General features: G+C 45.8%; 57 protein-coding genes and 1 pseudogene (1 of these 58 only partly in view). 41 read left to right on the top strand and 17 right to left on the bottom strand.

The window, feature by feature from the left end; all coding sequences use genetic code 11:
• The 19 genes from CFT61_RS02745 to CFT61_RS02655 form a co-directional block, all read left to right on the top strand.
• Nucleotides 1–274, top strand: partial view of an acetylxylan esterase gene (locus CFT61_RS02745; protein ID WP_089542952.1) — the 3' end only. The gene continues 1,055 nt to the left of window position 1, outside the view; 274 of the gene's 1,329 nt are visible here — the last part of the coding sequence; its start codon lies beyond the left edge, outside the window; the stop codon is at nucleotides 272–274.
• A gap of 4 nt (nucleotides 275–278) precedes the next feature.
• Nucleotides 279–1,442, top strand: coding sequence for a glycoside hydrolase family 26 protein (locus tag CFT61_RS02740; RefSeq protein WP_254918826.1), 1,164 nt, complete (start codon nucleotides 279–281; stop codon nucleotides 1,440–1,442).
• 28 nt (nucleotides 1,443–1,470) lie between these two features.
• The gene (locus CFT61_RS02735; protein WP_089542951.1) at nucleotides 1,471–2,643 is read left to right on the top strand and encodes a glycoside hydrolase family 130 protein; all 1,173 of its coding nucleotides are present in this window, start codon (nucleotides 1,471–1,473) and stop codon (nucleotides 2,641–2,643) included.
• A 97-nt stretch (nucleotides 2,644–2,740) separates the two neighbouring features.
• Nucleotides 2,741–4,084: an MFS transporter gene (locus CFT61_RS02730; RefSeq protein ID WP_089542950.1), complete on the top strand. Its 1,344-nt coding sequence runs from the start codon at nucleotides 2,741–2,743 to the stop codon at nucleotides 4,082–4,084.
• Between the two features lie 4 nt (nucleotides 4,085–4,088).
• Nucleotides 4,089–5,270, top strand: a complete 1,182-nt coding sequence (locus CFT61_RS02725; RefSeq protein WP_176425477.1) for an AGE family epimerase/isomerase — start codon at nucleotides 4,089–4,091, stop codon at nucleotides 5,268–5,270.
• A gap of 222 nt (nucleotides 5,271–5,492) precedes the next feature.
• The gene (locus CFT61_RS02720; protein ID WP_089542949.1) at nucleotides 5,493–6,110 is read left to right on the top strand and encodes a deoxynucleoside kinase; all 618 of its coding nucleotides are present in this window, start codon (nucleotides 5,493–5,495) and stop codon (nucleotides 6,108–6,110) included.
• Nucleotides 6,111–6,136: 26 nt separating this feature from the next.
• On the top strand, nucleotides 6,137–6,751 hold the full coding sequence (locus CFT61_RS02715) for a deoxynucleoside kinase (protein WP_089542948.1): 615 nt from the start codon (nucleotides 6,137–6,139) through the stop codon (nucleotides 6,749–6,751).
• A 247-nt stretch (nucleotides 6,752–6,998) separates the two neighbouring features.
• Nucleotides 6,999–7,349, top strand: a complete 351-nt coding sequence (locus CFT61_RS02710) for an NADH-quinone oxidoreductase subunit A (RefSeq protein WP_089542947.1) — start codon at nucleotides 6,999–7,001, stop codon at nucleotides 7,347–7,349.
• Complete coding sequence (locus tag CFT61_RS02705; protein ID WP_089542946.1) at nucleotides 7,340–8,065, top strand: NADH-quinone oxidoreductase subunit B; 726 nt, start codon at nucleotides 7,340–7,342, stop codon at nucleotides 8,063–8,065. The genes CFT61_RS02710 and CFT61_RS02705 overlap by 10 nt, the downstream gene beginning before the upstream one ends.
• 19 nt (nucleotides 8,066–8,084) lie before the next feature.
• Nucleotides 8,085–9,656 carry an NADH-quinone oxidoreductase subunit C gene (locus CFT61_RS02700; protein ID WP_089542945.1) on the top strand — a complete coding sequence of 524 codons (1,572 nt, stop codon included), beginning with the start codon at nucleotides 8,085–8,087 and terminating at the stop codon, nucleotides 9,654–9,656.
• A 2-nt stretch (nucleotides 9,657–9,658) separates the two neighbouring features.
• Nucleotides 9,659–10,744, top strand: a complete 1,086-nt coding sequence (gene nuoH, locus CFT61_RS02695; protein WP_089542944.1) for an NADH-quinone oxidoreductase subunit NuoH — start codon at nucleotides 9,659–9,661, stop codon at nucleotides 10,742–10,744.
• A 34-nt stretch (nucleotides 10,745–10,778) separates the two neighbouring features.
• Complete coding sequence (locus CFT61_RS02690) at nucleotides 10,779–11,309, top strand: NuoI/complex I 23 kDa subunit family protein (protein ID WP_089542943.1); 531 nt, start codon at nucleotides 10,779–10,781, stop codon at nucleotides 11,307–11,309.
• A 15-nt stretch (nucleotides 11,310–11,324) separates the two neighbouring features.
• Entirely contained in the window at nucleotides 11,325–11,852 is a 528-nt protein-coding gene (locus tag CFT61_RS02685) for an NADH-quinone oxidoreductase subunit J family protein (RefSeq protein ID WP_089542942.1), read from the top strand.
• Nucleotides 11,849–12,157 (top strand): NADH-quinone oxidoreductase subunit NuoK, encoded by a 309-nt coding sequence (gene nuoK, locus CFT61_RS02680; RefSeq protein WP_006846356.1) that lies wholly within the window; start codon nucleotides 11,849–11,851, stop codon nucleotides 12,155–12,157. The genes CFT61_RS02685 and nuoK overlap by 4 nt, the downstream gene beginning before the upstream one ends.
• Nucleotides 12,158–12,163: 6 nt before the next feature.
• The gene (gene nuoL / locus CFT61_RS02675) at nucleotides 12,164–14,119 is read left to right on the top strand and encodes an NADH-quinone oxidoreductase subunit L (protein WP_089542941.1); all 1,956 of its coding nucleotides are present in this window, start codon (nucleotides 12,164–12,166) and stop codon (nucleotides 14,117–14,119) included.
• Between the two features lie 33 nt (nucleotides 14,120–14,152).
• Nucleotides 14,153–15,655: a complex I subunit 4 family protein gene (locus tag CFT61_RS02670; protein ID WP_089542940.1), complete on the top strand. Its 1,503-nt coding sequence runs from the start codon at nucleotides 14,153–14,155 to the stop codon at nucleotides 15,653–15,655.
• A gap of 15 nt (nucleotides 15,656–15,670) precedes the next feature.
• The gene (locus CFT61_RS02665) at nucleotides 15,671–17,122 is read left to right on the top strand and encodes an NADH-quinone oxidoreductase subunit N (protein WP_089542939.1); all 1,452 of its coding nucleotides are present in this window, start codon (nucleotides 15,671–15,673) and stop codon (nucleotides 17,120–17,122) included.
• 147 nt (nucleotides 17,123–17,269) lie between these two features.
• Nucleotides 17,270–17,455, top strand: a complete 186-nt coding sequence (locus CFT61_RS02660; protein ID WP_089542938.1) for a DUF4250 domain-containing protein — start codon at nucleotides 17,270–17,272, stop codon at nucleotides 17,453–17,455.
• 156 nt (nucleotides 17,456–17,611) lie between these two features.
• Complete coding sequence (locus tag CFT61_RS02655) at nucleotides 17,612–18,505, top strand: YitT family protein (protein ID WP_089542937.1); 894 nt, start codon at nucleotides 17,612–17,614, stop codon at nucleotides 18,503–18,505.
• A gap of 511 nt (nucleotides 18,506–19,016) precedes the next feature.
• Here CFT61_RS02655 and CFT61_RS02650 read toward each other — a convergent pair.
• Nucleotides 19,017–19,664: a hypothetical protein gene (locus CFT61_RS02650; RefSeq protein ID WP_089542936.1), complete on the bottom strand. Its 648-nt coding sequence runs from the start codon at nucleotides 19,662–19,664 to the stop codon at nucleotides 19,017–19,019.
• Nucleotides 19,665–20,256: 592 nt separating this feature from the next.
• Here CFT61_RS02650 and CFT61_RS02645 point away from each other — a divergent pair.
• From CFT61_RS02645 to CFT61_RS16485, 6 genes and pseudogenes are all read left to right on the top strand, one after another.
• The gene (locus CFT61_RS02645) at nucleotides 20,257–20,922 is read left to right on the top strand and encodes a sensor histidine kinase (protein ID WP_158577325.1); all 666 of its coding nucleotides are present in this window, start codon (nucleotides 20,257–20,259) and stop codon (nucleotides 20,920–20,922) included.
• Nucleotides 20,919–21,671: a LytR/AlgR family response regulator transcription factor gene (locus tag CFT61_RS02640; protein ID WP_089542934.1), complete on the top strand. Its 753-nt coding sequence runs from the start codon at nucleotides 20,919–20,921 to the stop codon at nucleotides 21,669–21,671. Before CFT61_RS02645 ends, CFT61_RS02640 begins: the two co-directional genes overlap by 4 nt.
• A 95-nt stretch (nucleotides 21,672–21,766) precedes the next feature.
• Nucleotides 21,767–22,360, top strand: coding sequence for an MtrB/PioB family outer membrane beta-barrel protein (locus CFT61_RS02635; RefSeq protein ID WP_233546633.1), 594 nt, complete (start codon nucleotides 21,767–21,769; stop codon nucleotides 22,358–22,360).
• 293 nt (nucleotides 22,361–22,653) lie between these two features.
• On the top strand, nucleotides 22,654–22,815 hold the full coding sequence (locus tag CFT61_RS16790) for a hypothetical protein (RefSeq protein WP_171479883.1): 162 nt from the start codon (nucleotides 22,654–22,656) through the stop codon (nucleotides 22,813–22,815).
• 22 nt (nucleotides 22,816–22,837) lie between these two features.
• Nucleotides 22,838–23,419 carry an N-acetyltransferase gene (locus CFT61_RS02630; protein WP_254918825.1) on the top strand — a complete coding sequence of 194 codons (582 nt, stop codon included), beginning with the start codon at nucleotides 22,838–22,840 and terminating at the stop codon, nucleotides 23,417–23,419.
• 381 nt (nucleotides 23,420–23,800) lie between these two features.
• Nucleotides 23,801–23,920: pseudogene (locus CFT61_RS16485) on the top strand (DUF2179 domain-containing protein); the annotation flags it as partial.
• A gap of 79 nt (nucleotides 23,921–23,999) precedes the next feature.
• On the opposite strand, the gene CFT61_RS02625 reads toward CFT61_RS16485, so the two are convergent.
• The 3 genes from CFT61_RS02625 to CFT61_RS02615 form a co-directional block, all read right to left on the bottom strand.
• Entirely contained in the window at nucleotides 24,000–24,884 is an 885-nt protein-coding gene (locus CFT61_RS02625) for an Rpn family recombination-promoting nuclease/putative transposase (RefSeq protein WP_437176816.1), read from the bottom strand.
• A gap of 233 nt (nucleotides 24,885–25,117) precedes the next feature.
• Nucleotides 25,118–25,345 (bottom strand): DUF4248 domain-containing protein, encoded by a 228-nt coding sequence (locus CFT61_RS02620; RefSeq protein ID WP_089542930.1) that lies wholly within the window; start codon nucleotides 25,343–25,345, stop codon nucleotides 25,118–25,120.
• A gap of 53 nt (nucleotides 25,346–25,398) precedes the next feature.
• Nucleotides 25,399–26,511, bottom strand: a complete 1,113-nt coding sequence (locus tag CFT61_RS02615) for a replication initiation protein (protein WP_089542929.1) — start codon at nucleotides 26,509–26,511, stop codon at nucleotides 25,399–25,401.
• Nucleotides 26,512–27,578: 1,067 nt separating this feature from the next.
• Between CFT61_RS02615 and CFT61_RS02610 the strand changes: the two genes are divergently transcribed.
• From CFT61_RS02610 to CFT61_RS02600, 4 genes are all read left to right on the top strand, one after another.
• Nucleotides 27,579–28,217, top strand: a complete 639-nt coding sequence (locus CFT61_RS02610) for a DNA-binding protein (protein WP_176425476.1) — start codon at nucleotides 27,579–27,581, stop codon at nucleotides 28,215–28,217.
• A 72-nt stretch (nucleotides 28,218–28,289) separates the two neighbouring features.
• Nucleotides 28,290–28,394, top strand: a complete 105-nt coding sequence (locus CFT61_RS16785; RefSeq protein ID WP_153096588.1) for a smalltalk protein — start codon at nucleotides 28,290–28,292, stop codon at nucleotides 28,392–28,394.
• A 15-nt stretch (nucleotides 28,395–28,409) separates the two neighbouring features.
• Nucleotides 28,410–28,835 carry an N-acetylmuramoyl-L-alanine amidase gene (locus CFT61_RS02605; RefSeq protein WP_089542928.1) on the top strand — a complete coding sequence of 142 codons (426 nt, stop codon included), beginning with the start codon at nucleotides 28,410–28,412 and terminating at the stop codon, nucleotides 28,833–28,835.
• A 238-nt stretch (nucleotides 28,836–29,073) separates the two neighbouring features.
• Nucleotides 29,074–30,291 carry an ATP-binding protein gene (locus CFT61_RS02600; RefSeq protein ID WP_022109872.1) on the top strand — a complete coding sequence of 406 codons (1,218 nt, stop codon included), beginning with the start codon at nucleotides 29,074–29,076 and terminating at the stop codon, nucleotides 30,289–30,291.
• A gap of 142 nt (nucleotides 30,292–30,433) precedes the next feature.
• Here CFT61_RS02600 and CFT61_RS02595 read toward each other — a convergent pair whose 3' ends face one another.
• Nucleotides 30,434–30,682 carry a DUF2442 domain-containing protein gene (locus CFT61_RS02595; protein ID WP_022251301.1) on the bottom strand — a complete coding sequence of 83 codons (249 nt, stop codon included), beginning with the start codon at nucleotides 30,680–30,682 and terminating at the stop codon, nucleotides 30,434–30,436.
• 370 nt (nucleotides 30,683–31,052) lie between these two features.
• Between CFT61_RS02595 and CFT61_RS16780 the strand changes: the two genes are divergently transcribed.
• Nucleotides 31,053–31,220 carry a hypothetical protein gene (locus CFT61_RS16780; protein WP_176425475.1) on the top strand — a complete coding sequence of 56 codons (168 nt, stop codon included), beginning with the start codon at nucleotides 31,053–31,055 and terminating at the stop codon, nucleotides 31,218–31,220.
• Between the two features lie 468 nt (nucleotides 31,221–31,688).
• Nucleotides 31,689–32,588 carry an Rpn family recombination-promoting nuclease/putative transposase gene (locus CFT61_RS02590; RefSeq protein ID WP_089542927.1) on the top strand — a complete coding sequence of 300 codons (900 nt, stop codon included), beginning with the start codon at nucleotides 31,689–31,691 and terminating at the stop codon, nucleotides 32,586–32,588.
• A 171-nt stretch (nucleotides 32,589–32,759) separates the two neighbouring features.
• Here CFT61_RS02590 and CFT61_RS02585 read toward each other — a convergent pair whose 3' ends face one another.
• From CFT61_RS02585 to CFT61_RS02530, 11 genes are all read right to left on the bottom strand, one after another.
• Nucleotides 32,760–34,064, bottom strand: coding sequence for a hypothetical protein (locus CFT61_RS02585; protein WP_089542926.1), 1,305 nt, complete (start codon nucleotides 34,062–34,064; stop codon nucleotides 32,760–32,762).
• A gap of 14 nt (nucleotides 34,065–34,078) precedes the next feature.
• Nucleotides 34,079–34,984, bottom strand: coding sequence for a fimbrillin family protein (locus tag CFT61_RS02580; protein WP_089542925.1), 906 nt, complete (start codon nucleotides 34,982–34,984; stop codon nucleotides 34,079–34,081).
• Nucleotides 34,985–35,072: 88 nt separating this feature from the next.
• Nucleotides 35,073–36,053, bottom strand: a complete 981-nt coding sequence (locus CFT61_RS02575; protein ID WP_089542924.1) for a fimbrillin family protein — start codon at nucleotides 36,051–36,053, stop codon at nucleotides 35,073–35,075.
• Between the two features lie 22 nt (nucleotides 36,054–36,075).
• Nucleotides 36,076–36,960, bottom strand: coding sequence for a fimbrillin family protein (locus tag CFT61_RS02570; RefSeq protein ID WP_176425474.1), 885 nt, complete (start codon nucleotides 36,958–36,960; stop codon nucleotides 36,076–36,078).
• 36 nt (nucleotides 36,961–36,996) lie between these two features.
• A complete protein-coding gene (locus CFT61_RS02565) occupies nucleotides 36,997–37,890 on the bottom strand; it encodes a FimB/Mfa2 family fimbrial subunit (RefSeq protein WP_089542922.1) in 894 nt (297 codons plus the stop codon).
• Nucleotides 37,891–37,910: 20 nt separating this feature from the next.
• Complete coding sequence (locus CFT61_RS02560; RefSeq protein WP_176425473.1) at nucleotides 37,911–39,140, bottom strand: OmpA family protein; 1,230 nt, start codon at nucleotides 39,138–39,140, stop codon at nucleotides 37,911–37,913.
• 456 nt (nucleotides 39,141–39,596) lie between these two features.
• Entirely contained in the window at nucleotides 39,597–40,031 is a 435-nt protein-coding gene (locus tag CFT61_RS02550; RefSeq protein WP_089542919.1) for a helix-turn-helix domain-containing protein, read from the bottom strand.
• Nucleotides 40,009–40,776, bottom strand: a complete 768-nt coding sequence (locus tag CFT61_RS02545) for a hypothetical protein (RefSeq protein ID WP_089542918.1) — start codon at nucleotides 40,774–40,776, stop codon at nucleotides 40,009–40,011. Before CFT61_RS02545 ends, CFT61_RS02550 begins: the two co-directional genes overlap by 23 nt.
• Before the next feature lie 7 nt (nucleotides 40,777–40,783).
• On the bottom strand, nucleotides 40,784–41,239 hold the full coding sequence (locus tag CFT61_RS02540; protein WP_089542917.1) for a hypothetical protein: 456 nt from the start codon (nucleotides 41,237–41,239) through the stop codon (nucleotides 40,784–40,786).
• Nucleotides 41,240–41,350: 111 nt separating this feature from the next.
• Nucleotides 41,351–42,661: a serine hydrolase domain-containing protein gene (locus CFT61_RS02535; RefSeq protein ID WP_089542916.1), complete on the bottom strand. Its 1,311-nt coding sequence runs from the start codon at nucleotides 42,659–42,661 to the stop codon at nucleotides 41,351–41,353.
• A gap of 23 nt (nucleotides 42,662–42,684) precedes the next feature.
• A complete protein-coding gene (locus CFT61_RS02530; protein ID WP_089542915.1) occupies nucleotides 42,685–44,541 on the bottom strand; it encodes a DNA polymerase III subunit gamma/tau in 1,857 nt (618 codons plus the stop codon).
• Between the two features lie 100 nt (nucleotides 44,542–44,641).
• Here CFT61_RS02530 and CFT61_RS02525 point away from each other — a divergent pair, with 100 nt between their 5' ends.
• From CFT61_RS02525 to CFT61_RS02480, 10 genes are all read left to right on the top strand, one after another.
• Complete coding sequence (locus CFT61_RS02525) at nucleotides 44,642–44,998, top strand: FtsB family cell division protein (protein WP_089542914.1); 357 nt, start codon at nucleotides 44,642–44,644, stop codon at nucleotides 44,996–44,998.
• Nucleotides 44,999–45,052: 54 nt separating this feature from the next.
• A complete protein-coding gene (locus tag CFT61_RS02520) occupies nucleotides 45,053–45,478 on the top strand; it encodes a hypothetical protein (RefSeq protein ID WP_089542975.1) in 426 nt (141 codons plus the stop codon).
• 100 nt (nucleotides 45,479–45,578) lie between these two features.
• Nucleotides 45,579–46,400, top strand: a complete 822-nt coding sequence (locus CFT61_RS02515; RefSeq protein WP_089542913.1) for a DUF4369 domain-containing protein — start codon at nucleotides 45,579–45,581, stop codon at nucleotides 46,398–46,400.
• A 27-nt stretch (nucleotides 46,401–46,427) separates the two neighbouring features.
• The gene (locus CFT61_RS02510; protein WP_089542912.1) at nucleotides 46,428–47,807 is read left to right on the top strand and encodes a dihydroorotase; all 1,380 of its coding nucleotides are present in this window, start codon (nucleotides 46,428–46,430) and stop codon (nucleotides 47,805–47,807) included.
• Nucleotides 47,794–48,624, top strand: coding sequence for a vitamin B12 dependent-methionine synthase activation domain-containing protein (locus CFT61_RS02505; protein ID WP_254918824.1), 831 nt, complete (start codon nucleotides 47,794–47,796; stop codon nucleotides 48,622–48,624). Before CFT61_RS02510 ends, CFT61_RS02505 begins: the two co-directional genes overlap by 14 nt.
• A 62-nt stretch (nucleotides 48,625–48,686) precedes the next feature.
• On the top strand, nucleotides 48,687–49,919 hold the full coding sequence (locus CFT61_RS02500) for a metallophosphoesterase (RefSeq protein ID WP_089542911.1): 1,233 nt from the start codon (nucleotides 48,687–48,689) through the stop codon (nucleotides 49,917–49,919).
• A 44-nt stretch (nucleotides 49,920–49,963) separates the two neighbouring features.
• A complete protein-coding gene (locus tag CFT61_RS02495) occupies nucleotides 49,964–50,722 on the top strand; it encodes a lysophospholipid acyltransferase family protein (RefSeq protein ID WP_089542910.1) in 759 nt (252 codons plus the stop codon).
• 17 nt (nucleotides 50,723–50,739) lie between these two features.
• On the top strand, nucleotides 50,740–51,483 hold the full coding sequence (locus CFT61_RS02490; protein ID WP_089542909.1) for a polyprenol monophosphomannose synthase: 744 nt from the start codon (nucleotides 50,740–50,742) through the stop codon (nucleotides 51,481–51,483).
• A gap of 2 nt (nucleotides 51,484–51,485) precedes the next feature.
• Nucleotides 51,486–54,932: a transcription-repair coupling factor gene (mfd, locus tag CFT61_RS02485; protein WP_254918823.1), complete on the top strand. Its 3,447-nt coding sequence runs from the start codon at nucleotides 51,486–51,488 to the stop codon at nucleotides 54,930–54,932.
• Nucleotides 54,933–55,317: 385 nt separating this feature from the next.
• A complete protein-coding gene (locus CFT61_RS02480; protein ID WP_089542907.1) occupies nucleotides 55,318–56,679 on the top strand; it encodes a TrpB-like pyridoxal phosphate-dependent enzyme in 1,362 nt (453 codons plus the stop codon).
• A 103-nt stretch (nucleotides 56,680–56,782) separates the two neighbouring features.
• Here CFT61_RS02480 and CFT61_RS02475 read toward each other — a convergent pair whose 3' ends face one another.
• Nucleotides 56,783–57,337: a glutathione peroxidase gene (locus CFT61_RS02475; RefSeq protein WP_089542906.1), complete on the bottom strand. Its 555-nt coding sequence runs from the start codon at nucleotides 57,335–57,337 to the stop codon at nucleotides 56,783–56,785.
• Nucleotides 57,338–57,671 lie beyond the last annotated feature (334 nt).

Here is a 57,671-nt window from a genome sequence, read left to right as displayed (position 1 = left end):
CTGGAAGGAGACTAAGCTCACCGAACTGGAAAAGGCTAGATTGGAAGGTGCCCGCTATTACGATGGTGTCAACTTTGCCCGTCGCATCACCGTTCCTGGATGGTATAGCTTCGGATATAACGATGAGGTGGTTCCACCAACTTCTTCTTATGGATTATATAATAGTGTGAAAGCGCCAAAGACTCTGAGCCTCTATCAGATGACCGGTCATTACTGGTATCAGGAGCAGTGGGATGAATGGCAGGCTTGGATTATTCAACAATTAACTAAATAAATTTATGTTAGGAAAAAGAATATTGATCAGTGCTGTTTGTCTGCTGGCTATGCAGGGAGCTATGGCACAGGTGGATGGTGTCACTGGTGCTTCTGTTCAGGCTGCAGGTATATCTTGCAGCAAAGACAAAAAGGTTTGCTGCAAAACACCAGCTGAACAACTGAAAATTCGTCTGCAGAAAATATTAAACAAGGGTATTATGTTGGGTCATCAGGATGACCCTGTGTATGGTACCACCTGGAAATGGGATGAAGGAAAGAGCGATGTGCTTCTTACTACAGGTGATTATCCCGCAGTAATGGGATTCGATCTGGGTAAGATAGAACTCGACAGCAAGGAAAACCTGGATGGTGTTCCGTTCGACAGAATGCGCCAGGAAATCATCGCTCAATATAAAAGAGGTGGAATCGTTACCTTGAGTTGGCATCCTTGGAATCCGGCAACAGGCGAGAATGCCTGGGATCCAAAGGGAGATGCTGTGGCTGCCGTCCTGGATGGAGGCGCCCAACAGCAGAAATTTGACTGCTGGCTCAAAAAAGTATCAGACTTCATCCTTTCTCTCAAGACTAATGACGGCAAACTCATTCCTGTAATCTTCCGACCATGGCATGAAATGAATGGCGGATGGTTCTGGTGGGGCGCCAACAGTTGCACACCTGCACAATACAACCAACTTTATGCAAATACCTATCACAGACTTACTAAAGCAGGGTGCAGCAACATCGTTTGGGCGTGGTCGCCAAATCTCGGAAGCGAGAAGACCGTCGAAGCTTTCTTGGAGCGTTTCCCGGGAGATCAGTATGTGGATATGGTGGGCATCGATATCTATGAATTTGATAACGATGATGCTACCTATCAGCAGAATCTCTCTGCCAGCCTGGATGTCATGATGGCAGCGGCAAAGAAGGTGGGTAAGATTCCTGCCCTCACCGAAACCGGTTGCCGGGGAATCTCTCAGAAGAAAGACTGGTTTACGAAGACCCTCTGGTCTGTTCTCCAAAAGTATCAGGTAAGCTATGTGCTCTTCTGGCGCAATGCCTGGGACAAGCCTCAGGAAGAAGCTTACCTGCCTGGAGTAGGAGATGGAGACATCGTGAACGACTTCAAGGCTTTCAAGAAGGAGAAGAAGGTGCTCTTTGTTAAAGACATTGTAAAGGTAAAAAAGTAAAAAGGTAAAAAAGTAAAATAGATATATTATGACTACATTTCAAGAAAAAGTGAAGGCTCTCCGTGCTCATCACGAGGAATTGTTGAGCCGCAAGAATGAACCGGTAGAGTGGGGTAACGGTATCTACGAGAAATATAAGAACCCAATCCTCACCGCAGAACATACTCCACTGGAATGGCGATACGACTTCGATGAGAAGAGTAACCCATATCTGATGCAGCGCATCATGATGAATGCTACTCTCAATTCTGGTGCCATCAAGTGGAACGGCAAGTATCTCCTCGTTGTACGTGTGGAGGGTGCCGACCGCAAGAGCTTCTTCGCTGTAGCTGAGAGTCCTAACGGTATAGATAACTTCCGTTTCTGGGATGAGCCTATCACCATGCCAGAGGATGTAATTCCTGCTACCAATATCTATGATATGCGACTCACCGCCCATGAGGATGGTTATATCTATGGCGTGTTCTGTGCAGAACGCCACGATGATGACCAGCCAGGCGACCTGAGTGCTGCTACTGCTACTGCAGCTATCGCCCGTACCAAGGACCTGGTCAACTGGGAGCGTCTTCCAGACCTGAAGACCAAGAGTCAGCAGCGCAATGTGGTTCTTCATCCAGAGTTTGTAGATGGCAAATATGCTTTCTATACCCGTCCACAGGATGGTTTCATCGATACAGGTTCTGGCGGTGGTATCGGCTGGGCACTGGTAGATGACATCACCCATGCGGAGATCAAGGAAGAGAAGATCATCAATGCCCGTCATTATCACACCATCCAGGAGGTGAAGAATGGTGAGGGACCTCACCCAATCAAGACCGATAAGGGTTGGTTGCACCTGGCTCACGGTGTTCGTGGCTGTGCCAGTGGTCTCCGTTATGTGCTCTATATGTATATGACCTCTCTTGAGGATCCTACAGAAGTAATAGCAGAACCAGGTGGATACCTCCTCGTACCAGAAGGTCCTGAGTATATTGGTGATGTGATGAACGTAGTGTTTGCCAACGGTTGGATTGCAGATGAGGATGGCAAGGTATTTATCTACTATGCTTCTTCTGATACGCGTATGCATGTAGCTACCTCTACCATCGACCGTTTGGTAGATTACTGTATGAATACTCCAAAGGATGACTATCGCACTCAGTTCTCTGTAGAGAAGATCAAGGACTTGGTGGCTAAAAATAAAAAGACATTAGGTAAATAAGTATAAAGGTATTAAGATTGTAGGGATTCTCAACCTTCGTCCGTATTCTTTGTATGGACGAGGGAAGAATCCCTTTTTCGTAAAGTTCAAAGTAAAAATGGCTAGTTTAAAGGAAAAAATTGCTTATGCTTTGGGCGATGCCGCTGCCGGTGGTATCGTTTGGAAGGTGATGTCTATCGCTTTCCCTCTGTTTTTTACCAATGTCTTCGGACTCTCTTTTGCCGATGCTGCCGTGCTGATGTTGGTGGCTCGTATGTTTGATGTGGTGACCGACCCTCTGATGGGTAGTCTTGCCGACCGTACACAGAGCCGCTTCGGTACCTATCGTCCCTGGTTGATTTATGGAGCCGTTCCTTTCGGATTGGTTTTCGCGCTCCTGCTCTATACGCCTGATTTCGGTCCGGTGGGCAAGCGTATCTATGCCTATGCCCTCTATCTTCTGATGATGGCGATATATACGATGGTGAATGTACCTTATGGTTCCCTGCTCGGTGTGATGACCGAGGATGATGACGAGAAGAACCAGTTCTCATCCTTCCGTATGGTGGGTGCCTATGCGATGGGATTCGCCACCTTGCTCTCTTTCCCATATCTTCAGGAGATGGTGGGCGGTACTGCTACCCATCAGTATGCCGTTATCGGTGCCATCCTGGGTGTCGTTGCAGCCGTGATGACCCTGGCTTGCGGTCTTCTTACCAAGGAGCGGCTGAAGCCGAAGAGAGCAGAGAAGTTCTCCTTCCACCAGTTTGCCGACCTGGTACACAACAAGGCTTGGCTCTACATGACCGCCATAGCCGTATGTACCAACTTCTTCAATGGCTTCCGTTATGCAGTAGCGGGTTATATGTTCGATTACTGCCTGCATGGCAATGTCACCATCGAGGGATTGATCATCAACTACACGGTGTTCATGGCGTTCGGTGAGGTAACCTGTATGATTTTCGGAGGCGTTTCACCTTGGTTCACCCGTATGGTAGGCAGCAAGCGGATGGCATTCTTCTGGGCAGCAACCCTCTGTCTGATACTTTCATTGGCATTCTTCTTTATCCCGATGGATCCAGCTTATATCTGGGTGATGATAGCCCTCGTGGTATTGACCTCTGTAGGTATCGGTATCTATTCTCCATTGTTGTGGTCTATGTATGCCGATGTAGCCGATTATCATACCGATCATTTCGGAACCTCAGCTACCGGTCTCATCTTCTCCTCAGGTACGATGAGTCAGAAGTTTGGTACCGCCATTTCCGGTTCGCTCATCGCCCTTTTCCTGGGTTGGGCAGGTGCCAATATGATTACCGACAAGATGGGTAATACCATGATAGATCCAGCCAGTGTCACCGATTCTGTGCTTACCATGGTATGGTCTTTGTTCAGTCTTTTCCCAGCATTCATCGCATTCCTGCTGATGGTTCTTGCTTGGAAGTTCCCTATAAAAAAGTAATAATATGGAAAATCTGAAAAAAGCAATGAAGGATGTGTTGGAAAACAACATCCTCAACTATTGGATTCACAAGGTAAAGGATGAAGAGAATGGTGGCTTCTATGGACGTGTGGATGGCAACGACCAGGTACATCCTGAAGCCGAGAAAGGTGCAGTAATGAATGCCCGTATCCTGTGGGCCTTTTCTGCAGCCTACCGGGTATTGAAGAAGCCAGAGTATCTGGAGGCTGCAACCCGTGCCAAGGAGTATGTGCGTGATCATTTCCTGGATAAGGAATATGGTGGCATCTACTGGAGTGTTGATTACAAGGGCAATCCGCTTGATACCAAGAAGCAGACCTATGCTATCGGCTTTGCCATTTACGGATTTTCCGAGTATGCGCGTGCTACAGGAGATAAGGAAGCGCTGGATATTGCCATCTCCCTCTATCACGACATCGAAAAGCATGCCTTCGATGCCAAGAACAATGGATATATTGAGGCACTGACCCGTGAATGGCAGCCTATCGCAGACATGCGACTCTCTGATAAGGATGAGAATGGTTCCCGTACCATGAATACTCATCTGCATATCATTGAGCCATATACCAATCTCTATCGTGTGTGGAAGACCGAAGAGTTGGAAAAGAGCATCCGCAATCTCCTGGATATCTTTACCGAAAAGTTGCTCAATAAGGAGACTTGTCATCTCGACCTTTTCTTCAATGATGAGTGGGAAGGTAAGAGAAACATTGAGAGTTACGGTCACGATATCGAGGCATCCTGGCTGCTCCACGAAACTGCGCTCGTCTTGGGCGATAAGGAAGTACTCCATAGGATAGAGCGCATCATCCGCCGCATTGCCGATGCTGCTGATGAGGGCTTGCGCCCTGATGGCAGTATGGTATATGAACACTGGAAGGATAGTGATAAGTATGATCTCCAGCGCCAGTGGTGGGTACAGTGTGAGAATATCATCGGTCATATCGATCTCTATCAGTATTTCCGTACGGATGAGAATCTCGAAGTAGCCATTCGTTGCTGGAACTATGTGGCAAAGCATCTTCTGGATCTGCAGAACGGAGAGTGGCACTGGGCTATCCTCGAAGATGGTACGGTGAATAAGGAAGATGATAAGGCGGGCTTCTGGAAGTGCCCTTATCACAACTCTAGAATGTGTCTCGAACTGATAGAGCGTGAATATTAGAATATTCATAGGTATAGTTAATTGTTAGATGGAGTCTTGCAGCTTTCACTGCTTACGCGGTTTTTCTTCTTTCCGGAGAATAATTAGCGTAATTTGTGAAAACTGTGAGACTTTTTTTGTTTATTCCGAATAAATATTGTATATTTGCAGTCTGTAGAATTGGGACTTGCCTGGAGCCAGCCTCATTCTATATTCAAGATTCAATACTCAATATAAGAAAAAATGTACATAGCAGTAGCAGGAAATATCGGTAGTGGAAAGACCACGCTTACCAAGATGCTCTCCAAGCATTACGGCTGGAAACAGTACTTGGAGCCAGTGGCAGAGAATCCCTACATCGATGACTATTACAAGGACATCCCCCGATGGGCTCTCAATATGGAGGTCTTCTATCTGAAGCAGCGATTCAAGAATCTGCTTGAGATTCAGCATTGTAAGGAGACTGTCATTCAGGATCGTACCATTTTTGAGGGCGTGTATGTCTTTGCAGCCAATAATAGAAAGATGGGTAATATGGACCAGCGCGACTTCGATACCTATATGGAACTCTTCGAGTCGATGATGGAAGTGGTGGAGATGCCGGAACTGATGATTTATCTCCGTTCTTCTGTACCACATCTTGTGAAGAATATTCAGAAACGAGGCCGTGACTACGAGCAGAAGATGCCTATCGATTATCTTGAGGGAATCAATCTTCTCTACGATGATTTCATTATGAACAAGTATAAGGGTAGGGTGCTGGTAGTAGAGGTGGATAACCTCGACTTCGAGCATAATCCCAAGCAGTTTGGAGATATCATCGACAAGATTGATGCCAAGCTCTTCGGCTTCTTCTCTTAAAAGTAAAAACGTAAAAAAGTAATAAAATGCATATAGCAATAGCTGGAAATATAGGAAGCGGCAAGACTACCTTGACCAAGATGCTTGCCAAGAGATATGGCTGGAAGGCAAACTTCGAGCCGGTAGATAACAATCCATACCTTGCCGATTATTACAAGGATATGGAGCGATGGTCGTTCAATCTTCAGATTTACTTTCTGAACAAGCGATTCCACGATGTGGTGGAGATTTCCCGTTCGGAGCAGACCATCGTGCAGGATAGAACCATCTTCGAGGATGCGCGCATCTTTGCCCCAAATCTTCACGATATCGGCATGATGAGCGACAGGGATTTCAAGAACTATACCGATCTCTTCGATTTGATGATCAGTCTGGTGAAGCTTCCAGACCTGATGATTTACATCAAGAGCAGTATCCCGACCCTCGTGAAGCACATCGAGAAGCGAGGCAGAGATTTCGAGAAGAGCATCCGCATCGACTATCTCCAGGGCTTGAACAACCGTTACGAGGAATGGATCAAGGATTACAAGGGCCGACTCATCATCATCGATGGCGATACCTTGGAGTTTGCTGATAATCCTGAGGATTTCCGCAAGGTTACCGATCTCATCGACGCCGAACTGTTTGGCTTATTCAAATAATAGTTTGGCTTATTCTATAACAGAAACAACGTATGTTCGCCAGTGTCGGATGCCTGTCCGCCACTGGCGAATGTGTATCCATATACAGTCGGATACATGCCCGATACAACCTATTTTAGCATCTAATAACCTTTTTTTTGCCCGATATTTAACATTTAACATTAAAAATTATATTCTTTCAGAAATATTTGCTACCTTTGCAGCCGCTTAGAAGCAATTAGACAAAAATAACGTTATAAAAATTTTTATGAACTTTACACTATTTATCACCGTTTTGCTGACGGCTGTAACCTTGGTGGTGGCTGCTTATGTCATCGCGAAGTTGATCGGTCCTCGTTCATACAATCCGGTTAAGGGTGAACCTTTTGAGTGCGGTATTCCGACACGTGGCAGCTCATGGTTGCCATCACACATCGGTTACTATCTCTTCGCCATCCTTTTCCTGATGTTTGATATCGAGACAGTAATGCTTTACCCATGGGCAGTTGTAGTTAAGCAGTTTGGACCAATGGCTCTCGTGAGCATCGGGTTCTTCCTGTTGGTATTGGTATTTGGCCTTGCATACGCTTGGCGGAAAGGAGCATTGGAATGGAAGTAAACAAAAGAGCCTCTATCAAGAGTATTCCTTACGACGAGTTTAAGGACAATGACACCCTCGAAAAGATTGCGCAGGAGCTCAATGAGGGGGGTGCTAACGTGGTAGTCGGTTCCCTTGATGCTGCCATCAACTGGGGACGTAGTAACTCACTCTGGTCACTGACCTTCGGTACTTCTTGCTGTGGTATCGAGTTCATGGCTGTAGGTTGTGCCCGTTACGACTTCTCCCGTTTCGGTTTCGAGGTAACCCGTAACTCTCCACGCCAGGCTGACTTGATCATGTGTGCCGGTACTATCACCAATAAGATGGCACCAGTGTTCAAGCGTTTGTATGATGAAATGGCTGAGCCTAAGTATGTGGTAGCTGTGGGTGGATGCGCCATCTCTGGTGGTCCGTTTAAGAAGAGCTACAATGTGGTTCGTGGTATCAGCGAGTTGGTTCCTGTGGATGTTTATATCCCTGGATGTCCTCCACGCCCTGAGGCTATCCTTTACGGTATGATGCAGTTGCAGCGTAAGGTAAAGGTTGAGAAATTCTTCGGTGGTGCCAACCACAAGATGAATCAGGATGAGAAGGAGCTCTCTATGAGCAAGGGCGGTCTCCGCGGTTTGAGCAACGAGAACCTCTCTGACAGCGAGAAGCTCGGACACAAGGAGCCTATCATCGTAACTGAAGTACCTGAGGATTTCGACCCTCAGAAAGGTCTAACTGATTAATATAATAAGGTATAAGAACATGAAACTGAATAATATTGAATTGAGTTTTGATAATTTCGCCTCAGAAATGGCGAAGTTGAAGAACGAGAAGCATTTCGACTACCTTGTTACCATCATCGGTGAAGACTTCGGTGAGGAAGGTCTCGGATGTATCTATATTCTCGAGAATACTCAGACCAGCGAGCGCTGCTCAGTAAAGACCATCGCCAAGAAGGTGGATGGCAGTGATGTGATTCCTACAGTTATTAACCTTTGGAAGGTGGCTGACCTCCTGGAGCGTGAAGTCTTCGATTTCGTGGGTATCAAGTTCTTGGGTCACCCAGATATGCGCCGTCTTTTCCTCCGCACAGATTTCCAGGGCTATCCATTGCGCAAGGACTTCGATATGAGCCCTGAGGCAAACAAGTTCCCTTGCACCGATGAGCCAGAGGATGACTTCACCATGGAGTACTCCCTGAGCGAGGATGGTCACTTGGTTGCTACAGAGAAGCGTCGCTTCGACGAGGATGAGTATGTTGTCAATATCGGTCCTAACCACCCATCTACCCACGGTGTGCTCCGTCTGCAGACCGTTATCGATGGTGAGACCGTAAAGCGCATCTATCCACACCTTGGTTATATTCACCGTGGTATCGAGAAGATGTGGGAGAGCATGACCTATCCACAGACCTTGGCATTGACCGACCGTCTGAACTATCTTTCTGCGATGATGCACCGCCACGCTCTGGTAGGCGTTATCGAGGAGGCGATGGGTATCGAACTCTCAGACCGTATCCACTACATCCGTACCATCATGGATGAGTTGCAGCGTATCGACTCACACTTGTTGTTCCTCGGCTGTACCGCACAGGACTTGGGTGCCTTGACCGCATTCCTCTACTGCATGCGCGACCGTGAGCACGTATTGAACGTCATGGAGGAGACCACTGGTGGCCGTCTGATCCAGAACTACTACCGTATCGGTGGCCTTCAGGCAGATATCGACCCTAACTTCGTTCAGAACGTGAAGACCCTCTGCAAGTATCTCCGTCCGATGATTCAGGAGTACCTCGACGTATTCGGCGACAACGTGATTACTCACAACCGTCTCGAAGGCGTAGGACCAATGAACCTTGAGGATTGTATCAACTATGCCGTAACCGGTCCTGCCGGCAGAGCATCAGGTTGGAAGAACGATACCCGCAAGCGTCATCCATACGATATGTACGACAAGGTAGAGTGGAAGGAAATCACCCTTACCGGTTGCGATTCAATGGATCGTTACTATGTACACATCCAGGAGTTGTATCAGAGCTTGGACATCATCGAGCAGTTGATCGACAACATTCCAGAGGGTGAGTACTACATCAAGCAGAAGCCAATCATCAAGGTTCCAGAGGGACAGTGGTACTTCTCTGTAGAGGGTGCCAGCGGCGAGTTTGGTGTATATCTCGACTCAAAGGGTGACAAGAGTCCATACCGTATGAAGATGCGTCCGATGGGTCTCTCACTCACAGGAGCCTTGGATCCAATGCTCCGTGGTCAGAAGATCGCCGACCTCATCACTACAGGTGCAGCAATCGATTTCGTAATCCCTGATATTGATAGATAATTATGTTTGATTTTAGTATAGTAACAACATTCATCGACAATCTGCTTCGCCAGACCTTGGGTCTGGGCGACTTCCTGTCGATTCTGATTGAGTGCGTGCTCGTGGGTGTCTGCATTTTGACAGCATATGCCCTCATCGCTATCGTACTTATCTTCATGGAGCGTAAGGTGTGTGCCTACTTCCAGTGCCGTCTTGGCCCTATGCGTGTAGGTCCTTGGGGTATCTTCCAGGTATTCGCCGACGTGCTCAAGATGTTGATCAAGGAGATCTTCGCCGTGGATAGAGCCGACAAGCTGCTCTACTACATGGCACCATTCCTCGTGATCATTGCCTCTGTAGGTACTTTCTCATTCCTTCCATGGAACAAGGGAGCTCATATTCTTGACTTCAACGTAGGTGTATTCCTCATCACAGCCGTAAGTTCTATCGGCGTTTTGGGTGTGTTCCTCGCTGGTTGGGCATCTAACAACAAGTACTCTGTGGTTTCTGCCATGCGTGGTGCCGTACAGATGATTTCTTACGAGATGTCTCTCTGCCTCTGCCTGATTTCTGCAGTAGTTCTCACCGGAACCATGCAGGTAAGCGGTATCGTTGAGGCTCAGACTGGTGCTTGGAACTGGTTGATTATCAAGGGTCATGTACCAGCAATCCTGGCTTTCCTCGTATTCCTCGTAGCAGGTAACGCTGAGGCTAACCGTGGTCCTTTCGACTTGGCTGAGGCTGAGAGTGAGTTGACCGCCGGTTACCACACAGAGTATTCAGGTATGGGCTTCGGTTTCTACTACCTGGCCGAGTACCTCAACCTCTTCGTGATTTCTGGTATCGCTTCTACCGTATTCCTCGGTGGTTGGGCGCCATTGAACATCGGTATCGAGGGCTTCGACAATCTGATGAACCTCATCCCAGGTTTCATCTGGTTCTTCGGTAAGACCTTCGCGGTGGTATGGCTCCTGATGTGGGTACGCTGGACCTTCCCTCGTCTGCGTATCGACCAGATCCTGAAGTTGGAGTGGAAGTATCTGATGCCATTGTCACTCATCATTCTGATCTTGATGACCGTGTGCGTAGCATTCGGAATCCACGGATAATCTTTAATACACATTATTATAATAATAAGAAAGTATGTCTAACAATTCATATTTCGGCGGTATTGCAGCGGGTTTGAAGACCCTCGCTACTGGTATGAAGGTCACCATGAAGGAGTACTTCACACCAAAGAGCACAGAGCAGTATCCTGAGAACCGCAAGACTACACTCCACATCTCTCCACGTTTCCGTGGACGCTTGGTCTTTGTTCGTGATGAGAACGAGGCTTACAAGTGTGTGGGTTGTACATTGTGTGAGAAGTCATGCCCTAACGATACCATCAAGATTCAGACCGAGATGGTGGAGGACCCAGAGACAGGCAAGAAGAAGCGCAAGTTGGTGGATTACCAGTACGACTTGGGCGACTGCATGTTCTGCGAGCTCTGTGTCAACGCATGTAACTTCGGTGCAATCAAGTTTGTCAACGATTTCGAGAATGCAGTCTTCGACCGCAACAAGTTGGTGATGCACCTTGACAAGGAGGTATATAAGGGCGGTAGCCTTCCAAACCTCATCGAGGGTGGTGCACCATTGGAAATCGGTAAGTTTAACACCAAGACTAAGTAAGGAGGACATTAGACAATGATAACAGCTAATTTATTTATGTTCGTCATCTTGGCAGTAGTCATCCTTGGCTCAGCCATCATGTGCGTAGCTACCAAGCGTATCATGCGTGCGGCAACCTTCCTGTTGTTCGTGCTCTTCGGTATTGCAGGTATGTTCTTCCTGCTCGACTATACCTATCTGGGTGCTGCTCAGATTTCAGTATATGCCGGCGGTATCACCATCCTCTACGTCTTCGCTATCCAGTTGGTATCTAAGCGTACCCTTCAGGGTCTGCTGGAGCATGTCAAGGGTAGCAAGATCTTGGGCCGCGCACTTGTCTGCCTCGTAGGTTTCGTCACCTTGGCAGTCATCGTGTTGAAGAATCACTTTATTGATATGGCTGCATCTGTAGCCGACACCGAGGTGCCAATGGAGCAGGTAGGTTCTGCCCTGGTAGGTGCTGACAAGTATGGCTATGTATTGCCATTCGAGTTCATCTCCGTATTCCTGTTGGCATGTATCATCGGTGGTATCTTAATCGCAAGAAAGGAGGATAAGAAATGATTCCAGTACAATATTTCTTCGTGCTCTCAGCACTCTTGTTCTTCATCGGAGTCTATGGCTTCTGTACACGCCGTAACCTCGTAGCCATGCTCATCTCCATCGAGCTTGTATTGAATGCAGCCGATTTGAACTTCGCTGTGTTCAACCGCATCCTCTTCCCAGGACAGTTGGAAGGTTTCTTCTTCACATTGTTCTCTATCGGAGTAGCAGCAGCCGAGACAGCCGTAGCACTCGCTATTATTATCAACGTTTACCGCAACTATCACAGTGACCAGGTGAACAGTATTGAAAACATGAAATTCTAAAAGACAATGGAATACAATTATGCATTTTTGATACTTCTTCTGCCATTCCTGAGCTTCCTGGTTCTGGGACTTGTGGGTATGAAGATGAAAAGACCGGTAGCAGCACTCATCGGTACCGTATTGATGGGCTGTGTATTCGCCATGTCTGTCTATACAGCATACGAGTACTTCTTTGCAGTGGGTCGCGATGCCTCTACAGGTATGTACCCAACTGTTACCGTATTTAATTTCACATGGTTGAAGTTTACTGAGTTGCTCACCTTCAACATCGGTTTCCGTCTGAGCCCAATCTCTGTATTGATGCTCATCGTGATTACCACCGTCAGCTTCATGGTTCACATCTACAGCTTCGGCTATATGGCAGAGCGTGATGAGAACTACAAGGTTGAGGAATATGAGAAGGGTATGCAGCGTTTCTACGCTTACCTGAGCCTCTTCACCATGTCTATGTTGGGCTTGGTAGTAGCTACCAACATCTTCCAGATGTATCTGTTCTGGGAGTTGGTGGGTGTCTGCTCATACCTGCTCATCGGTTTCTACTATCCAAAGCATGCTGCAGTTCATGCCAGCAAGAAGGCGTTCATCGTTACCCGTTTCGCTGACCTCTTCTTCCTCATCGGTATACTGTTCTACAGCTTCTACGTAGGAACCTTCAACTACGACTTGAATGCTCAGCCAGAGTTGAATTCAGCTTTGGCAGGTGCAGCTTGGGTTATGCCAACAGCGTTGTTCCTCATGTTCATCGGTGGTGCCGGTAAGAGTGCGATGTTCCCATTGCACATCTGGTTGCCAGATGCGATGGAGGGTCCAACACCTGTTTCTGCGTTGATCCACGCCGCTACCATGGTTGTAGCCGGTGTTTATCAGGTAGCCAGCCTCTTCCCAATCTGGGTACAGTATGCTCCTGAAACATTGCACTATGTAGCTTACATTGCAGCCTTCACCGCATTCTATGCAGCAGCCGTAGCTTGCTGCCAGCGTGATATCAAGCGTGGTCTGGCTTTCTCTACGATTTCTCAGATTGCCTACATGCTCGTAGCGCTCGGTGTCTGCTTCGCAGTAGATAACCACCACGGTGGTTTGGGTTACATGGCTGGTATCTTCCACCTGTTTACCCACGCTATGTTCAAGGCATTGCTCTTCCTCTGCTCTGGTGCCATCATCGTCATCATCGGCAGCAACTTCAAGGAGTACATGGGTGGTCTGCACAAGTACATGCCTATTACCAACATCTGTTTCTTGATTGGTTGCTTGGCGATTGCAGGTATTCCTCCATTCGCAGGTTTCTGGTCAAAGGATGAGATCATCTCAGCATGCTTCCAGTTCTCTCCATTCATGGGCTGGTTCATGACCGTGGTAGCTGGTATGACAGCATTCTACATGTTCCGTCTTTACTACGTGATCTTCTGGGGACAGAGCTACTATGAGCTGGATCCAGAGAACCGTCGTAAGCCACAGGAGGTTCCATTCGTGATGTGGGGTCCATTGGTATTCCTCGCCATCATCTCTTGCCTCTGTGGTCTGATTCCATTCGGTCACTTCGTATCTGCTACAGGTCAGAGCTACGATATCCATATCGACATGAGCGTGGCTACTACATCTGTGATTGTTGCAATCATCGGTATCGGTTTGGCTACTTACATGTATGCTCCTAAGAAGACTCCATTGGCAGACGCTTTGGCTAAGAAGATGCCTAAGTTGCACAAGGCAGCCTTGAACCGTTTCTATATCGACGATGCTTGGCAGTTCTTCACTCACAAGATTGTCTTCGGTCTGTTCTCAAAGCCAATCGCATGGTTCGACCGTCGTGTCATCGATGGTACCTTCAACTTCATGGCTTGGGGTGCACAGGAGGCAGGCGAGACTATCCGTCCATGGCAGAGTGGTGATGTTCGCAGCTATGCTATCTGGTTCCTCACCGGTACAGTGGCATTGACCCTGTGTCTGCTCGCTCTTCTTTAATGAATGTCTCACAATTAAGTAAATAGAAAAGAAATGAATTTAAGTATATTCGTCATAGTACCACTCCTGATGTTGCTCGGCCTCTGGTTGGCACGCAACGACAAGCAGGTTCGTGGTGTGATGGTAGCCGGTGCCAGCGTATTGCTCGCACTCTCCATCTATTTGGTGTTTGCATTTCTCGAAGCTCGTGAGACAATGCCAGCCGACCAAGCTCCGATGCTCTTCACCTATCCCTGTGTGCCTTGGTTTGAACCATTGCACATCAACTATTCACTCGGTGTGGATGGTATCTCAGTGGTGATGATTCTCTTGACATCCATCATCGTGTTCACCGGTACATTTGCCTCTTGGCAGATGGAGCCAATGAAGAAGGAATACTTCCTCTGGTTCACCCTCTTGAGCATCGGTGTATATGGCTTCTTCATCTCTATCGATATGTTCACCATGTTCATGTTCTATGAGGTAGCGCTGATTCCAATGTACCTCCTCATCGGTGTATGGGGTAGTGGTGCGAAGGAGTATTCTGCCATGAAGTTGACCTTGATGTTGATGGGTGGTTCTGCACTCCTCATCATCGGTATCCTGGGTATCTACTTCTACAGTGGTGCTCAGACCTTCGAAATCCTGGATATCGCTCACCATACCAATGGCGCTCATGCTATCCCAGAGAGCGTGCAGAACGTGTTCTTCCCATTGCTCTTCATCGGTTTCGGTATCCTCGGTGCGCTGTTCCCATTCCATACATGGTCTCCTGACGGTCACGCAAGTGCGCCTACAGCTGTATCTATGTTGCATGCCGGTGTATTGATGAAGTTGGGTGGTTACGGTTGCTTCCGTATCGCCATGTTCCTCTTGCCAGCTGCTACTCACGGATTCTGGATCAAGGTATTCCTCGTGCTGACTACCATCTCTATCGTATATGGTGCTTTGTCAGCTTGTGTACAGACCGACTTGAAGTACATCAACGCTTACTCATCAGTATCTCACTGTGGTATGGTGCTCTTCGCTCTCTGTATGATGACAGAGACAGCTGCTACTGGTGCAATCCTCCAGATGTTGTCTCACGGTTTGATGACCGCCCTCTTCTTCGCCGTTATCGGTATGATTTACCATCAGGCTGGTACACGTGACGTACGTTACCTGGGTGGTTTGATGAAGATTATTCCATTCCTCTCTGTAGGTTATGCAGTAGCTGGTTTGGCTAACCTCGGTTTGCCAGGTTTCTCAGGTTTCGTAGCCGAGATGACCATCTTCGTAGGTTCATTCCAGAATGCAGATACATTCCATCGTGTATGTACCATCATCGCATGTACATCAATCGTAGTAACAGCGGTTTACATCCTGCGTTGTGTTGGTAAGATCCTTTATCAGAAGGTTCCTAATCCAAAGTTGGAGAAGCTCCACGATGCTACCTGGGACGAGCGTATCGCTGTAGCAGGTCTGATTGCCTGCGTTGCAGGTCTCGGTATGTTCCCACTCTGGGCAGAGAAGATTATCATGGACGCCGTAGGTCCTATCTTTAGTGTAATCATGTAATAAATATCAGAAGAAATGAATTACAGTCAATTTTTAAATATGTTTCCAGAAGCTTCCTTGATGGTAGTTCTGTTGATCACTTTTATTGCTGACTTCTGCAGTTCCAAGAACTCAGACCGTCAGTGGTTCAATCCTCTGGTATGTCTCTTGATGTTGGCTCACATCTGCTTCAACATCTATCCTACAGAAGCCGCAGAGGCATTTGGCGGCATGTACACCACGGGTCCTGCTGCCGGTGTCTTGAAGACTATCCTGGCTCTGGGTACCCTCATCGTGTTGGTACAGGCTAAGGAGTGGTTGAGCCGTAAGGACACAGCCTTCAAGGAGGGTGAGTTCTATATGTTGATTATCTCTACCTTGCTCGGTATGAACATGATGGTAAGTGCCAACCACTTCCTCCTGTTCTTCCTCGGCCTCGAAATGGCATCTGTGCCAATGGCTTGCTTGGTAGCATTCGATAAGTATCGTCACCATTCTGCTGAGGCAGGTGCCAAGTTCGTTTTGACCGCTACTTTCTCTAGCGGTGTGATGATCTACGGTATCTCTCTGCTCTATGCAGCTTGCGGTACTTTGTACTTCGAGGATATGGCTAATGTCATCACTGCGTCTCCATTGACCATCGCTGGTATGGTATTCTTCTTCAGTGGTCTCGGCTTCAAGATTTCCTTGGTTCCTTTCCACTTCTGGACAGCCGATTCATACCAGGGTGCACCAACTACTGTTACTGGTTATCTGTCAGTAGTATCTAAGGGTGCTGCTGCGTTCACACTCTGCGCCATCCTCATGAAGGTGTTCCAGCCAATGGTAGAGTACTGGACCGTATTGCTCTACATCGTGATTGTACTTTCTATCACTATCGCCAACCTGTTTGCCATCCGTCAGAGCGACCTGAAGCGTTTCATGGCATTCTCTTCTATCTCTCAGGCAGGTTACATCATGTTGGCAGTGGTAGGCAACTCAGCGATGAGCGTTACAGCCCTGACTTACTATGTATTGATTTACGTAGTAGCCAACCTGAGTGTCTTCGCCATCATCTCATCTATTGAGGAGCACAACAACGGTACAGTTCAGATGGACAGCTACAATGGTTTGTACAAAACCAATCCACGTCTGGCATTCCTGATGACTTTGGCATTGTTCTCATTGGGTGGTATTCCTCCATTTGCAGGTATGTTCTCTAAGTTCTTCGTGTTCATGGCAGCGGTACAGGGAGCTGATATCCATACCACCCTCGGTGGTTGGGCATACGGCGTCGTATTCATTGCCTTGGTTAACACCGTATTGAGCTTGTACTACTATCTGCTCATCGTGAAGGCGATGTTCATCAAGCATAGCGATAATCCGCTTCCTACTTTCCAGAGCGCATTCTCAACCAAGTTGGCGCTTGCTATCTGCACGGTAGGTATCGTAGCATTCGGTGTTTGTTCATTCGTATTCGACTGGATTTCAGTGGCAGCGAATGCGTAAATCATCAATAATTTATAAAATCCCGGCAATCGGTAAAGATTGCCGGGATTTTTTTTTGTTTTGTCTAAAAATAGCTGTACCTTTGCACCCGATTAGAGGCATGGTGCCTCCATTATACATTATAAATTATTAATTATCAATTGAAAAATGGATAAGTTACCGATGAATGATGTTCCGATGCTCGTAAGTGCCATCAACTTCCTGCTTCGTGACCACGAGTTTGAAACACTCGATGAAATTTGTAATCACTTCAATGTGAACCGTGCAGCATTAGAAACCAAAATGGCTACCCAAGGCTTTGAGTGGTCAGAGCAGCAGAAGAAATTCTGGTAAACCCCACACGCCCAGAAAAGTATAGTCAGCACGCCCTGTAAGGGCAGAAGCTCCTAGCCCAGGGCAACACCCTGGGTAAAATAATTGCATTTAAAAACGCCCTGTAAGGGCAAAAGCTTTAAAAAAAATATATAAATTGTAAATTATTAATTAACTATGACTCCTCCTCGACCCTTGTGGAAGTCTGTACAAGACTATGTAATGATTGCGATAGGTATGATATCCTACGCCATTGGATGGAACGTATTCCTCTTGCCAACCAATGTGACGGCAAGCGGATTGCCTGGTATTTCCAGTATCATCTATTGGGCAACCGGTTGCCCTGTGCAAATTCCGTATTTCATCGCCAACGCCACCTTATTAATATGTGCGTTCAAGATTTTGGGAGCTAAGTTCTGCGTCAAGACCGTTTATGCCGTCATCGTGGTAACCGCCTTGACCTCCTTCTTCTCCAGTCGTTTAGGCGATATTCATCTCTTGGAAAACCAACCTTTATGGGCTGCTTTCCTGGGTGCCGTTTTCTGCGGCTGCGGAATCGGACTCGGTTTCTCTGTTGGTGGAAGTACGGGTGGTACGGATATCATTGCCGCCATTGTCAACAAGTATCGCGACATTTCCTTAGGTAGAGTGATTATGATATGCGACATTTTCATCATCAGTTCCAGCTATCTGGTGGTTCACGATTGGGAAAAAGTGTTATATGGTTATGTGGTTCTTTGCGTTCAGGCATTCTGCATCGACCAGGTGGTGAACAGTCGCCGTAGAAGTGTACAGTTCTTCATCATTTCGCAGAAGTATGAGGAGATAGGCAAGCGCATCAATACTGATGCCGATAGGGGAGTAACGGTGGTGAATGCCAGCGGTTTCTATTCCGGTCAGGATGTGAAGATGCTTTTCGTGCTTGCCAAGCAGCGCCAGGCTCCAGCCATTTTCCGCCTTATCAGCGAGATAGACCCGAATGCCTTTGTCAGTCAGAGTGCCGTTATCGGTGTTTATGGTGAAGGTTTTGACAAGATTAAATATAAAAGCAAAAAAGAGCACGGAGTTTAATATTCCGTGCTTTTTTTGTGCATCAGGAAAAGTCAAGAGGGTGAATCATAAACTTATGACACACCCTCACTTTACCAAAAGAGCAAGTACGGGTTAAGTAAGTCCAGTGGAAGGGTAGCAACTCAAGTAGTTCAGTCGAGCAACTCAAGTAGTTCAGTAAGACAATTCAAGTATTTCAGTAAGCGAGTTCAGACGTCTCAGTTAGCTGATGCAGACGTCTCGATAAGCTTACAGATACGTCTCCGTTAGCTTACGCAGTAATATCTGTAACCCGATGCAGCCATATTCTTAATCCGATGCAGTCATATCCGTAAATGCTATACCGATCAAAATCGGCTGCAAGGGTACGAATTTCAGCGAATATTTGCAATACCTTGAAGTAGGTAAAGTTTATACGTGGATACGACGATATAGGGAATAGGTCTCTGTTGTATAGATATTATGGGTAGAAAAAAGGCAATGAAGATGTGCCAAGCTTGGAAGCTCTTGGCACATCTTTGTTTTATGACGTTTAATATAACTTGAAATTAATGTCAAGTTTTATAGTCTGATTGAGTTCGGAACTATTGGTGAACGTCCCATAGAGTCTGCCATCAATGCCAGACCAAACACGACTTGAATAATCCCACGTCACGCCATTATGTTTCTCGGTTATAGGGTCTGGTGTAACCGTAAAATAATTCCATTCGGTAGAAATCTGAGAATGCTCCGTAGGAGTGTAAGTAACAGTATTTTCTGTTCTTGGATTCTCTACGGTAATATAGCATTTGTCCTTTGTTTGAACAGATGTAGGGTCATTGTTAGGTGACGCTATCATACAATTAGTCCTTGAAATATTATCAAGATGAAGGCAAAGGGTAACAACAGAATCTGGTGTATCTACAAGTTTTACCTTCCAGTCAAACATAGAGACCTTCTCTTCATTTTCTCTGACAATAAAATTATAATCTGATTTTGTAGAAGAAACCAAGGCGTTAATATCATTCATTGAGATTTCTGTGTCGTTCAACTTTCCCTTAACATAACTCTGATGATATATAACTTCTTCTGGCTCGTCATCTTTTGAGCAAGATGCCAATACTATTAGCATAAAGAATACCCATACAAGCATCTTGTAGTTTTTACTCTTCAACACTTTCTTTACCACAATTAAATTCATTTAAATACAATTTTTAATAAAACATTAAATTTTTCGGATGCAAAATTATAACGTTACTTCGGTTCGTGCAAGTCCAATCACCATGAGTCGGAGAAATTGGGATATGAGTCCCTATAAATTGCAGATGAATCTTGTCCTACTACCCAATAACATGGTTTGTAGGCGAAAATAACGGATTCATGGGCGATTTTTCGTCTTTCATAGCTCTAACTATTGGTAATTTCGTAAAAAAGCACTAAATTTGCACACAAAAATGAGTAATATGAGCAAATATAATAGTTTTATAAAGAATTGGTGCATCATATCCATCGCCACCTGTATTTTTTCCTACATAATGTGGGGATTGATGGACTTTGAAACATTCGTAGGCACAGGTCTCACCATTGAAGACTTGTGCTTTGACATTGCATATTGTTCCTTTTACACATTGTTTTCTTTGTGGGTTTCATTTTTCTTGGGTAACATCTTTGTAAGAGACAAGATAAGCTATCCTCGCTTTGCCACCCATATCCTATTGTTGCTGCTAGCCAATTCTGTTTGGGCTGTTGCATTTGAAAACATATTTGATAATCTTTGGCATGCTGGGAACGATGTGTATTGGGACAGATTATATGTTTTTGGATTAATCGCCACATTGCTGACCATGGTGAATGCGTGCATGTATTATTGTTCCATCCTCATCAGAAAAGAGAAGGAAAACGTAGTGCTTACCAATAATCTCTTGCGTCAGCAGATGAATCCGCATTTCATATTCAACAGCATTAACACGTTGGCAGACTTGATTGAGGAGAATCCTGTACAGGCAGAAAGTTTCACTCTGAAATTCTCTGAAATCTACAGATATGTAGTCACACATTTGGATGATGAGACGGTGCCTGTACATGAAGAGATTCATTTCGTGAAGAACTATTGTGAGCTTCAAGAGATAAGTTCTCCTCATACCATACATGTGGAAATTGCCGAAGAACTGGAAAGATGCAAGAATAAGACTTTACCATTGGCGATACAAATGATGGTAGAGAATGCGATAAAGCATAACTGTCATACTAAGGAAAGTCCGCTTTCTATCTCAGTGTATTGTCATGGCGAATATATTATCGTTAGAAATGTAGTGAATCCGATAAAGAGCACTTTACCTACAACACAAAAGGGATTGTCAAACTTGCGTCTGCGCTATAGTCAATTAGGAAAGGAACTGGTCGTTAGTAACGATAATAAATATTTTGAAGTCAAACTTCCAATCTTATCAAAATCATGAAAGTTTTAATCATAGAAGATGAAGAGCGTGGATTCTCAAGACTAAAGCGCCTCTTGCAAAACATAGACAACTCTCTGGAGATACAAGGACCACTGACCACGATGAAAGCAGTCATAAACTATCTGCAAAATCCGCATGATGAGGATATTATCTTTGCGGACATTAGATTGGGTGACGGTGATGTGTTCGAGGCTTTCTTGGAGATAGCCCCAACTTCACCTGTTATTTTCACCACGGCTTACAGCGAGTATGCTTTAGAAGCATTCAAAAGCAACGGTATCGCTTATCTTCAGAAACCGATATTGCATGAAGAATTAGAAAAGGCTCTTGCGAAAGCTAAAGCCATGTGTAATCAAAGCATAGACTACTCAGCCCTAATGGAGAAAATGGGGATGCCTGTTGGTAAGAAATGGAGAAAACATTTCCTTGTGCATATATTTGATGGCTTCAAACTTATCAAGACAACGGACATAAGCTATTTCTTCTCAGAGAATGGTGTTGTTAGAGCATTCCTTTGTTCTGGTAATTCCGTAACCATCAATCAATCTTTGAATGATTTGGAGCAGCAACTGAATCCCGATTTGTTCTTCCGAGTCAACCGACAATATATGGTGAATATTGATAGCATAGATAAACTCGCCAATTTCTTCAAATATAAAATGACCATTAGTCTTCATGGCTTCCCTGATTTGCGAATCGTGGTCAGCAAAGACAGATTTACACAATTGAAGAATTGGTTAGATAGATGAATTATGATATATCTTGGCTTAGGAGAGGTTGCATATCCATTAGCAAACTCCCTAATCCAAAAAAGAAAACTGTTGATAACAAAGAATAAAACATAATGAAGAATAGATTTTTAAGCATTGTATGTATTACTATTTCGATGATAGCATTTTGCTCTAACAAAGTTTACGCACAAAGCAAGTTTCATTTTGACATAGACTATCACTATAATCTCGGACTTTCAACTTCAAACACAAATGGAAGTGGACATTGGGGACGTGGTGATTATAAAATGGGTGGAAATTCCATTCATTTTACAGGTCGCTATGATGTAAGTGATAAGTTTTCAACTGGTCTCGGCTTTGGATGGGATAGATATACAGAGTTTGACTATAACACTCTGCCCATCTTTGCCACATTGAGATACAAGCCTATCAAGACTTTGAAGAATGCCTATTGCTTCACAGATTTAGGATATGGCATCAAGCCAGAAGACACCTACAATTCTGGCTTCTTGATGAATTTGGGTATCGGCTATACCAAGATGTTTTCCGCTCATTTCGGACTAAACTTTCAGATAGCGTATAACTATAAAATATTTGATGATGGAATCATGAGCTTGCAGTCTGACGAAAAGGGGAATTATCTTGACTGTGAATACGATGACACTATAAGACATTCTATCTCTTTCGGTGTGGGTGTTACTTTCTAAGTTCGTTTACTGTCATTGCCTTTGATGATAGTCATGTGCAACTGAGTACCATTCGTGAGGCGTTTGCATCAAACGGCATCGTATGTGACACTGCTGAATGCAGGAGAAGTTGAACGACAAAATGCGAAAGGATGATGAATTGGAAAGAATGAGACGATAAAATGGCATGAAGTAGGTATTTGGAATTTTTTCGTAGAAATTCAACAGAAAGTTAACAAAAAATTTGGTAAAGTGAAAATAAAAGCATATTTTTGCAGATTAAATAAGTACATAACATTAAAAACAAGAAGATTATGGCAATAGAAATTAAAACAATACCTGTCCTTCATGGTGAGGCAGCAGCTCGTTTCGTTGAAGCAGCTGATGAGGCATTGGAAAAGCGTGGCTCCATTGACTTCTCCAAGCAAGTAGCCAAGGCACGTGCTATATTAAAACGTTCAAAACTGTACATTTAAAATGTTAGAGCAATGTGATTTTATGGAACTGACAGAGGAAGTCTTGCAGCTATGCAAAGGCTTCACTTGTAAGGATGAGGACATAACAGAGTTCTTCACCCAAGACTATGCTGACTATACCTATCAGTTGCTTGGAAAATCATATTGTTTTGTTAAACCAGATACTTCTGAAATAGTCTGCGCATTTACAGTAGCTAATTCGAGTGTAAAAGTAGATTCACTTCCTTCAAACCTTCGGAATAAGCTTAATAGAAAGATTCCGAATGCTAAGCGAAGACCGCAGTATCCAGCAGTGTTGGTTGGACAGTTGGCAGTAAGCGATTTATTCAGTGGACATCATGTGGGAGACGAATTGTTGGATTTCATCAAATCATGGTTTATAGACCCATTGAATAAAACAGGATGCCGATATGTCATTGTTGATGCCGTCAACCATCCGAAAGTGTTTGAATATTATCAACGAAATGGTTTCAAGTTCTTGTTTTCGTCAGATGAGGAAGAATGGACCTTTTTGCATAACAAAGGTCTAGAGCCAACAACTCCGATAGAGCCGATGAAGACACGACTGATGTACTTTGATTTGATTTATCTTCGCACAAAATAACAAATAAAAGATTTGCAATCCGCCTCAAGCGAGAACGCAGCATCACGAATTTGGAGATATGAAAAGCCTACGGCTGCGGATTGCAAATCCGCTTTAAAGTGGTCGAGCCTTTTTTGTCTGCGGATTACAAATCCGCAGGAACGCCTAACGGACCCTAACGCCTAACGGACCCTAACGCCTAACGGACTTGCGAGCTGTTGATTTATGACACACCCTCTTGTGGACCTTCAGCCCGTACTTGAACCACATGCGAAAGTTCAGTATATTTATAAACAAGCAAGTTGATATTTATTCACTTGCGAAACTTGAATAAATTATAAATTATAAATTAATTATGACTCCTCTTCGACCCTTGTGGAAGTCTGTACAAGACTATGTAATTTCCGCCTTATCAGCGAGATAGACCCGAATGCCTTTGTCAGTCAGAGTGCCGTTATCGGTGTTTATGGCGAGGATTTTGATAAGATTAAGTACAAAGCCAAGAAAGAACACGGAGTTTAATTATAACTAAAATATCCCCCATCCTGCTTGCAAAAATAGGATAGGGGGATTTCTTATCTGTTACCTCTAAGATAATATCTTATTTCAATTTTTCTATCTGTTCCTGGGTAAGACCGGAATACTTCATGATCAGATTGATGTCAACGCCATCAGCAAGCATATTCCTGGCAATATCCAGGGCTTTCTGGTTCATACCTTTCTCCATACCTAATTCCATACCCTCTGCAAGACCTTCTTGCTTCGCCGTATCAATGGAGTTCTTGATATCCCGGTATGCCATCTTACTTGCTTCATACTCCCTCATTTCCTGAGGTGTGAACTTGGCAATCTCGGCTTCCTCAAAGAGACGGTCGAATACCTTGTCGCACAGCTCCTTCGGACGCTGGGTAAGCTTATAGAGGTTCTTCAGCGCATAGAGCCATTTTTCGTAGAGCGTTTCCAGTTCTCCTAGTGTCTTATTGAATTTCGCAATCTCTACATAGATAAACTCCAGCTTGTCGTAGAAAATCTTGTGGGTAGCGGTATCGCACAACTGTACATGATGGCGAATTTTCTCCTTGTCGAAGGCATCCTCGTTCATGTTGAAGTTGAGCAGCGCAACAGTATAGACATGATTGAGCTTGAAATCCCAGTCATTCCCCTTGGGTGCCTGCTCGCGAATCGGGAAAGTGGAGTAGAAGAGGGAGCGGTCCTTGAAATAAGCCTGGTAGGCATTCTGCATTTCAACGATGAACTTCTCGCCGTTTTCTCCTTCGCAATACACGTCGAAGATGGCCTTGCGGTCGGTATAGACATCTCCCACATGCTCCGGATTCAGATACGACACATCCTTCACAACCTGTCTGCCATTAAACAAGCTGTTGAGGAAGCAAATGAGCAAATCCTTGTTCATTGCCGTTCCGAATATTCGCTTGAAGCCGAAGTCGGTCAGCAAGCTGATGTATCTTTCTTCTACCTGTTTCATACGCAATTCATTTAATTCAACATCTAGTTTCGCCGCAAAATTACGCTTTTTTCCTGAAACGACCAAATAAAAAGCGGGAAAACTGGCTGATAGACATTCATAACTCTTTCTATCACATAATGCAAATCCCCCAGCCCGAAGTTTGCAGGTTGGGGGATGATTCTTTCTGTTCCCATTCCTATACCAACCGATAAGAATGGTACCTTCAAGAAGACACCATCTGGCGGGAGGAGTCAGCATTCGTCCGGCTCTCCCAGATATTCAAAGATTACAGCTACCTGTCGGGGCGAAAAATATTGGCAGCCAACCAGGTATCCCTGCTTCTTCAACTCATCCCATAAAGGAATGCAACGCTTGATCCAATCCATCAGATGGCGGCGAGCTGTCGCCTTGCTGGTGGCTTCCGGAAAAAAGAGCAAGCCCAATTCCGTCTTGCTGTACATACGATTCGATATTTCCATAATCTATATTCTCATTTGTGTTCTTCAAAGAGTCATCTATGCAAGAGGCTTCTTTATGCATGATGATCCTTTAAAAAGCCATCCAATGCCTTGGCTATATAGGCACCCACATTGATCTTTCTATGTTCCTGCTGGCACTTACGGATAAAGTAGTCTTTCTTCTGAAACCAGTCCTCCAGCTCTCCCTGCATATCGAGTGCCAGGCGCTGGCTTTCTAGAACTGCAATCTTCTCGTCCACGTGATATTGTGTATAGAGACGCCATTTCAGTCGGGCACGTACCCCCTGCAATTCCTCAGGAACTGTAGCGCCGCCCGAAGTGTCGCCCGTATTTGCGCGGTCTATAAAAGTGAAGGTGATATGATCGGGCATATGGTGATGCGTCTCTGCCTCTTCTGATTGATAGAAAGGCTGATATACAGGGTATTGGTCGATAATTCTCTGGTCGTAGAGGCGTTTCAGATCCTTGCAGGCAAAGTCGAGTGCCTTGTTCTTGAGTGCCGACCAGGTCTTGTAGTAGTCCTTCCTGCCATGCAGCAAAGCCATCAGATTTTCGGGCTTCACCATGGTATAGCCCTTGGCACCCCAGCAATTCATCATTAGATATAGTTTGATGCTCGATGCACCACGGCACAGTCGCACCACATTCAGGTCGATGTGGCAGGCGCCCTTGTCAAAACTGAAGAAAAAACGGTAGGCATGGAGGTCATAGCGGAGTTTAACCCACCATCTGCCCTGATATTGGCAGACCTTGCATTCAAAAAGGTGATCAAACTGGGTGTAGAAGGTATGATCGCCCAATTTGTAAGCTAGTTCCAGAGGGTGTTTGGCCATCTGGAGCAAAGCATTACGCAACTGAGAAGCATGTCGGGTATCTGCCAGATCAAACTCTGAGAGCTTTATGCAGAGGTCGATATGACCTGCTGCACGCTGTTCCGGAGTAAAGATGAAGGTCTCTCTATTGATGTGTAAACGGATATTGAAGTCAATCAATTTCTGGGATATCTTGATTAACTGCAACATGATTTTCAGTTCGAGGGTAGAAAAGTCGTTGTGCGACAGTCCCTGTACCCCCATAATGGTAATAACGTCTTTTTCCTGTTTAGGAGAAGGCATTAGGAAGGGCTCGGGCTCTTCCGATTTCTGGTTTTGATTGTTTGTTGCCATATTGCTTTTGTTTTGTTTAAGTTTAAATCACCTTCCGGGAAGGAGATTCTTGATGTTATTATAGAAATACGGCACGGAATTAAAATAAAGTTCCAACTTTTTCGAGGAGAACAGGTCAACATACATTGACCTTTAGGGGGTTCTGCATCGACTTTTTACCTTACTTCGCATCCGTGCCGATAATTCAAATCGAATTAATCGGGCACAATAATGCCTTGTAAGGATCTAAATTGAATGCTCATTTTTCAGGCCCTAATCCTACTCAATGAGCGAAGTTGGAAAATCCTCACTAGAAAGTAGCTCCCCTGGCAAAAGCATCAGGAGCTGAGAAATTCCTATTCTCTTAACTTTCTTGATGCAAAGGTAATCATTTATTCTGACTTAAACAAATTTTATTCCCCAAAAATGCATTTTACTTGTTATTTTTGAAAAAAAACTTTTTCTTTTGCGCATTACGCATTGTGATTCTAAGTATAAATCGTATATCTATTAGCTATATGGGTATAGTATATTAAGAAAAATAACTATATAATAGCTTGATAGATAGATATTTATAAACATTGTCCTATCTTCGATAGTGGTAGATTCTCTTTCTAATAGGAGTGAAAAACCCTGGTAGTGACTAAACCTCTCCCTGCTAGTACTGCTTTCTTACGCTTCTCCCTGCTAGTGCAAAAGTTCATCTTTCTGCAAGATTACTCAATCATATCTATGGTTTACAATTCTCCTATCAGTGAAGCATCACGTTCTTACGAATGATAGTCATCGTTCCTATCAGCGGTGGCTGCTGCTCCTATCAGCGATACCCATCATTCCTATCAGCGTGGTCTGTCGCTCCTATGAGCGATACTCATCTTTCCGATGAACGATACTCATCTTTCCTAAGAGCGATTGGCGTGCCTGATAAAAGAGTGCAAAAGTGAACATAAGAAGGCGAAAGAGTGCAGAAGACGACGGAAGCGGACGAAAGTGTGCAGATGCCCCCTCGCCGGTTTCGTAACTTTGCCATTGCATTCGGGAAGAGTCCGATGCACGAACATTTAATAACAATTTAAATTTTTAGTATTATGTCTGTTAGTTACAGTTTGGTAAAGTACGTTCCTAAGTTTGGAAAGAATGCAGGTAAGGGTAAGTTTTATGCCCGTGCCCAGGTGAACGAGAAGACTTCGCTCAAGAAGTTCTCTAAGATGATTGCGATGCAGACCACGGTTACCTACGCAGATGTCACCGCAGTATTGGTAAGTGCGGTAGAGAATCTGATACTGGAGCTTCAGCGTGGCAACCAGGTGGAGTTTGGTGATTTGGGCAAGTTCCGTCTGCAGATTGTCAGTGATGGTGCTGACAGTGCCGCTGATTTCAAGAGCGACACTCATATCAAGGGTGTCAACGTCCAGTATGCTCCAGGTCCGGAACTCTATTCTGTATTCCAGAATATGGAGTTTGTACAGGTAGCATCCCGTGCTGTACAGCGTGCCGCATTGAAGGCTGAGAAGGAGGGTGCCAAGACGATTGACATTGAGGAGGTGAAGAAGGCTGCCAGCAAGAAGCAGAATACTTCTGGCGACAGTTCTGCAGGTGGCGATTCTTCTACCGACGGCGAGCATACCTCTGGTGGCAGTACAACGGGTGGCAGTACAACGAGCGGCAGTACAACGGGCGGCAGTACTGATGGTGAAGGCTCTGATGGTGACAATGTAAGTTTGTAGAACCATTGCATCATGGCATCATAGTAAGTATCATTTAATTTTATTCATTTAAATCTTTAAAATCTTTAGCGTATGACAGAAAAGAAGAGACAGACACTGAACGAGGTCATCAAGTTTGTGGTGACAGTATTAACCGCCCTGCTTGGGGCACTGGGTGTATCATCCTGCACCCTATAGTGAGGAGGACGGCTTATGAGAAAGATTGATATGATTGTGGTGCATTGCAGCGGTAGCCGCTGCAATCACCGGTACACTCTAGAGCAGTTGCGCCACGACCATGTGGTGGTGAACGGTTGGCGCGACATCGGTTATCATTTTTACATCACCCTGGAAGGTGTGGTTTATCCCTGCCGTCCGGTGGAGCGGATGGGTGCTCATGCCTTGGGCTACAATGCTCATTCCATCGGTATCTGCTACGAGGGCGGTTTGTCGCCGAGCGGTTGCATTTCTGATACCCGCACGCCAGCCCAGAAGGAGGCGATGAAGCTTCTCATCCTCCGTCTTCACCGTGAGTTTCCGGACATCAAGACCATTCTGGGTCACCGCGATTTGCCGGGCATGCAGAAAGCCTGTCCCTGCTTCGATGCCACGAAGCTTCAGCCTCTGCTGGCTTCATAGCATCTCATGAAATTCTCCCAACCCGTATGTTCTGGCAGGTTGGGGGAATATCAAGGATACCGGAAAGTAAGAAGGGTCTATACGCCACCTTTTCATCGTGGCATATAGACCCTTGTCGCTTCCCGTGAGGCGCAATGTGTACCAAACCTGTTAATTATAAGTAATAAAAACAAAAAATCTATCGTTTTTGTTACTTATGTGAAACAAAAAGAGTATCTTTGCGAAAAGTTTTACTCGTATGAAACAAAAAATATTAGAAAGACTAGGGTATTCCAATCGTATCGAACGCATGTTTGGACGTGGAATGATGATTGCATTGACGGGCCAGAGGCGTGTCGGCAAGAGTTGTGTGATGCGGCGAATTTATAATCACATCGCTGAGAATGAAGAAAATCACGTTATCTATATAGATAAGGAGAAAACCTCATTTGATATGATAGCCAACTATCAGGATCTGGAGGCTTATGTAGCAGCCAACATCGTTGAGGGTAAGGAAAACTATCTGTTTATTGATGAGGTGCAGGAGATTTCTGATTTCGAGAAAGCACTCCTCAGTATCCAATCGGATGATACCTGCCAGATTATGATTACCGGCAGCAACGCCAAAATGCTTTCGGGCGAACTGGCAACTCGCCTGAGAGGCAGATATATTGCTTATCGCATTAGAGGACTCTGCTATGAAGAGTTTCTGACGTTCCATGAACTGAAGGATGATGATGCTTCCTTGAACCTGTATCTGCAGTATGGCGGGCTCCCTCAGTTGCGCAGTTTAGGATTGGAAAATACGGATTTGGTAGAAGATTATCTTGACAATGTGTATAATACGATAGTACTTCGTGATATCATAGAGCGAGAAAACATCAGAAACATACCATTGTTGCGAACGCTGCTGAAGTTTGTGAGCGATAATATCGGTAAACAATTCTCAGCAACGAGTATTGTAAAATTTCTGAAAAGCCAGAACACCGAAACGTCTGCCAAGATGATTCTCACGTATTTGGAGTATTTAAGCAATGCTTTTATTATCGATCGAGTTAACAGATACGACATTCATGGCAAGCGACTTTTCGAGTTAGGCGACAAGTTCTATTTCGAAGATCTGGGAATCAGGAATCATATTATAGGTGGCAACAGGCGTTTTGATATCGAAAAGGTGATGGAAAACGCTGTATATATCCATTTGTGCAGGATGGGGTATAAAGTATATGTTGGTCAGATGTATAAGGCTGAGATTGATTTTGTTGCCGAGAAAGCGGATAGTGTGGCGTATGTGCAAGTTACCTATCTGCTGGCTTCTGAGGAAACGGTAGAGCGTGAATTCGGCAATTTGAAATTGATAAAAGACAGTCATCCCAAATACGTGATTTCTATGGATAGGCTTTACAGTCAAACCAATATTGATGGCATTAAGCACATTCATCTGCGAGATTTTCTGAAAATGACTACTTTGGTTTGATGCCAGGTAGATTATGAATATCACCATATAATCAAGGGTCTATTCGCCACCTTTTCATCGTGGCATATAGACCCTTGTCGTTTTTCTATGAGGTGCGGTAAAAGCCACTGTATTAAGGACTTATACAACATCCTTTTCTTGTTCAACAGCAAACGCCAGCATATAACTTATCTATTGGAAATATCAAATCCCAATTCTTTCCCCAAACGATATTACCAAACTCTATCTTGAACTTTTTGAATTTGTTTTCATTCAAGTAAGAGTTATATTGCGGATGTGGGTGATTTCTGATAAAAGCACCTACATCTATCGTCTTAATGGTATCATCATTAAAGTGTAATTCAACTTTTAATGGCGCCACATATTTTGCAGAAACGATACTTAAGTTCATAATTTCTTCGTTATTTTAGTTGAACGTGTATTGGTTCATGCTCATTTGAATAGAACAGAAAGATAAATCCGAAGTATTCAAATATCTTTGGCATCGCAACCTCCTTTTTTAATCTATCTTGATTGCAAAGTTACGACTTTATTTTGAAAACGCAAAGAAAACGGGAGAAAAGTTTCGGGAAAAGTTTGGATTCCCGTATTTTATAAGATAAAGGATAGCCATCCCATACCAATACTAATCCGGAATACATCGGTAGGGAACAAATACTCGTGACAGGTTGGGGGAATATTATGTGTTAAAATCACAAAAAACTTTATGTTGTCAGGGTTTTGATGTATATTTGCAGAACTAATTTAAAATATTAAGGATTATGAGTGAAAGTGAGATTGAGGGCTTTATCAACGAAGTTGAATCAGGTTTAGTTGAAGCTCAGCATGATATGTTGGTAGAAAAGGCTTTATACAATCGTCCTGTGGTCATTAGTGACGGAAATGGCGGGGTAGTAGAAGTTTCTGCCAAGCAATTATTAAATTACTGAACTTTCGCAAGTAAGCCCCACACGCCCTGAAAGGGCAGAAGCTCCTAGCCCAGGGCATCGCCCTGGGTGTTTATGGACGCAAACCTGTCGCCCTGTAAGGGCAAAAGCTTTCAAATACCTGGCAATATACAAAGCTTTTGCCCTTACAGGGCGCCTTGCTGATTGCCATCATACCCAGGGCGCTGCCCTGGGCTAGGAGCTTTTGGGCCTTCAGCCCGTACTTAAGCCACATGCAAAGTTCAGTCATTAAGAATCTGAGCAATTCATAAAAAACAGAAAGCGGAGATGTAGATTACGAATGTCACCATATAATCAAGGGTCTATACGCCACCTTTTCATCGTGGCATATAGACCCTTGTCCTGTTACATAAAAAACGCAATCTCTCACTTTTTCCGTAACTTTTCCCAGAAATCCCTTGCAGATATGAAAATAAAGTCGTAACTTTGCGCTTGAGAATTTTAAAACAGATGGTTATGAAGTACTTAGATCCTAAGGCAGACCTCACGTTCAAGAAGATATTCGGCAATCATCCTAAAAGACTGATCAGTCTTCTGAACGCACTCCTGCCACTCAGCGAAGAGGAGCAGATACAAGAAATCAAGTATCTGCCTACAGAACTTGTGCCCCAGCTCGAAGGGGGCAAAAACACCATTGTGGATGTACTCTGCACAGATGTCAGAGGCAGGAAGTTCTGCGTGGAAATGCAGATGGAATGGTCTGATGCATTTCAGCAGCGAGTACTGTTCAATGCATCCAAGCTCTATGTGAGTCAGGCTAAAAAGGGCGGAAAATACAGCGAACTGCAACCAGTGTATTCTCTCAACCTGATAAATGATATCTTTGCGCATGATACTCCAGATTTCATCCACAACTACCGCATCGTGCACGATAAGGACAGTAACAAGGTGATTAAAGGCTTGCATTTCACCTTCATTGAACTCCCTAAGTTCACACCTCATTCCATCGCCGACAAGCGCATGATGGTATTGTGGCTCCGTTTCCTCACGGAAATCAATTCCAATACGAAGGAGATTCCTTCCGACCTGCTCAATGACCCAGAGATTGGAAAAGCCGTAGAGGAGCTGGAGATTTCCGGTTTCTCGGATGCCGAACTCAGAGCCTACGACAAGTTTTGGGATTCCGTAAGCGTTGAAAGAACCCTCATAGATGACAGCTACCAGAAAGGTAAGGAAAAAGGTAAGGAAGAAGGAATTGCTGAAGGTATGGAAAAAGGTATAGCAGAAGGCAAACATGAGGCCAACACAGAAACAGCACAACGATTGCTGGCAATGGGACTTTCTGCCGAACAGGTTGCCAAAGCTACCCAGCTGTCTTTGGAAATCATTAAGAATCTGAGCAATTCATAAAAAACAGAAAGCTGAGATGTAGATTACGAATATCACCATATAATCAAGGGTCTATACGCCACCTTTTCATCGTGGCATATAGACCCTTGTCGTTTCCCGTGAGGTGCGGGGGATATAATTGCTGGGCAACTTATACTCCTGCCCAGCTTAGGAGTTAAACAATCTACTTTATTATTCAAATTTATATCTACACGTTATGGACTTAAATTCATACCCAAGGAATTTTTTGCTGACATGTTCAACACTAAGAGCATAATCTGCAATAATATCAGCAGTCCAACAATACCTACCTTCGGCTTCGCCATCATTCATAACTTTCTGGTCTTTTGACAAAACCAAATCGATTAACCGGGTGTCGAGACCATCAAAGATACCATTCTCTCTGACATTACCATATACTTTTGTAAGATTGCCTAAAACTACTTTTTGAAGCCCTGAACAATCTGAAAAAGCATTTTCCCCGATTTCTGTAACATCTGGGAGGACTATGGATTTCAGCATGTCCCAGTACATAAATCCTCTTGAAGGAATCTTCTTACATCCTATCAAAGTAAGGTTTATACTCCCATCCCTTGCATCTTTAAGTCCGATATTTATTGCTTCCAATGTTTCTTCATCCACATCGGGAGCAAGAATGAGATTGATGTAAGTCTTGCCCGCATACAATTCCTTCTTGACGTCTTCCACAATTTGATCGTAAGTGATAGCTTTGTCAGTCAGCGAAACAACAGTAGCATCCAGTGCATAACTCTTAGCATTTTTTGATTCTTGCGAGAATTTATAAGTTGCCAAAGGAGCTTCTTCATATTTCACAGTGAATTTGGAATATGGTACAAAATTACCATATAAATAGGCATTGCCCTTTTCATCCGAAGTAAGGGCATAATTTTGATCCCATTTCATATCGCTGCTGCCCGCAGGAGTGTATTTATCGATGCTAACTGTTATTGGCTTATTTGGCATAGTTGCAATGCGCAAGCGGGAATAGTTGCGTGTTGCCTCGGAAAATTTTACGGTTATAGCCTCACCATTAGGGGTGATATTGGCTTTTCCCTCGATATATTCATCCGTTCCTTCAACCTTGCCTTCTTTCAAAACTAATTTGCCGGCTTCCCATTTGTAATTAGGGGCATAATATACATGAGGAAAGGTTGGCACTTCGTCTTCTTTATAAGACAGCTCGCCACTTGCCAATTCCCAGCTACTGCCATTATATGTAAAAGCAGCATACTTAGACCCAAAAGTCTTACTGGTCATCTCCAGAAGCAACTCATCTCCTACAGCCCATGAAGTCTTGCCTTCATCAGGTGTACCAATAGCACGAGTCTGTGAATCTCCGAATGCCGGAAATTCACCAACAACCAACTGTACGTTGTTTTTGCCTGTTGTTGCGGTTGTTTCTTCTATATCACTTGTGCATGACGCCATTACTATAGTAACGACAGCCAGCATGATGTATTGAAATATCTTTTTCATATTCTTTCCTCCAATTATTTGAGATCTTCTTCGTTGTTACTGTCCCAACCTTTCAAATCATCTACGCTGATTCGGGTTAGTTCCACTTTGTCTTTTCCTACATAGAGTTCGTAGGTGTAGCGATAGCCCTCTTGAAAGTTCGTATCTGACCTCATTTTTGCATGGAAGTTTTTGTCGCCTATCTTGAAATTCACGAAAATCTCGCCAGTTTTGTATGAACCAGGGATAACGATTGCAGAAAACATACCATCGTCATGCTTACAGGCTTTTACCCAATCAGGATTGCCAGAAGGTGTACCCATGACAAATTGCTCTTGTCGGTCGTCTCTGTTAAAATAAACGCTGGTGTGTTTAGAATACACTTGTGGTTCACTAATATCCATATCAGGATAATCCGCAGTACCAACATGATATACTATCGTGACCAGCGACATGCGATGCTTCATACGAATGCTTAAATCAAACCGAGGAGAATCGTGCCAATATCCAGTTATGAGATCAGCGTTTTTTAATTTACTTTCGCTGCTTTGATCTGTCTGTAAATCATACTGTAGATTATTTTTCCCAAAATCCGTGTCAGATGGATATACAGCCAAAATAGTATGTTGATCGTAGCCTGTTAACCAACGAAAACTTCCTGTACGAGACCATTCGTTTGTTGCACTATTAAAAGAAAGAACAGTCGTACTACCAGGATCATAATCCGTAAATATACTTACTGTCAGTTTATCTTTATCCTCCCAATTGTCACCGTATCCAAATGTATTGACACGAGTCTGCATGCCTCCAACAGAGAAAGTGGCATTGATTTCCTGCCCTTTCAGCGTTGGAGCCATATCTTCATTTTGCGTACATGCTGTAAAGCCCATAGCCATAAGGCCCATTACCGCATAGGAAATTCTTTGTTTTATCGTCTTCATAATCTTCAGTTTTTTATTGTTAGTGAGTTAGTGAGCGACCAAGCTCACTAACCCTGTATTTCCTATTTCAGTACCTTATTTATCAGAATTATTCTATTTCTGCATCGAGAGGTTCATTGTCTACGCCAAGATCCCAACTCGTTATGTTTGCATTTCCTATTACTATACTATTATTATGAACTCTGATAGTATAAGTATATTTTTTACCACCTTCGAATCCATTTGGTAGGGATATCTTTGTTGTATAATTGTTAATAGTATTTTCGTTATACATCACATTACAACTAATGGTCAATTCTTTGTTTTCGAACTGTTGCGGGAAGAGTATGAACTTGCAGACCCTGGCATCGGTCAAAAGACCTGTTACTGGTAAGGTTATTGGGGAAGAAGTCCCTGTGGCTTCTGTCGCACCTGTTTTTACATTTATCTTACCCTGTGTCTTTATCTTGTCCAATGTTATACTTTGAAGATCACTCTTGCTGCTCTCGACACCTTCTCCTGCACTGACCGTAAATTCTATCATACTCATCTTGTGCTTAAAGCGATGATCTTTCTCTGGCAAGGATTCACCCACATTATTCAAGTCAGTGAAATTAACCATTGGCGATGCTTTGCTGGCTATTGCTCCCGAGGCAAAGAGAAAATCGTTTGCTAATAAGGTATTACTTGGATTGCTGTAATCAATAGTCCAATCATTTATTAACCAACCATCCTCATCGAATTTGTCATTATTGGGGTCATCAATGTATGGATAATACGCACTGAATGTCTGTTCCGCATTATCTCTAAAATAAATAGGATTTGCCGAAACAAATTCACCATAATTGTCATATTCATACTTTACATTTGTTCCTTTTGTGTTTCCTGCGGAAGTGACGTACACGCCAATGGCATCGCCTGCTGTCCAGCTGTTGTTGTCTGCAGTTCCACGGGTTTTGATATTGTTGGAAATATCCGCCTTTACTGTAGCAGCAACAGGACCATTGTTGCCAATACCATCTTCTTCGTTAGCGCAAGCAGCAAACAGCAATGCTGCGGCAGCGATGTATAAGAATTTAAATTTTTTCATATATCTTGTTATTTAAGAGTTGTTATTGTGCTATATGTTCATTATTGTCTCCTGCCTCTGTCCAAGACTTAATGGTTCCAGAAATATCTACGGCAGAACGACTCAATTTTACTACTGTATAGTGGTATCTTTTGCCACCCTCAAGTTTTACTGGCATTGTCCATACAAAAGGAGCGTCGTAACCATTCTTGAGGTCAAACTCTATCACTCGGCTTGCTTCTTCTGTAGGGAGCAGGATTGCCTCATACAGCTTGCCAGCTTCGGTAGTTTTCATCGTGATGTCCGCAGGAGTTTCTTCACCAGAGATAGTTCCATCCACAAGATTGAAAGTGGCTTTGGTATTCTGACCTTTCACTGTCACAGTCATTTTCTTAAGGTCTTCTTGCGTGAGACCGTTACCTGGTTGAACATCCAAAATAAGATTGCTTAACTTATGGAAGAACCTCAAGTCAACCTGTGGCGTAGCTTTGTTGCAACCTTCTGTCTTGGCATACATGAAGTCGATAGCTTCTTGTTTCCCTTGGTCTGTTACATCAAGTGCTACCTTGTAGTCATTGACAGTGGTCTGTGGATAGTAAGAATAGAAGTCCACATCTCCATCTATCGGGAAGAAAATAGTCTTACCACCAGAAACAGGTGAAAAGGCTATACTTCCATTTGACTGATAGCAAACATTGTCAACACCCTCTTTAATTGCATCTGCCGAGAGAGGCTGATTTGCTCCAGTCATGAAGATACCTATCTTGTCACCATCAGCCCAGGCTACACCCGCAGCACGGGTGTTTACGCTGATACCACCAGTAAACTGCACGGCTACCTTATCGTTCTGGGTAGAAGGTGCGGTGTCTTCTGTACTGCATGAAACCATTGCACCTGCCAAGAGTGCAAGGGCGAAAAACTTAGTCATCTTTTTCATATTATAAATATTTTAAAAGTTATTTTTTTATTTGATTTCTACTTCTTTGTTGAGGTCATTCCAGCCATTGATGCCTGTTTGCAGATTCATCTTCGGCCGCATCTCTTCGTACTTGAACCTTAGTTCATACTTTCCTCCTACCTTCATCATAGGAGCGGTGATGTCAAACTCCTGCAAGGTCTCGTTAGGGAGCAGCAGTCGGAGATAGATATGAGAGGCGGGGCTTCCCTGTATGGTCGGCATCAGCCGAATGACTTCCGATTTCAGGGTTGATTCCGTAGCCAGGAGGGTAGGGAGTTCCACTTCCGTTGGCTCTATGCTCGGCAAACCATATTCTCCATCACTATTCTTCAGTGTAGGGAACAGACACCAGGCACAATCCAGCGCCTTGCCACTCATCTCTGTGCCTTTCGGTATGTTCTCGATGATGATGGTCAGTTCGGCAAGCACGCTCCTAATAGGATTCTGCACCACATAGTTACCTTCCTTGTTATCTATCTTCACGTCGGTCACTCCGAAATAGGCATTGTTCCTTACATCCTTGGGATTGGTCAAACCTATCAGAATATTGTTCCAATTAGTCAAAGCCCTGGTCTGTTCGCTGATAAAGAACGGTTTTGTTAGGTTGGTGGTAGTCAGGATGCGATAGGTTCCTTCCGGGAGTTCGAATCGTTGGCTTGCTACTTCCTCCGTGCTTCCATAATGCTTTTCCTCTATCAGGGAACCCTTGTCGGCATCGAATATCCAGAGCTTCACGTCATTCACATCCGTACCTTGGTCGGCTTCATCTGCCCAGGTGAGCGATACAGACAAGCCACCTTCATCCTCACCACCATGAACATCATGGTCGCAACTTGCCAACAGGCATGGGACGCATAACAGCACCCATAACCAAATATTAAATCTTCTTTTTGCTTTCATTTTCTATCTTGTTTTATGGGTTACTGATGATTGTCTGTTGTCTCTACTCGGCGAGCTTTCTGGGCTTCGCGAGATCCGTCGCTTCCCTTACCTGCAGCCGAAATGCGGCTTGCCGCTATGCCTTTCTTTACCAGCCAGGCCTTCAGGGTTTCTGCTCGCTGGCGAGAAATGCGCTTGTTCACCGCTACGCTGCCCCTGGTGTCGCACCAGCCTGTCACCGTCACCTTCATATCCGGATTCTCCTTTAATATATGGAGGATTTCGTTCAGCTTGGATTCCTCGTCAGGGTTGATGGCGATACTGTTGAAATTGAAGTAGATAACAGGGAATTTCACCTCTGAGGTTTCAGCAATGTCTTGTTCTGCAACCTTGGTTTCTGCCTTATCCGCCTTGGCAGCCGACTCTTGCTGTTGGGTGTTCTCCTCTGGGGTAGTCTGCTGTTGCTGGACTTCCGGCTGAGGAATGGTTGAGGTTTCCATCATCTTCCTTTTCTTTGCCTTGGTGAAGCTGAAGCCCAGTCTGATGCCACTTTCCCAAACGAAGTTGTTCTTGTGCAGATGCTCCGGCATTCCGTCCATACGTTCGCCAGTAAGACGGGTCAGACCCGAATAGATGCCCAATTTCAGACATGAAGTCAGTTGGTAGCCCACTTGCAAGTCTGCACCATAACCCAAATGCCAGTTGGTTGAACCTTTCATCACCTTAGCATCATCGGCTATAGTATGGATGTCAGCTTTGGTCGTTACTGCATATATATGAGGTGAAACAGCCAAATCCCATCGGCTGTCAGCTGTTTGATGGAACAACCCAAGGAGATTGATATTCACTCTTGCCCCATATCTGCCCATTCTGACATGGCTTTTCAGATTGGCATATTCCCAACTGTCCATGCCTAAGACACCTGCCTTGTAAAGCACGCCGTCGCTACCCAACCAATAGTTGCGTTCTACGCAACAGTCTTGTGCAGACAAGTTCATCTCTCCATACTTGGCAGATAACTCAGCCGAGAAGATGGAGTTGAAACGATAGCCGCCATATAAGCCAGCAGCCCAACCGAGGTGCGTCTTGTCGTGTCCGAAACTTGAGAAAGTAGAGAAACCGAAAGGCATACCACCCTCAATACCGACGTACCAGCCTTGCGAAATAGTCTTTCCATCTTCTTTTACTTCTGCTTTCGCAAAAGAAAAAGGAAGAATAAATGCAAGCATTGCGACCAGCAGCCGATGTCTTGTTGTTAAATTATTTTTCATATCATTCATTTATTTTTTATCGTAAAGGTAAGGATCTGTCTCCAATTACAAGACAGGTATCCATCATAAAGCTAATTCATCCATTCTATCCGAAACTCACTCCAGAAAATACAAGAGGTTTGTTAAGAAGATAAATATGGATGCCAACAGCAAAAAGATATAAAAGCGTTCTCTCTTGATGAAGTCACGAAAGCTATAGCGAGCCTTCCAATGATTCTCAAGATACATCCTGTACTCATGTATCATGGCATATCCGAAGATGATACTTGATATGAGTACAAACACCCCAATGATGATCAGGGCTAATTCTATCCTTGGTATAGTTTCTATTATTTCTTTCATGGCACAAAGATAGTGTTTTTCATCAAAAAAAGGAGGCGCATTCCCCTGTCAATGTGTCTACTTCCTATGTTTTAGGTGTCTACTTCGTAGGAAGTAGACACCCATTTTAACGATTTATTCCCTTATATTATGCGTTTTTCTGGTATTTTCTTCTCGCCATTCGGTAGGCGTACAACCTTCCTTTGACTTGAATATCCGGTACAGATAGGTACGGGCAGAGAAGCCACACTCGGCAGAAATAATGTCATTACTATAGTCTGGAAATTCCAACATCATCTTCTTTGCCGCATTGAAACGTATATCACCAAGCCATATTCTGAATGTAGTTTTCAGATACTGGTCGAAGAATACAGATAACTCATCCTTGGAGATACAAAGTGTGCGAGAGAGGGTAAGCATATTCACAGTACTGTCCTTATATCCTAAATTCGCACACCATGCATCAAGACTTTTCTGGATGAAATCTCTGCGCTCATCGGAAAGTGGTTGTAAAGATTCTGTTCTGCTATCAGCAGAGGTCTGCTGTTTAGCAGAAAGTGCCCCCCCCATATCTATATTTTGTTCCTACCAAGGCATCGTTTTCCACTTCTTTATCCAAGAGTTCTTCGGTAGGGATATAACTGCTGCCGAGAGCGATAAACGTAAGGTTGAAGAACAGCAAGGCAAGCAATACGGCTGGACCTACTATATATAATAAGGTAGTAGAAAAGATGGCAACTGGCATAGCGAGAACTGCGAGCCATAGAATGATTACACTGGCTCGGGAATATCTCACGTAAGGCAACAAATCAGTTGCCGCCATTGTCTCCAACATATTTTTACGCCTAATCATCTCCTGAATAATCATGTATATGCAATAGAAAACACTTACGCAAAACAGAGTCAGCATCAGATAAAGCCCCTCTCTGATATACAGGCTATGATGAAGACTGATACCCACGCAAAAGACCACAATGATGGCAGCATAAATGCCACTGCACATCAGTATCATCTTTCTGAGGTTAGCACGGGTGGTTTCTATGTTGTAGATTCCTATGGAGATGAGCGAGAAGCAGGGGGTATAGAGGAGGATGTTGATGACCGCCCCCAGATTATCGTGCATAGCACGGAACCCGAAAGTCATCTGCAGCACATATTGTATCGCCAGTCCTATCAGGGCAGCAACGATCATCCATCGAGAACGCTCATACCGCTTGTTCTCCCATCTTACATGCAGATGGGAGAGTGCTACGATGAAGGCATTGATGAGCATGAATATGAAGCATGCAAACTGAAGTAGAAATAATGAATCCATACGCTTTTTAAAATACGCTTGCGAAAGTAGGATGGGGGATATTCAAAGTCTTTGCTATCATTTCTGCATTCATGCCCGACTTCGATAATGCCAAAACTGCTGCGCGCAAGGATGCATCCTTCTCTTCAAGCTTTTTTTTCTGCGTCATGATTGTAGCATCCTTTTGCATAATGACTGTATCCCTGTCTTCCAGAGCCTGGAAGAACTCATCCTCTGCATTCATCCTGTTTCTGATGTCAGGATTAGCGGCTGCCGACTGGAGACGATGGAGTATATGTGCCATTTCGGCATCATCCGCATATTTGTTCTCATCCAACTCAAGCATTCGCTGGTCGTCCGGATAAATCTGCGACTGGTCGAATACGCTCAGTATCTTCTCCAATCTGTTGTTCACCCTTCGCTCATCTTCCATCATATACTTGAAGACGGCATCGTAAAGTGGGTTGGCTACGTATATCATCATATTCTATCCTCCATGATTAATTAAACATATTTGCAAAGATACGCCGAATATTTGTAACCTCCAAATTTTAAGCTGTTTTTTTGCTTTGAAGATCACATCCCTCTGTCCTTTTTACAGGAAGAGATCACGCTTTGGCATCTGCGGCATATATTTCTTGCGCAGCTTCTCGAAGAATGCCATGGTGTCGTTGCTGAAGCCATGACCCTTCCAGGTGGAGGTGTTGGTGATGAGAATCCAGCACTGACCGTCGGGATATTTCAGAATCAGCGCAGAGGTGCCGGCAAGGGAACCCGTGCGGATCCAAGGGCGGTTGCTCTTCGGCGTGTAGTTCCAGCCTATGGAGTACTGATGGTTAGGCTGTTCCTGCGTCATAAACTGCACACTCTTCCTGCTCAGGATATCCTTGACATGAGGCATGCCGTCGATGCTCGCAATGAATCTCGACAGCTCGGCTGCCGAACCGCACCAGGCTCCTGCTCCCGAAAGTCGGGGAAGATCAGTATCGCCATAGCACTTCTCTACCATCCTGCCACTGTTGTTGTACTCATATACCGGAATGCTGCCCTGATGCATGTAATACTTCGTCTCGTTAGGACGGCGGTCCTTGTAATAGGTGCCCGCAATGTGCATGTCGAAACAGCCGGCTGGCTGGAGCACATACTTCTGGATGAAGTTCTCGTATTTCATTCCGCTCTTCTTCTCCACAATCATCGAGAGAATCATATAGCCAAGATTGCTGTAGCACTTGCCCTCGCCCGGCGTATAACCCAGATGACGCTTCAGAAGAATCCTGAGCAGGGTAGGATGGTCGGGAGGGGTGGTGAGGTGGTTCTGCATCATGATGTAACGGGTGGAGGATACCGGGTCGCCGGCATAGTTGTTGAAACCTGCCTGGTGGCGCAGCAGCTGCTCTACGGTGATGTTGTAGTAGCGCTGGTCCTTGATGCTGTTATTATAGGTGGTATCGCAGAGGATGCCCTTCTGTCCGAACACCTTGTCGCCCATGCGCAGCTTCTTCATCTCTACCAGCTTCATGATGCCGGCAGCGGTGATGAGCTTGGATACGGATGCAAAGCGCATCAGCATGTTGGGTTCCATGCGGATGCCCCTTTCCTTGTCTGCCCATCCGAATCCACGGGCATAGAGCAGGGAGTCGTTGCGGGTGATGACGAGCTGGGCACCGTTGATTTCCCATCTCTTGAGGTATCTCTCGATGACGGAATCCATCTCCTGGTATGCCTTTCCCTCGGTGAGGGCATTGGTGATGGAATCGTTGATATGTACCGTAGGCAGTGAATCTGCAGATTTCTCCTTGTCGGATGAGGTGCAGCGCGATACGCAGCTGTGGGTGGTCCATCCGATGAGGGCTGTAAACGTGAGCAGTATCACGGCTATACGCTTCTTTCTAAGTCTTCTTGCCATTATTGTCTTACTATTCTGTTTGTTTATGCCATGACTAACCGTAGATCCTGGGTCAGTTTGCCGATGGCAGGGTTTTCCTTTATCATATTCTCAAGTATCTCTCGCTTGGAAAGGATTCGGGTTACTTCATCCGATTCTGCCAGACGGTAGTCGAGTGTTACCTGGCTGTTGTTCAAGCCGATTCTGAAGGTCTGCAGGATTCTGCCCTTGATCTTGACCACGTCGTCGAGCAGCAGCTTGTTGTCGATGACTACCTCGATATGCGGAAAGTCGGTGATGGTAGGTACGATCGGTTTCATGCGATTGGCAAGTCCGATGAAGTCCTTGATGCCTTGCATTCTCAGACACATGCTGATCCACTGGCCTTCTACCTGTTCCTGGGTGAAAGGCTGGTCGTGGTTGGCGGCAGCTCCGGTTGATGCCGGTGTTTCTTCCTTGAGCTGGTCGATAGGATTGTAGATGCGCTGACTGTTCTGCTCCGTCTTCTCCAGGTTGGCGAAGCTCATGCCGATGCCTTTCAGCTTTACCTGAGCCGGCGACTTGAGAATGGTCTTTGCCTTCGGCGATGCTGCGGATGCAGCCTCCTCAGAGCCGTTTTTCTCTGTTGATATAGGCGCAGCAGTAGCTGCAGCGACAGGCTGTGCTCCTGTAATGGGAGCCTTGCTGCCGCTCTCTTGCCCGGCACCTGCACCCTGAGAGGCAGGCTTAAGCTGGGCAACGATTTTCTGAAACAGGGATTTTAGTCTGTGGGGCGTACGCCCCGCACTAGGCACATCCTGGTCTTCCGGCTGGGTAATCTGACCAATCTGTATCAGGGTCAGCTCTACGAGCAGTCGCTTGTTGGAACTCTGTCGGTACTGCACATCGCAGTTGTTCATCAGCTGGAGTGCCTTATATAAGAAAGGTGTAGGAGCCTTCTTTGCCTGCTCCACGTATTTTGCCTTCTGCTCTTCGCTGGTTTCCAGCAGCGGCAGGGTCTGGGTATCCTTCGCCATCATCACGTTGCGTACGTGCTGGGCGAGTCCCTGAATCATGTTTCCGCCGTCGAATCCCTTGCCCAGGATATTGTCGAGCAGCAGCATCATCTGGCTCACCTTGTTCTCCAGGGCGAGGTCCACGAGCTTGAAGTAGTTGTCACTGTCGAGTACGTTCAGGTCTTCTATCACCTTCTGGTAGGTGATGTTGCCCTGGCAGAAGCTGGCAGCCTGATCGAAGATGGAGAGGGCATCTCGCATACCTCCGTCTGCCTTCTCTGCGATGACGGCAAGCGCCTGCTCCTCGTATTGGATGCCTTCCTTCTCTGCCACCATCTTGAGGTGGGCGATGGTGTTGGGTACGGTCATCCGCTCGAAGTCGTAGATCTGGCATCTACTCAGGATGGTAGGCAGGATCTTGTGCTTCTCGGTGGTGGCGAGGATGAAGATCACGTGCGATGGCGGTTCCTCCAGAGTCTTGAGAAAGGCATTGAAGGCGGCGGCACTGAGCATGTGGACCTCATCGATGATGAACACCTTGTATTTGCCTACCTGAGGCGGGATGCGGGTCTGCTCCATCAGGGCCTTGATCTGATCGACACCATTGTTGCTGGCGGCATCCAGTTCGAAGATGTTGTAGGAGCGCTGCTCATTGAAAGCCTGGCAGCTCTCGCAGGTGTTGCATGCCTCGCCGTCCTCGCGAGGGTGCTCGCAGTTGATTGCCTTGGCAAAGATGCGGGCACAGGTGGTCTTTCCCACACCTCTCGGACCGCAGAAAAGATAAGCGTGGGCAAGCTTGCCACTCTTCACTGCATTCTTCAATGTGGTAGTCAACGCACTCTGTCCAACCACCGAATCAAAGGTCATCGGACGGTATTTTCTAGCCGAAACTATGTATTCTTCCATTCTTTTTTGCTTGAATATACGTTCACTTACATTATTTTTTCTTAATTGTGATGCAAAGATAACAAAAAAATATTATCTTTGCAAACAAATTCGGAAATTAATGAGTCAAAAGTTAAGTATTATATGGAATTATCTCGCTCACTATAAATATCTTATAGTGATAATTGCGGGTGTTTTGATAGTGGGTGTCATTGACGACAATAGCATCCGCCAGCATATCAAGTATCAGATTGAGATAGCCACGCTGCGTTCGGAGATAGAAAAGTACAGAACGGAGTATGACCGGGATCTCCGCATCCTGAAGGAAATGCGCAAGGGACCGGAAGTCTTCGGCAAGATAGCGCGCGAACGCTACTTCATGAAGGCTGACAATGAGGATATCTTCGTGCTGAGCACGGATTTGCCCGGTTCGGTGGAAATAGATGAAAACGAGGAGGACAAGGATTCCATCCGGTAACGCAATCTATATATAATATAAGGTGTGAACGAACAGAAAAAGAAAGTAAGAAAGATGAAACAGTTGAATAAAATACAGAGTGCTTTGTTTTTGTTGGGCGGCGTGCTGATGGTTGTCGGTGCGTGCAGCTTTGTGCTGAAACAGATTTATCCTTCGCTGGTGGAAACCACGAGCTGGGTGTTCCTTCTGGGCACCGTGCTCTTCAGCGTGATCCAGTCGATGCAGACCTACGAGGGCAAGTCGCCTGTCATCCATCGCCTGAAGCGCATCCAGAATGTAGCCAACATCCTCTTTATCTTTGCCGGCATCTCGATGGTGGATACGGTCTATACCTTTACCGAGAAATGGCTGGGCAATCCGCAGCTCTTTTACTCCATCTTCTACGGCAAGTGGATCGTGGTGATGCTGGTGGCATCTATCCTGGAACTCTACACCACCTTCCGCATTTCGCACGAAATGAAGGGGGAAGAATGCAAATAAAACATAAATACTTGTAATATTCAATTAAATTGCATCAATTTATTTCGGTACTTCAAGAAATGATTGTACTTTTGTTCACTGAATGTGAATTATAAAGCTTATGAATAAGATATTTTACGCACTTATCACCTTGGTGGCGCTTACCTCATGCGCCAGTAGCTACGATATTTCGGGTACTTCCAACGTGAGTACCCTGGATGGCCGTATGCTCTACCTTCAAATCTTAAAGAATAACGAATTCAGCAAGATCGACTCCTGTGATGTGGTACATGGACAGTTCCATTTCCAGGGAACGGTAGATTCTGCAAGAATGGCAAATGTCTTCATGGACGATGAGCCTGTTCTGCCGCTGGTGCTGGAGGCGGGAACCATTACCGTGAAACTCGACGATGTACAGCAGGTAGTAAGTGGAACGCCACTCAACGATAAGCTCTTCGGATTCTTCAAGAAATACCAGCAGCTGCAGAGCCAGCAGCGGGAACTGGTGCATAAGCACGACCAGGCCATCATGAATGGAAGCGATATGCAGGCGGTGACTGCCCAGCTGAATGCTGAGGCGATGAAACTCTCCGAGCAGGAGGACAAGCTGGTGACTACCTTCATTACCGACAACTTCGAGAATGTCTTGGGACCAGGCGTATTCTTCCTCGTAACCATGGGCAACCAGTATCCGATGCTTTCGCCATGGATAGAGGATATCATGAGCAAGGCTACAGAACACTTCAAGAGCGATCCATACGTGAAGGACTACTACCAGAAAGCACAGGAAAACCAGGCTATCATGAACGGTACCCATGAAGCACAGATGGATCCAAGCATGCAGGCTGGACAGATGGAGGCTCCGCAGACCGATCCGAATGCGGCTCCTGCACCAACGCCTAACGAGCTGGCGAAGCCAAGCATTCCTGAAGCAAAAGAGTAAATTCAAAGTTTAGAAAAAAGAAATACTATGTCTAAAATGTTAATTAAAGGCGGAACTATTGTCAATGAAGGTCGCTCATTCCTGGGTGATCTTCTTGTCGATGGTGAAGTGATATCTGATATATTTGAAGGCATGGCTCCCCGTGGCATCTACGATGAAGTAGTGGATGCTACGGGGTGTTTCGTTTTGCCGGGTGTAATAGATGACCATGTTCATTTCCGTGAGCCGGGACTTACCCGCAAGGCGGATATCGAGAGTGAGAGCCGCGCGGCTGCCTATGGCGGCGTGACTTCCTATATGGAAATGCCGAATACCGTGCCGCAGACTACCGAACTGCAGGCGTGGAATGACAAGAGAAAGTTGGGCGCAGAGAAGAGTCATGTAAACTACAGCTTCTTCTATGGTGCCACCAATGACAACGTGGATTCCTTTGCCCAGCTGGATATGCACCATGTGCCAGGCATCAAGCTCTTCATGGGTTCCAGCACCGGTAATATGCTGGTGGATAAGATGGAATCGCTGAAGCGCGTCTTCAAGACGGCTAAGGATCTGAACCTGCCGGTGATGACGCACTGCGAGGATACCGGAATCATCAACCGCAACATGGCAGAGGCCAAGGCTAAGTACGGAGAGGATCCTGCCGTGGAGCATCATCCGGAAATCCGCAGCGAAGAGGCATGCTATGAGAGCAGCAAACTCGCAGTGGAATTAGCCCGCGAGTTTGGTACCCGTCTGCATATCGCCCATGTTACGACAGCCCGGGAGCTGGAGCTCTTCGCCCATCAGAATGAAAAGGCGAATGAGCATTCCGGAGATGGCATCCCTCTTCCTCAGATTACAGGAGAGGCGGTGATAGCCCATCTCGTCTTCTCGGATGCCGACTATGCTACGAAGAAGGCGCTCATCAAGTGCAATCCTGCCATCAAGACCCTGGCAGACCGTGATGCCTTGCGCAAGGCGCTCAGCGACGGAACCATCGCCACCATCGGTACCGACCATGCTCCACACGAGTGGAAGGACAAGCAGGGGGGATGTGCCAAGGCGGCTTCGGGTATGCCGATGGTGCAGTTCTCGCTCGTTTCCATGCTGGAACTGGTAGATGAAGGCGTGCTTACCATCGAACGGATGGTTGAGCTGATGGCGCATCAGCCGGCTCAGCTCTTCCAGGTAGCCCAGCGTGGTTTCCTGCGCAAGGGTTATCAGGCAGATATCGCCATCGTGAAGCCTCATTCTCCATGGACCGTTACAAAGGATGTCATCCAGAGCAAGTGCAAGTGGAGTCCGATGGAGGGACATGAATATCAGTGGCAGGTGGAGCAGACCTTCTGCAATGGTCACCTTGTCTATAACAAGGGTGCCTTTGATGCTGCTTATCGTGGTGAGGAGTTGACTTATGACAAAAGATAGAATCGTTAGGCAATACAGAATATCAGAGCTGGTGCCCTATATCAACTGGCTCTATTTCTATCATGCCTGGGGATTGAGCGGAAAGCCACGCAGCGACAAGGAGAAGATGCAGCAGGAAGCACTGGATATGCTTGCCTCCTGGGAGGACAGGTTTCATAGCCGGGCTATCTTCCAGCTCTTCGATGCCAACAGCGATGGGGATGATATCCTGTTTCTGGATCAGCAGCTCCGTTTTCCGATGCTCCGCCAGCAGCATCCTTCTGCTCCGGGCGCACCGAATCTCTGTCTGGCTGATTTCATCCGTCCGCTGGCTCACGGGGAGAAAGACCAGATCGGGGTGTTCTGTTCTACGGTAGATGGAGGAATCATGGATGCCTACCGGCACGATGATTATCTCAACATGATGGCACAGACCCTGAGCGACCGACTGGCAGAGGCTACTGCCGAGAAACTGCACGAAGAGGTAAGAAAGACTTATTGGGCCTATGCACCCGATGAACATCTTACCATCGAACAGCAGCTTAGGGAGGAGTATCAGGGCATCCGACCAGCCATCGGCTATCCTTCGCTGCCGGATACGAGTGCAAATTTCCTCATCGACCAGCTTCTCGATATGAAGCAGGTGGGCATCCGACTCACGGAAAGCGGAATGATGACGCCCCATGCCAGTGTGTCGGGACTGATGTTCGCTCATCCCATGGCTAGATATTTCGAACTGGGTAAGATCGGGGATGACCAGCTGAGGGATTATGCCCGCCGCAGGGGCGTTCCCGTGGAACTGATGAAAAGGTTCCTGCAGTCGAGCCTGCTGAAATAGAAGGTGAGAAGATGATGTTAGTAATCAGAAGTTCGAGAAGATAAAAAAGATAGTTTTTAACAATGATAGCTAGATTATTGATTCCCGTGATTGTGCTCACGGTATTGCCCTATCTCTGGATAGACCGGAAATACCTGCATATTCCTAAGGGAAAACGAAAGATACTATATTGGTTGCCTGCTGCCATCGTGATAGGATACACTGCCTATCTCACCCTGGAGCCTGACTTCCTGCCTGCCAATCCGGTGTTCATAGACATCTGGTTTGGCATGATGGCACTGCTGGCTGTTCCGCAGTTTGTCTTTGCCTTCACCAGTTTTGTGGGATGGGAATGTATGAAGCTCTCCCGCTGCTTCAAGGCAAAAAAAGGGGATGGCAGGTTTAGAGGCAGTGTGCATCGGGCACGCAACTGGGGAAAACTGGTAGGAATCTTCCTTGCCGTATGGGCTTTCTTCAGTTTCATCTATGGCTTTACGATGGGGGTACGACAGTTTCAGGTGAAGCATCTCACGGTCTATGTGCCCGATCTGCCTGAGGCGTTTGAGGGTTACCGCATCGTGCATTTCAGCGATATCCATGTAGGTTCCTATTATGGATGGCGCAGACACATGCCTCAGCGGGATGTAGATAGCATCAATGCCCAGCATCCCGACCTGATCTGCTTTACGGGTGATCTGCAGAATGTGAGACCGGAGGAACTGGTTCCTTTCAAGAAGACATTGAGTGGTCTGAAGGCGAAGGATGGCGTGGTGAGCGTATTGGGCAATCACGATTACACCTATTATATGAATGTGGATGACGAGGCAGAAATCCGCAGGATAGAAGAAAAGGTGCAGCAGACGGAACGGGAGATGGGATGGCATCTGCTGATGAATGAGCACTTCGTGCTGCATCGCGGAAAGGATTCCATCTATGTAGCCGGTACCGAAAACTTCAAGAAGCCTTCGCGTGCAGAGGTGGCACAGGCACTCTACGGTATAAAGAAAGGACAGTTTGTGCTGATGCTCCAGCATATTCCGGAGATGTGGAAAGACATGACGCCTTCACGTATCAACGAGAAATATGGTTCGAAGGACAGCGTGCTGGTAGCTCCACAGCTTACCCTGAGCGGACATACCCATGGCGGACAGGTTTCTGTTCTCGGCTTGCGCCCGTCTATGTTCTCGGCTTTCGATTACGGACTCTATGAGCGCGAGGGATGCCAGCTCTATACCACAGCTGGATTGGGAGGAACCATTCCAATCCGCATCGGAGCAACTCCTGAAATAGTAGTCATCACATTGAAACGAAAATAAGATGATCAAATTACTATCTTCCAATAATTCATGAAATTGCGATTATGAAGTACTTATATCGATTATATCAGCTTTTGATATGTTTGCCGATTCTTGTTCTGGCAAGCATCCTGACCAGTCTTGTTACCGTGATAGGCTGCAGACTGGGCAATGGCCACTTCTGGGGATATTATCCCGGCAAGTGGTGGTCTATCCTGTGGATCCGTCTCCTTCTCCTGCCGGTGAAGGTAGAGGGTAGGGAACATCTGAAGAAGAATCAGAGTTATGTGTTTGTAGCCAATCATCAGGGTGCTTTCGACATCTTCCTGATCTACGGCTTCCTGGGACGTAACTTCAAGTGGATGATGAAGAAGGGCATCCGCAAGATTCCTCTGGTAGGTTTGGCTTGCGAGTATGCACATCATATCTTTATCGACAAGAGTGGACCTTCCAAGATCCGTGCTTCCTATGACAGGGCGCGCGAGGTATTGAAGGAGGGTATGTCGCTGGTGGTATTCCCGGAGGGTGCCCGCAGCTTTACCGGTCACATGGGCGTGTTCCGCCGAGGTGCCTTCATGCTTGCCGACGAATTGCAGTTGCCGGTTTGCCCGCTTACCATCAATGGCAGTTTCGAGGTCAAGCCCCGCATGAAGGATATCTACTGGGCATTCTGGCATCCGCTGAAGCTCACTATCCATGAACCGATTGAGCCGATTGGCAAGGGTCCTGAGAATATCAAGAACCAGATGACCAAGAGCTATGATGCCATCATGAGTGGACTGGTGAAGGAATATCAGGGATTCGTGGAGAATCCTGACCAATAAATATATTAAATTAGAACATTATGAGTGACAGTATCGTAATCATTCCTACATACAACGAAAAGGAAAATATAGAAAAAATCATCCGTGCCGTTTTTGGCCTGGAGAAGAAATTCGACATCCTTGTTATCGATGACGGTAGTCCGGACGGAACAGCAGACATCGTTAAGAAGCTGATGGCCGATGAGTTTGCCGACCGTCTCCATATCCTGGAGCGTTCGGGTAAGCTGGGCTTGGGCACAGCCTATATCATGGGCTTCAAATGGTCGCTGAAGCAGGGTTATGACTTCATCTTCGAGATGGATGCCGACTTCAGCCACGATCCTAATGATCTGCCTCGCCTCTATGCGGCTACCCACGATGAGGGCTACGATGTAGCCATCGGTTCCCGTTATGTTTCGGGTGTCAACGTGGTGAACTGGCCTATCGGTCGCGTATTGATGAGCTATTTCGCTTCCAAGTACGTGCGTTTCGTTACCGGTTTCAAGGTACATGATACCACTGCAGGATTCGTCTGCTATCGCCGCAAGGTATTGGAGACTATCAATCTTGATGCCATCCGCTTCAAGGGCTATGGTTTCCAGATTGAGATGAAGTTCACTTCCTATAAGATTGGTTTCAAGATCAAGGAGGTGCCGGTTATCTTTGTGAATCGCCGTGAGGGAGTGAGCAAGATGAGTGGCGGTATCTTTGGAGAGGCTTTCTTCGGCGTGATGAGACTGCGTCTCGATGGATGGTTCAAGAAATATCCGAAATTGAAGTAAAAGTGACATTACAGGAAATTGCAAAACTATACGGGCGTTCGCCACAGGCGAATGCCCTCTTTGATTTATTGAAGAAGAAATCGGTTCATTCTGTCTTTCTTCAGGGATTGGTGTGCTCTTCTGCCTCGGTGTTCTTCGGTTCGCTGCAGGCTAAGATGAAGCGCACCGTGCTTTTCGTGCTCAATGATGCTGATGAAGCGGGGTATTTCTATCATGATCTTACGCAGATGCTGGGACAGGAGTGCGTCTTCTTCTTTCCTTCCAGCTACCGACGCGCCATCAAGTATGGTCAGCGGGATGCGGCTAACGAAATCCTGAGAACGGAAGTGCTGGCACGATTGTCGGCTGGCAAGCAAATCTATATCGTTTCTTATCCGGATGCCCTGGCAGAGCTCGTGGTTTCCAAGCAGATTCTGGATGAGAGAATCCTCAAACTTGCTGTCGGACAACAGACTGCACAGGTGGATATCGTGCATCAGTTGCGTGATTTCGGACTTCAGGAAACTGATTACGTCTATGAACCGGGACAGTTTGCCGTTCGTGGAAGCATCCTCGACGTCTATTCCTACAGTTGCGAATATCCGTTTCGTATCGATTTCTTCGGTGATGAGATTGATACCATCCGTACCTTCAACATCGAAGACCAGCTTTCGAAGGATAAGCGTGATGCCATCGAAATCGTTCCGGAACTTGCTGCCGAACAGAGCGTGAAGCAGTGTTTCCTCCATTTCCTGGATGCGGATGCACTCGTGGTGATGAATGACTATACGCTGCTGCACGACCGCATAGAGCAGATTTACAAGGATGGTTTCTCTACCCAGAGTCTGACCGAACAGTTGGAAGGTGCCACCGAGATGGAGGCTGAGAAGATCAGAAGGGAGATGAAGGCTGATCTGAATCTCGTTTCCGCTTCAGATTTTCAGCATGCGCTGGTTGAGCACGTGCGTATCGAATTCGGCAAGCAGTCTGAGAGTGAGGTTGCCAGGAAGCAGGAGCAGCTGTTGACAGCCAAGGGCGATAACCAGGCTCTCATCGCTTTTGATATGGCACCGCAGCCGCTGTTCCACAAGAATTTCAATCTTCTCGCCCAGACTCTTGAAGATTATCAGCTTCAGGGCTATACCTTATATATATTGGCAGACAGCCAGAAGCAGCAGGAACGACTGAAGGATATCTTCGACAGTGAGGAGCTGAAAAGGTATCAGATCCGGTTTACCCCTGTAGAGAAAACCATCCACGAGGGATTCGTGGACCATGAGAAGCATGCCTGCTTCTTTACCGATCACCAGATCTTCGACCGATTCCATAAATACAACCTCCGTTCAGACTCGGCAAGAGCCGGAAAGATGGCGCTCACCATGAAGGAGTTGCAGGAGATGGATTATGGCGACTTCATCGTGCATGTGGATTATGGTATCGGAAAGTTCGGCGGACTGGTGCGTGTGCCTACCGGCGACAGCTATCAGGAGATGATCCGCATCGTGTATAAGAACAACGACAAGGTGGATGTGAGCATCCACTCGCTCTATAAGATCAGTAAATACCGCAGAAGCGATACCGGTGAACCACCACGCCTTTCTACCCTGGGAACAGGTGCCTGGGACCGGTTGAAGGAGAAGGCAAAGAAGCGAATCAAGGATATCGCCCGCGACCTGATCAAACTCTATGCGCAACGCCGGCGTGAAAAGGGATTTGCCTATAGTGCCGACAGTTATCTGCAGCATGAGCTGGAGGCTTCATTCCTTTATGAAGATACGCCCGACCAGAGCAAGGCTACGGCTGACGTGAAGAAAGACATGGAAAGCGGTAGGCCGATGGACCGTCTGGTGTGTGGAGATGTGGGATTCGGTAAGACGGAGGTTGCCATCCGTGCTGCCTTCAAGGCGGCTTGCGATGGAAAGCAGGTGGCTGTGCTGGTGCCTACCACGGTGCTTGCCTACCAGCATTACCAGACCTTCAAGCATCGACTGGAGGGACTTCCTGTTTCCCTGGAATATCTGAGCCGTGCCCGTACTGCCAAAGATACCAGGCGCATTCTGGAAGAGCTGAAGGAGGGCAAGGTGGATATCCTGATTGGTACCCACAAACTGATATCGAAGTCAGTACAGTGGCACGACCTGGGACTGCTGATCATTGATGAGGAGCAGAAGTTTGGTGTATCTACCAAGGAAAAGCTTCGCCAGCTGAAGGTGAATGTGGATACCCTTACCATGAGTGCTACTCCGATTCCGAGAACCCTGCAGTTCTCGCTGATGGGAGCCCGCGATATGAGTATCATGCGTACACCGCCCCCTAACCGTTATCCTATCCAGACCGAGGTCATCACCTTCGACAAGTCGGTGATTGCCGATGCCATCAATTTTGAGATGAGCCGTAACGGTCAGGTGTTCTTCGTCTGCGACCGTATCGCCAAACTGACCGAGCTGAAATTGCTCATCGAGAAACTGGTGCCAGACTGCCGCGTAGCTATCGGGCATGGACAGATGAAGCCGGAGGAACTGGAGAAGATCATCATGGGATTCATCAATTACGACTATGATCTGCTTCTTTCTACTACCATCGTAGAGAACGGAATCGATATTTCCAATGCCAATACCATCATCGTGAATGATGCCCACCGATTCGGATTGAGCGACCTGCATCAGATGAGAGGTAGGGTAGGACGTAGCAACAAGAAGGCTTTCTGCTATCTGATAGCTCCGGCTAAGGCATGTCTTACTCCGGAATCCCGTCGCCGTCTGGAAGCACTGGAAACCTTCAGTGACCTGGGTAGCGGTTTTAATCTGGCTATGCAGGACCTGGATATTCGTGGTGCAGGTAATCTGCTGGGTTCTGAACAGAGTGGATTCATGGAAGATCTGGGTTACGAGACTTATCAGAAGATTCTCTCCCAGACTGTCACCGAGTTGAAGAACGAGGAGTTCAACGACCTGTATCAGCAGGAGATGGATGAAGGAAAATTGCTCACGGGTGATGATTTCGTGGATGACTGTGCCGTGGAGACAGATCTGGAGACCTATTTCCCGGATACCTACGTGCCGGGTAGTTCTGAGCGAATGCTGCTCTACCGCGAACTCGACCATCTGCAGAGTGAAGAGGAGGTGGCTGAATTCCGTAAGCGAATGATCGACCGTTTCGGTCCGGTTCCTAGGGAGGCGGATGAGCTGATGTGTGTGGTAGGTCTGCGCCGACTGGGCAAGTCGCTGGGTTGTGAGAAGATCATGCTCAAGCAGGGCACCATGCAGCTGCAGTTTGTGAGCAATGTGAACAGTCCGTTCTATCGCAGCGAGATGTTCTCCCGGGTACTCGCTTATGCCACTACCCATATCCAGGATTGTGCCTTGAAGGAAAAGAACAACAAGCGCTACCTTCGCATCCGCGATATGAAGAGTGTGGAACAGGCAAAGAATCTGCTGAGTTTCATTTCTCAGATCAAGGTGAATGACTAGGAGTGAAACTTCTGCAAGTTTTTCAGCGTGAACTGAAATCAATAAAAAAAAGCATTGGAATTCTGATTCTCTTATCAGATTTTCCGATGCTTTATATTTTTGTATAAGTAAAAGATGATGAATAGCGTTTCACAACGCCTTTGTTTTAACTGATGCAAAGGTACGAAGAAAATGAAAAACATAGGGGGAATAATTGTTGTTAGTAGGGGCGAAAACTGGTAAAAGTACACTTATAAAACATTAAATAATCCTTACGCGATAATAATTACTCCTATTTTATGCTCAAAATACATCAAATTCGTTAAAAAACAAGGGAATATTTCTGTATTTCATTTTTTATTTGTACTTTTGTAGCTAGAATTAACAATTTAATAAAAACATATACATGAGACAGAAAAAGTTTATTCTCCAGGAGCAGGATATCCCTACTCAGTGGTACAACATTCAGGCAGATATGCCTAATAAGCCTATGCCACCGTTGAACCCACAGACTCACAAGCCGCTCAGTGCAGACGACTTGTCTCACATCTTTAATAAGGAGTGCTCTAAGCAGGAGCTTGATACTGAGCACGCCTGGATAGACATTCCAGAGGATGTACAGGAAAAGTATGCGTTCTACCGTTCTACACCATTGGTTCGTGCCTACGGATTAGAGGAAGCATTGGGTACTACAGCACATATCTACTTCAAGAATGAAAGTGCAACACCATTGGGTTCACATAAGATCAACTCTGCCATTCCTCAGTGCTACTACTGCAAGCAGGAGGGGGATACCAATGTTACTACAGAGACAGGTGCCGGACAGTGGGGGTGTGCCCTTTCCTATGCTGCCAAGCTCTACGGACTGGAGGCTGCCGTTTATCAGGTAAAGATTACCATGCAGCAGAAGCCATACCGTTCCAGCATCATGCGTACCTTTGGTGCTACCGTTGAGGGTTCTCCTAGTATGAGTACACGTGCCGGTAAGAACATCATTACCCGCGATCCTCATCATCCAGGTTCTCTCGGTACAGCCATTTCTGAGGCTGTTGAGTTGGCTACCACCACTCCTGGCTGTAAATATACCTTGGGTTCTGTTTTGAATCACGTGGCTTTGCATCAGACAGTCATCGGTCTGGAGGCTGAAAAGCAGATGGAGATGGCAGGTGAGTATCCTGACAAGGTGATTGCTTGTTTTGGTGGCGGTAGTAACTTTGGTGGACTTGCCTTCCCATTTATGCGTCATAACCTGAAGGGCGAGAAGCATACCGAGTTCATCGCTGCAGAACCAGAGAGCTGTCCTAAGTTGACTCGTGGAAAGTTTGAATATGACTTTGGCGATGAGGCTGGATATACTCCGCTGTTGCCAATGTTTACCTTGGGGCATGACTTTAAGCCAGCCAACATCCATGCAGGTGGTCTCCGTTACCATGGTGCCGGCATGATTATCTCTCAGTTGGTCAAGGATGGTTATATGCATGGTGTAGATGTAGCCCAGACAGAAGCTTTCGAGGCAGGTATGCTCTTTGCCCGTGTAGAGGGTATCATTCCAGCTCCAGAGAGCTGTCATGCCATTGCAGCAACCATCCGTGAGGCAAAGAAGGCTACTGAAGAGGGTAAGAATACCGTGATTCTCTTCTGTCTTTCTGGTCATGGTCTCATTGATATGCCATCATACGAAAGCTATCTCAATGGAGATTTGCATGATTATAGGGTGAGTGATGAGGAAATCAATAAGTTCCTCCAGACTGTACCTCAGGTAGATTAAAGATTAAAAAGAAATAAGAAAGCCAGCCTACAGGAATGTAAGCTGGCTTTTTTATGCTTTTATCAATGAAAGTACTTAACTTTATCTTTGAAACTAGTTATCTTTATGCCTGAAGCCACTCTTCGATGGCCTTTGCGATAACGTCGAAGCTGGTAGTAGGTTCGAAGCGAGCCACCACCTGACCCTTCTTGTTAACGAGGAACTTGGTGAAGTTCCACTTGATGTCTGTGCTTTCCTTGTAGTTAGGATCAGCCTCAGAGAGCATCTTGTCGAGAACAGGGTAGAGCGGATGAGTCTCGTCCCAGCCTGCGAAGCCTTTGCATTCCTTGAGGAATTTGAAGAGAGGAGCGGCATCATCACCATTTACCTTGATCTTCTTGTAGCGCTGAAATTCTGTGCCGTATGTAAGTTTGCAGAACTGATGGATGCTTTCATCAGTACCGGGAGCTTGCTGACCAAACTGATTGCATGGGAAGTCGAGTATCTCGAAGCCTTGCTGGTGGTATGTCTCATAGAGTTTTTCCAGCTCCTCATACTGAGGAGTAAAGCCACACTTGGTAGCTGTGTTAACGATGAGCAGTACTTCGTTAGCGTACTCTTTGAGGGAAACTTCCTTTCCCTTTCTGTCCTTAACGGAGAATTCGTAAACGGTTCTCATTTTTAATTTGTATCTAATTTTATGTTTATTTCAATCCTTTTTTCTTCGACTTTGGAGAAGTTCCTTTGTCGCCGAATCATTATCATTGTGCAAAGGTACTATTTTTCTTTTAGAAATAGTAAATAGTTTGCATAAATTTTCTAAAAAAATAGCCTGAGTTATCATTTGTAAGGTGCATTGGGGGATATAGGTGGTTGGGTGAAATAAAAAGAGTCCGGGAATTTCACAATCCCCGGACTCTTTCGTCTTCTTTCCTAACTCAAAATATAAAATAGGAGAGAAGCCTTACGATTAATCTATCATTTAACTTTTCTAAGAACTTGGTGCAAAGATA

Source organism: Segatella copri (genome assembly GCF_002224675.1).
GTDB classification, from domain to species: domain Bacteria; phylum Bacteroidota; class Bacteroidia; order Bacteroidales; family Bacteroidaceae; genus Prevotella; species Prevotella copri_U.
The sequence above is the reverse complement of the archived record's forward strand: the minus strand, read 5'-3'. Positions and strand labels throughout refer to the sequence as shown.

Coding starts and splice junctions, on each gene's coding strand:
- CFT61_RS02590 (WP_089542927.1), top strand. CDS start 31,689: ATGGTTATGAAGTACTTAGATCCTAAGGCAGACCTCACGTTCAAGAAG.
- CFT61_RS16780 (WP_176425475.1), top strand. CDS start 31,053: ATGAGTGAAAGTGAGATTGAGGGCTTTATCAACGAAGTTGAATCAGGT.
- CFT61_RS02585 (WP_089542926.1), bottom strand. CDS start 34,064: ATGAAAAAGATATTTCAATACATCATGCTGGCTGTCGTTACTATAGTA.
- CFT61_RS02495 (WP_089542910.1), top strand. CDS start 49,964: ATGAAGTACTTATATCGATTATATCAGCTTTTGATATGTTTGCCGATT.
- CFT61_RS02655 (WP_089542937.1), top strand. CDS start 17,612: ATGACTCCTCCTCGACCCTTGTGGAAGTCTGTACAAGACTATGTAATG.
- CFT61_RS02625 (WP_437176816.1), bottom strand. CDS start 24,884: ATGAAACAGGTAGAAGAAAGATACATCAGCTTGCTGACCGACTTCGGC.
- CFT61_RS02650 (WP_089542936.1), bottom strand. CDS start 19,664: ATGAATTTAATTGTGGTAAAGAAAGTGTTGAAGAGTAAAAACTACAAG.
- CFT61_RS02570 (WP_176425474.1), bottom strand. CDS start 36,960: ATGACTAAGTTTTTCGCCCTTGCACTCTTGGCAGGTGCAATGGTTTCA.
- CFT61_RS02605 (WP_089542928.1), top strand. CDS start 28,410: ATGAGAAAGATTGATATGATTGTGGTGCATTGCAGCGGTAGCCGCTGC.
- CFT61_RS16790 (WP_171479883.1), top strand. CDS start 22,654: ATGGCAATAGAAATTAAAACAATACCTGTCCTTCATGGTGAGGCAGCA.
- CFT61_RS02640 (WP_089542934.1), top strand. CDS start 20,919: ATGAAAGTTTTAATCATAGAAGATGAAGAGCGTGGATTCTCAAGACTA.
- CFT61_RS02520 (WP_089542975.1), top strand. CDS start 45,053: ATGAAACAGTTGAATAAAATACAGAGTGCTTTGTTTTTGTTGGGCGGC.
- CFT61_RS02515 (WP_089542913.1), top strand. CDS start 45,579: ATGAATAAGATATTTTACGCACTTATCACCTTGGTGGCGCTTACCTCA.
- CFT61_RS02700 (WP_089542945.1), top strand. CDS start 8,085: ATGAAACTGAATAATATTGAATTGAGTTTTGATAATTTCGCCTCAGAA.
- CFT61_RS02610 (WP_176425476.1), top strand. CDS start 27,579: ATGTCTGTTAGTTACAGTTTGGTAAAGTACGTTCCTAAGTTTGGAAAG.
- CFT61_RS02545 (WP_089542918.1), bottom strand. CDS start 40,776: ATGGATTCATTATTTCTACTTCAGTTTGCATGCTTCATATTCATGCTC.
- CFT61_RS02630 (WP_254918825.1), top strand. CDS start 22,838: ATGGAACTGACAGAGGAAGTCTTGCAGCTATGCAAAGGCTTCACTTGT.
- CFT61_RS02530 (WP_089542915.1), bottom strand. CDS start 44,541: ATGGAAGAATACATAGTTTCGGCTAGAAAATACCGTCCGATGACCTTT.
- CFT61_RS02705 (WP_089542946.1), top strand. CDS start 7,340: ATGGAAGTAAACAAAAGAGCCTCTATCAAGAGTATTCCTTACGACGAG.
- CFT61_RS02720 (WP_089542949.1), top strand. CDS start 5,493: ATGTACATAGCAGTAGCAGGAAATATCGGTAGTGGAAAGACCACGCTT.
- CFT61_RS02740 (WP_254918826.1), top strand. CDS start 279: ATGTTAGGAAAAAGAATATTGATCAGTGCTGTTTGTCTGCTGGCTATG.
- CFT61_RS02660 (WP_089542938.1), top strand. CDS start 17,270: ATGGATAAGTTACCGATGAATGATGTTCCGATGCTCGTAAGTGCCATC.
- CFT61_RS02615 (WP_089542929.1), bottom strand. CDS start 26,511: ATGGCAACAAACAATCAAAACCAGAAATCGGAAGAGCCCGAGCCCTTC.
- CFT61_RS02685 (WP_089542942.1), top strand. CDS start 11,325: ATGATAACAGCTAATTTATTTATGTTCGTCATCTTGGCAGTAGTCATC.
- CFT61_RS02510 (WP_089542912.1), top strand. CDS start 46,428: ATGTCTAAAATGTTAATTAAAGGCGGAACTATTGTCAATGAAGGTCGC.
- CFT61_RS02690 (WP_089542943.1), top strand. CDS start 10,779: ATGTCTAACAATTCATATTTCGGCGGTATTGCAGCGGGTTTGAAGACC.
- CFT61_RS02710 (WP_089542947.1), top strand. CDS start 6,999: ATGAACTTTACACTATTTATCACCGTTTTGCTGACGGCTGTAACCTTG.
- CFT61_RS02620 (WP_089542930.1), bottom strand. CDS start 25,345: ATGGAAATATCGAATCGTATGTACAGCAAGACGGAATTGGGCTTGCTC.
- CFT61_RS02725 (WP_176425477.1), top strand. CDS start 4,089: ATGGAAAATCTGAAAAAAGCAATGAAGGATGTGTTGGAAAACAACATC.
- CFT61_RS02550 (WP_089542919.1), bottom strand. CDS start 40,031: ATGGGGGGGGCACTTTCTGCTAAACAGCAGACCTCTGCTGATAGCAGA.
- CFT61_RS02480 (WP_089542907.1), top strand. CDS start 55,318: ATGAGACAGAAAAAGTTTATTCTCCAGGAGCAGGATATCCCTACTCAG.
- CFT61_RS02670 (WP_089542940.1), top strand. CDS start 14,153: ATGAATTTAAGTATATTCGTCATAGTACCACTCCTGATGTTGCTCGGC.
- CFT61_RS02540 (WP_089542917.1), bottom strand. CDS start 41,239: ATGATGATATACGTAGCCAACCCACTTTACGATGCCGTCTTCAAGTAT.
- CFT61_RS02500 (WP_089542911.1), top strand. CDS start 48,687: ATGATAGCTAGATTATTGATTCCCGTGATTGTGCTCACGGTATTGCCC.
- CFT61_RS02580 (WP_089542925.1), bottom strand. CDS start 34,984: ATGAAGACGATAAAACAAAGAATTTCCTATGCGGTAATGGGCCTTATG.
- CFT61_RS02635 (WP_233546633.1), top strand. CDS start 21,767: ATGAAGAATAGATTTTTAAGCATTGTATGTATTACTATTTCGATGATA.
- CFT61_RS16785 (WP_153096588.1), top strand. CDS start 28,290: ATGACAGAAAAGAAGAGACAGACACTGAACGAGGTCATCAAGTTTGTG.
- CFT61_RS02600 (WP_022109872.1), top strand. CDS start 29,074: ATGAAACAAAAAATATTAGAAAGACTAGGGTATTCCAATCGTATCGAA.
- CFT61_RS02535 (WP_089542916.1), bottom strand. CDS start 42,661: ATGGCAAGAAGACTTAGAAAGAAGCGTATAGCCGTGATACTGCTCACG.
- CFT61_RS02715 (WP_089542948.1), top strand. CDS start 6,137: ATGCATATAGCAATAGCTGGAAATATAGGAAGCGGCAAGACTACCTTG.
- CFT61_RS02575 (WP_089542924.1), bottom strand. CDS start 36,053: ATGAAAAAATTTAAATTCTTATACATCGCTGCCGCAGCATTGCTGTTT.
- CFT61_RS02525 (WP_089542914.1), top strand. CDS start 44,642: ATGAGTCAAAAGTTAAGTATTATATGGAATTATCTCGCTCACTATAAA.
- nuoK (WP_006846356.1), top strand. CDS start 11,849: ATGATTCCAGTACAATATTTCTTCGTGCTCTCAGCACTCTTGTTCTTC.
- CFT61_RS02595 (WP_022251301.1), bottom strand. CDS start 30,682: ATGAACTTAAGTATCGTTTCTGCAAAATATGTGGCGCCATTAAAAGTT.
- CFT61_RS02730 (WP_089542950.1), top strand. CDS start 2,741: ATGGCTAGTTTAAAGGAAAAAATTGCTTATGCTTTGGGCGATGCCGCT.
- CFT61_RS02560 (WP_176425473.1), bottom strand. CDS start 39,140: ATGAAAAATAATTTAACAACAAGACATCGGCTGCTGGTCGCAATGCTT.
- CFT61_RS02565 (WP_089542922.1), bottom strand. CDS start 37,890: ATGAAAGCAAAAAGAAGATTTAATATTTGGTTATGGGTGCTGTTATGC.
- CFT61_RS02475 (WP_089542906.1), bottom strand. CDS start 57,337: ATGAGAACCGTTTACGAATTCTCCGTTAAGGACAGAAAGGGAAAGGAA.
- nuoH (WP_089542944.1), top strand. CDS start 9,659: ATGTTTGATTTTAGTATAGTAACAACATTCATCGACAATCTGCTTCGC.
- nuoL (WP_089542941.1), top strand. CDS start 12,164: ATGGAATACAATTATGCATTTTTGATACTTCTTCTGCCATTCCTGAGC.
- CFT61_RS02665 (WP_089542939.1), top strand. CDS start 15,671: ATGAATTACAGTCAATTTTTAAATATGTTTCCAGAAGCTTCCTTGATG.
- CFT61_RS02505 (WP_254918824.1), top strand. CDS start 47,794: ATGACAAAAGATAGAATCGTTAGGCAATACAGAATATCAGAGCTGGTG.
- CFT61_RS02735 (WP_089542951.1), top strand. CDS start 1,471: ATGACTACATTTCAAGAAAAAGTGAAGGCTCTCCGTGCTCATCACGAG.